Consider the following 57,671-nt stretch of genomic DNA (forward strand, 5'->3'; position numbering starts at 1 on the left):
ACATCATCCTGCAGGCCGTGCGGGCCGAGGTGGCCGCCGTCCTCGGGCACGCGGCTCCGGAGCGGGTCGCGGCGGCGAGCCGGTTCCAGGACCTCGGGTTCGACTCGCTGACGGCGCTGGAGCTGCGCAACCGGCTCAGCACGGCGACCGGTGTCCGGCTGCCCCCGACCCTGGTCTTCGACCACCCGAGCCCCGGCGCCCTCGCCGACCGGCTCGCCGTGGACCTGGCCGTGCGGACGGGTGGGGCTCGGGACGTGGCGGCGGATGGGGGTGCGCCGTCCGGCTCGGACGGGGCCGACGGAGCTGATGGGGCCGACGGGCCCGGCGATGACAGTGCCGTCGACGCGATGAGCACCGACGAGTTGGTGCGGCTTGCCCTGGGCGCCGAATCCGCCGTTTCCGCCGAGCCGTCCGGCCACGGTGCCGCAGGAGCCGACGGGACGACCGTGGCGTAGGGCGCGACACAGCGGCCCTGGTCCCGGGTGGCACTTCCCCCGGGACCAGGGCCTCCTGCGTGTCTCGGACCTGGCAGCCTGGCGGCCTGGCGGGCCCACGGGACCGATCGGGGCCCACCGAACCCGTCAGACCCGCTGGACCCGCTGGACCCGCCGCGCCGTCAGTCGGCGGCGACCTCCGCCTCGATGGCGTGGAACGGCGGGGCCTGCGGCAGCGGCGTGACGGACGTGACCGCGAGCCCGGCGCGGCGGCACACCTCCTCGAACTCCGCGCGGGTGCGTTCCCTGCCGCCGACGTTCACCAGCATGTTCAGGTCGCTCAGGTAGATGCGCCCGGCGGTCTCGGCGTCGACGATCTCGGAGAGGACGGGCTCCACGATCAGGACGCGACCGCCTGGCGGCAGCGCCGCGCGGCAGTGGCTCAGGATCGTCACCACCTGGTCGTCCGACCAGTCGTGGACGATGCTCTTCATCATGTGGAGATCGGCGCCTTCTGGCACCGAGCGGAAGAAGTCCCCGGCCACGAGGGAACATCGGTCGGCGATTCCGTCCCGGCTCAGGGTGGCCGGGGCCTGGGCCAGGCCCTCCTCGGTGTCGTAGATGACGCCGGTGACGGCGGGGTGCTCCCGCAGCACGGCGCTGAGGAGCGTGCCGTCGCCGCCGCCGATGTCCATGACCGTCTTGAACCGCCCGAAGTCGACGGCGCCCGGCAGCGCCGCGGCCGTCTGCCGGGTCCCCTGGCTCATCGCCGTGTTGAACTCGGCCGACAGATCCGGGTGTTGCTTCAGGTGACCGAAGAAGTCCGTCCCGAAGACCTTGTCGAAGGCGACCTCGCCGGTGCGGACGCTGTCGTCCAGCTGCTCCCAGCCCCGCAGCATCATCGGGTCGGTGAACATCCGGGCGATGGAGGCGAGGGAGCCGGGGCGCGCGGGGTCGAGGAGGGCACCGGCGGGCGTGACGGCGAAGGTGCCCGCGGCGCGTTCCTCCAGCAGGCCGAGACTGGCCAGGGCGCGCAGCAGCCTCGCCATGGACTGCGGGGCCGCGGCCGCCTGGGCGGCCACGTCGTCCGCCGCCATCTCCTTGTCGCCGATCAGCTCGACCACCCGTAGCCGCAGGGCCGCGCGCATCGTCTGCGCCGCCACGCCGCCGAAGGCGTACTCGATGACCAGGCGGGCGTCGTCGGGGGTGGTCTCACGGGCCTCGTCGTTCGTCACTGTGTGTTCCCTTTCGCCAGGTGAGTCGTCTGCTTCGCCAGGTGGGTCGTCTGCGTTACGGGATGTGGGGCGGCGCCGCCCTCATGCGCGGCCTCCGCGTGAGCGTCCCCGTCGGCGGCGGCGTCCTCGTCGACGTCCTCGTAGATGTCGACATCGGCCGACGTCGCAAGGCGTACCAGCGCACTCGGCGTGCACCCGGTGAACGCGTGCACATCGCGATGGAGGTGGGACTGGTCGACGTATCCACAGGCCAGCGCGGCCTCGGCGACGTCCGCGCCCGCGTGGAGGCGGCGGGCCGCGCAGTGGAAGCGGACGAGCATGGCCGCGCGCTTGGGGGTAAGGCCGACCTGGGCCGTGAACCGGGCCCACAGCCGCTTGCGGCTCCACCCGCACGCGGCCGCCAGGTCACCGACCCGCACCCGGCCCCGCCGGGCCACGATGGCCGACCAGCTCGCGGCGACCTCCGCGTCCGCCGACGGCGCCCGCGCCGCCCGTTCGACGAGGAACCGGTCGACGAGGGCGAACCGCTCCGGCCAGCCCCCGGCGCCGGTGATCCGTTCGCCGAGCCGCCGCCCCCGCGCTCCCCACAGTTCCTCCAGGCCGGTCACGGCCCCCCGGAGGTCGGCGGGCGCGGTGTCCATGAGCGCGTAGGCGGCCAGGGGCGACAGGCGCAGCTCGACGCAGGAGAACGGCCCGGAGCGAATGCGGGTCGGCCCGGGCACGGGACCGGCGACGAGGCTGCCCAGGGCCGTCCGGCCCGAGCCGCCCTCGACGTGCAGCAGCGCGTCGCCGGAGCCGAGGACGACGGTCACGAACGGCTGCGGGAACACTCGCATGTCGAGGCGTCCGCCCGCGCGGGAGCGGTACCCGGCCACGTGGACCCCGCGCACCGCGGGCCCGCCGACGGGCCGCACGGTGTCCCAGCCGTCGTCGGAGCCCGGGCCGCCCGCGTGGGCACGGCGTGCCGCGGAGCCCCGGCCGCGGTCAGGGTCCGGGCCGCCTTCGGGATCCCGGCCGCCCTCGGATTCGTCGGCGTACATGCCCCCACCCTGGCCGGTGCGCGCCGGCTCGTCTTGGACGAATGTTCCCCGCCCTACGCCGGGACGCGCGGGCTCACCAGCATGCGGATGTCGTCGGCCGCCCAGAGCACGAACCGTTCGACCGGTGTCACCTCGTGGCCCGGCACGGGCCGGAACCGGAAGCGTTTGAGCAGGACGGCCAGGATCAGTTGGGCCTCGACCACGGCCAGGTTCGCGCCCTCGCAGCTCCGCGGGCCGATGCCGAAGGGAATATGGGCGAGCCGCGGCCGCTTCGCGATCTCCTCGGGCGTGAACCGCTCGGGGTCGAACCTCTCCGGCTCGGGCCAGTGCTCGGGGTTCATGTGGACGGCCCAGAAGGGGTAGAAGACCGTCGCCCCCGCGGGGATCTCGTAGTCGCCGACGACGAGGGCGTCGGTGGTCTCGCGGGCGCCGTAGGGGCCGGGCGGGTAGAGCCGCATGGACTCCTTGAGGACCATGTCCAGGTACGTGAGCCCGCGCAGGTCGGCGTAGTCGGGCGCGGCGCGGTCGCCGAGCACGCGGTCCAGTTCGTCGGTGACGCGCGCGGCCGCGTCGGGGTGGCGCGCGAGCAGATGCAGGGTCCAGGAGACGGCCACGCCCGTGGTGTGGTGGGCGGCGAGGAGGGTCACCATGACGGTGTCGCGGATCCGCGCGGGCGGTTCACCGGCCTCGACGAGCGCCCCGATCAGATCGCTGCGGTCCGTGCGGTCGTCGGAGCGGTGCGCCGCGACCACCTGGTCGACCGTCGCGCGCAGCTGTGCCAGGGCCGCTTCGGCGCGCTCGGCGCGTTCCTCCTGGGTGCCGGGGACCGGAACCTCGTAGAGCCGTCCCAGGTATTCGGTGAGGACGTCCTCGAACGCGGTGATGACGCGGTCGGGGTCGGCGGCGCCGCTGCCGCCGAGGGCGTACTCGCAGATCATCCGCAGGGTCAGCGCCGTGAGGTCCTTCTGGAGTTCGACGGGCTCGCCGTCGGCCCGCGCGGCCCAGCCGTCGGCGAGGTCCGTGGTCAGTGCGGTGAAGGTCGCGAAGTGCCGTTCGTGGGAGGGGCGTCCGGCGAACACCGAGAGCAGGATCCGTCGCCACGGCGTGTGCTGGGCGGCCGGGACGACCTGGAGGTTGTCCGCCTCGCACAGCGGCGCGAGGAACTCGAACAGCTGGTCCGGGCGTTCGTTGAGGTGCGCGGTGGCTTCGAGGAGCACGGGGTCGGCGACGGAGACGGCCGTCTCCGTGCCGGGCAGTTGGAACCGCACGACGGGGCCGTACTCGGCGTGGAGCCGCAGTTGGTACCGGTGCAGCCCACCCGCCTCCGTGACGGCGCCCACGCCGCCGTCCGGCCGGGGAGCGGGGCCCGGTATCTTCGTCATGCCCATGGCCGGATTTCCTCCTCGTGCAGCCGCCCCACCAGAAAACCCCCACCCCGCGGGCCAGTTCCACTCCATTCGAGCCATTCGAGCCTCGGATACCAGCCCCTCGCCCGGACGGGCCGCCCGCGCACCCGTCAGGGCCGCTCGCGGCGCCGCCCTTCGGGGCGGTCGCCGGGGTCGGCGTCGCGTGCCGCCCGATAGCGGGTGATGAGCGCGGTCAGCTGCGGGTTGAAGCCCTCGGCGGCTTCAAGGGCGGCGTCCGGCAACGGGTCGTCCGGGGCATAGCCGAGGGCGGGCTTTCCGTCGAGGTGTCCGCACAGGGCGTCGAGGTGGTCCAGGAGGGCCGCGTTCCGGGCCTGCTCGGGGGTGAGGGAACGCAGCCACGCGTAGCGCTCGGCGGGTGCGTCCGGGCAGGGCGGCAGTTCCCGGCGCAGGCCTTCGGCGCGCGCGGACAGGGTGTTCCACACCGGCAGTCGCAGGGCCGCGACCAGGTCGCCGGGTGCGGCGCGCGTGGTGGTGGTCATGCGTCCACGTTCGCAGGGGGCACTGACATCGGCGGGGAGGCGGGGCGGGGATTTTGCGGTTGCAGCGGGGAGTGAGGGCCCTGCGGGGCATTCCCCGATCCCGCCCCTTCCCGAAACCGGGGCTCCGCCCCGGACCCCGTATCGGCGCTCCGCGCCTCGTCCTCAAACGCCGAAACGGGCTAGCTATAGCCCCTCCGGCGTTTGAGGAGCGGGGGTCTGGGGCCGCGCCCCCAGTTTCGGGAAGGGGCGGGATCGGGGAGCCCCCGGCGAGCAGCTCGCGGTGAGCACGGCCCGGTGGACGGCCCGTGCGAGCCGTGCGCCCCACAGTGACCTCGGCCCGGCGAAGGCCTGCACCTCGTCCCCGGCCCGGGGCACGCGCGCGGCCACGCACACCGCGTCCGTGGGCGTGCCCGAGCAGTCGTGGGAGGCGTCCAGGAGCGCCTGCACCTTGGCCTCCGTGGCGGTGGCGACGGCGTTCACCAGGGCCGCGTCGGTCAGGGCCGTCGGCAGCGCCACGACGATGTTGATCGTGCCGGGGCGCGCCAGGAGCAAGGACCCCTCGTCCGGGGCCGCCGCCCAGCCGCGCACCCTGACGCCCGCGGTCACGACCGCCTCGACGCCCCCGTCGGCGGCGTGGGCGTACGCGGACACGTCGGCGGCGGTCATCAGGCCGACGCCGGGCCCTTCGGCTCCCGCCGCGCGGGCGAGGTCCGTCAGGTGCCGCTCCGGGTCGGTGCGCCGATAGCCGTGCGAGACCTGCGCGTTGAGCACCCAGGAACGCTCCCCGATACCGCCGCCCAGGACGGCGCTGCTGACCATCCGCCAGCCCGGCCCGGCACGCCACAACAGCGCCCGCAGCCGCTCCCCGTCCTCGTCCCTCGTACACATCTCCGGAGACAACAGGCCGGATTGCGCGGGACTCGGTATGGCGGAGGGCACGGGCAAGGACCTTTACGGAGAGACTGGGCGGCAGGTGATCGTACGCCGTTGCCGTCGCCGTCAGCTTCCGCGCCCCGCGAGAAGCACCGCCAGAACCACGCCTCCCCATAAGCACCGCCTCCAGAAGCACCGCCCCAGGAGTAGCGCCATGTCCGTCTCACTCGTGCTGTTCACGTCCGACCTGCGGCTGCACGACCATCCCCCGCTGCGCGCCGCGCTCGACGAGGCGGACGAGATCGTGCCGCTCTTCGTCCGGGACGACCGCGTCGACGCCGCCGGATTCGCCGCGCCCAACCGCCTCGCCTTCCTGGCCGACTGTCTGACGGCGCTGGACGAGGCGCTGCGCGAGCGCGGCGGGCGGCTGGTCGTGCGCTCCGGGGACGTGGTGGAGCAGGTGGGAGCCGTGGTCGCGGAGACGGGCGCCGGGTCGGTGCACATGGCGGCCGGAGCCAGCGGCTTCGCGCAGGCGAGGGAGCAGCGGCTGCGGGCCGCCCTCGCGGAGCGGGGCTGCGCCCTGCACGTCCACGACTGCGTGGTGACGGCCGTCGCGCCGGGCGCGGTGACCCCGGCGGGCAATGACCACTTCGCCGTCTTCACGCCGTACTTCAAGCGCTGGTCGCAGCAGGGCGTGCGGCACGCCGTGGCCGCCCCGCGCACCGTCCGCGTCCCGTCCGGCCCCGCCTCCGAGCGGGTGCCGTCGCGCGCCGACGTACGGGAGGTGTCGCCGGGGGTGCCGCCCGGTGGCGAGGCCACGGCGCGGGCCCGGCTCGCGGCGTGGCTGCGTTCGGGGATCGCGGGCTACGCGGACGGCCACGACGATCTGGCGGGCGACCTGACCTCACGGCTCTCCCCGCATCTGCACTTCGGCACGCTCTCGCCCGTGGAGCTCGTCCACCGCGCGGCGAAGAAGGAGGGGCCGGGTCGGGACGCGTTCGTACGCCAGTTGTGCTGGCGGGACTTCCACCACCAGGTGCTCGCGGCCCGGCCGGGCGCGGCGTCGGCGGACTACCGGGACCGGCACGACCGCTGGCGCGACGAGCACGAGGCCGCCGACGACATCGAGGCGTGGCGGCGGGGGCGCACCGGGTTCCCGGTCGTGGACGCCGCGATGCGGCAGCTCGCGCACGAGGGGTGGATGCACAACCGCGGCAGGCTGATCACGGCGAGCTTCCTGACGAAGACGCTGTACGTGGACTGGCGGGTCGGCGCCCGCCACTTCCTGCGCCACCTGGTGGACGGCGACATCGCCGCCAACCAGCTGAACTGGCAGTGGACGGCGGGCACCGGCAACGACACACGCCCGAACCGCGTGCTCAACCCCGTGCTCCAGGGCAGGCGCCACGACCCGGACGGGACGTACGTACGCCGCTGGGTTCCCGAGCTCGCGGAGCTCGACGGCGCCGCGGTGCACGAGCCGTGGCGGCTCACCGGCCCGGACCGCGCCCGGTTCGACTACCCCGAGCCGGTCGTCGTCCTCGCCGAAGGTCTGGCGCGCTTCCGGCGGGCCCGGGGCCGCGACTGAACCAATCGCTCCGCTTGTTCCGGGGGTGGCGTCCGGGCCCGCGTGGGGCACCGTGAATGATCGAGGTCATGCTCCTCGAGTTCCTGTCCGTCGCCGCCCTGATCGTCGTACTGGTGTGCGCCGTCGTCCGTCCCTTCGGGCGGCCGGAGGCGGTGTTCGCCGTGCCCGCCGCCGCCCTCGTCATCGTCACGGGGGCGATCCCGCTGGACGACGTGCGCGACGAGGCGGCCCGGCTCGGGCCGGTGATCGGCTTCCTCGCCGCCGTCCTGGTGCTCGCCAAGCTGTGCGACGACGAGGGGCTCTTCCGGGCCTGCGGCACGTGGATGGCCCGCTGGGCCCGGCACCGGCCGCGGCGCCTCCTCGGCTCGGTGTTCGCGCTCGCGTCGGTCGTGACCGCCGCGCTCAGCCTGGACGCGACGGTGGTCCTGCTGACTCCGGTGGTGTTCGCCACGGCCACCCGCATGGGCACCTCCGCCAGGCCGCACGCCTACGCCTGCGCCCACTTGTCGAACACGGCGTCGCTGCTGCTCCCGGTGTCGAACCTGACGAACCTGCTCGCGTTCACCGCGACGGGCCTGACGTTCACCCGCTTCGCGCTCCTGATGCTGCTTCCCTGGGCGGCCGCGATCGCCGTCGAGTACGTCGTGTTCCGCCGCTACTTCGCGGCCGACCTGGACGCGCCCACCGACGACGACGGGGCCGATGAGCGCCCGGAGGTGCCGCTGTTCGCGCTGGTGACCGTCGCCGCGACGCTCGCCGGGTTCGCTGTGGCCTCCGCGGTCGACGTCGACCCCGCCTGGGCGGCGGCGGCCGGCGCGGCCGTCATGGCGGTACGCGCCCTGGCCCGGCGGCACACCACACCGGCGGCGATCGTCCGCTCCGCGGGCCTGCCGTTCCTGGCGTTCGTCCTCGCCCTCGGCGTCGTCGTGCGCGCCGTCATCGACAACGGCCTCGGCGACGCGCTCGGCCACGCCCTGCCCGACGGCACGTCCCTGCCCGCGCTCCTCGGCACCGCCGCGCTCGCCGCCGTCCTCGCGAACCTGATCAACAACCTGCCCGCCGTGCTCGCCCTCACCCCGCTCGCCGCCACCTCCGGCCCCGGAGCGGTCCTCGCCGTCCTCCTCGGGGTCAACATCGGCCCCAACCTCACCTACGCGGGCTCCCTGGCCACGCTGCTCTGGCGCCGCATCACCCATCACCACGAGCACGACGTCCGGCTCAAGGAGTTCACCGTCCTCGGGCTCCTGACGGTCCCCGCCGCCCTGGTGGTCTCCACCCTCGCGCTGTGGGCATCGTTGCGGGTCATCGGCACCTGAGGGCGCCCCGGCGTGTCCAGGGCCCGGCGTCATCCAGGGCCCGGCGTGTCATCAGCGCGGGCAGGGGCGGCCGTGGTCGCGGGCCTCGCTCGCCATGGTGATGGCCGCGTCGAGGCGGTCCCTGGTCTCCAGCATGCCGGTGATCTGCCCGTCGATGCGGGCGCGTTCGGCGCGCAGCAGCTCCAGGACCTGCGGGGCCACGTCGTCGGTCTCGATGCAGGGCAGCACTTTCACGACGGTCCTGCTCGTGAGACCGGCCGCGTACAGCTGCTGGATCAGCCGGACGCGGTCGACGGCCGCGGCCGGGTAGTGGCGCTGGCCGCTGGGGCTGCGGTCCGCGGACAGCAGGTCCTGCTCCTCGTAGTACCGCAGCGCCCGCACGCTCACGCCGGTCGCAGCGGCGAGTTCGCCGATCCTCATGAGCCCCTCCTCCGAGTCCCGCGCGGCCCCACCGGTCGCGCTCCGCCGCCCGCCGTCCGCCCTCCGGCCAGGCCCGTCGCCGACGACACTTGCCTCTGACGTCAACGTCAGGTTTTAGCGTAGCCGACGCACCACCCCGCACGCGCCGGTACTACGCGAAGGACACCACTGTGACCAGCCTGTTCGACAGTTTCCAGCTCGGGGGCCTGACGCTGCCCAACCGCCTCGTCATGGCCCCCATGACCCGCGCCCGCGCCTCCGCCGACGGCATCCCCGGCGAGCTCACGGCGACGTACTACGCGCAGCGCGCCACCGCCGGGCTCATCGTCACCGAGGGCGTGCAGCCCAGCCTCACGGGCCAGTCCAACCCCCACACCCCGGGCCTGCACACCGACGCGCAGGTCGCCGCGTGGCGGCCGGTGACCGACGCCGTCCACACCAACGGCGGCCGCGTCTTCGCCCAGCTCATGCACGCCGGGCGCGTCGGCCACCCCGATGTCGCCGGGCACCACCCCGTCGCGCCGTCCGCGATCGCCCTCGACGCCACCCTGTACACCGGCCCCAAGGGCCGTCAGGCCGCCCCGGTCCCGCGCGCGCTCAGCACCGCCGAGGTCGGGGGCGAGATACGGGTCTTCGCGGACGCCGCCAGGCGCGCCGTCGACGCGGGCTTCGACGGCGTCGAACTCCACGGCGCCAACGGCTATCTCATCCAGCAGTTCCTCTCCGCCAACACCAACCGGCGCACCGACGCCTACGGCGGATCGGTCACCGGCCGCATCCGCTTCGCCGTCGAGGCGACCGAGGCCGCGGCCGACGCCATCGGCGCCGACCGCGTCGGCCTGCGCCTCTCCCCCGGCGGCAGCGTCTGGGGCATCGCCGAGGACGACGTGCCCGAGCTGTACGCCGCCCTCGTCGCGGCCCTGGCGCCCCTCGGCCTCGCCTATCTGCACGTCCTCACCGGCACCGACGAGGACACCCTCGTCGCGCTCCGCAAGGCGTGGCCGGGCGCCTACATCGTCAACCCCGGCGGCCAGATCGGCCCGCGGACGGGCGACCGCGCCGACGGCGAGCACTGGCTCGCCCAGGGCGCCGACCTCATCAGCTACGGCCGTGCCTTCCTCGCCAACCCCGACCTCGTCGAACGCTTCCGCGCGGACCTGCCGCTGCACACCGCCGACCCGGACACCTGGTACCAGGGCGGCACGTCGGGCTACGCCACCTTCACCAGCTACCAGCACTGACCGCGTAGTGATGGGGGGTGCCCGCGTCCGGGCACCCCCCATCACTACGCTCACCCCAATGGGGCTCGACATCAACGTGCTGATCGCCGACTGGTCGTGGCTCGGGGAGATGCCGCCCCGGGAGCGGCTGCCGCGGTTGCGGAACGCGTGGTACGCGGACGAGACGGGGCTGTGGGACGTCGGCCCGGAGGCCGCGCGGGCGGTCGAGGGGGACTGGGAGTGGCCGCGCGGGTCCGGCGGCCCGGTCTTCGGGATCTACGAGTTCCGGGGCACCCTCGGTTCGTTCAAGGCGCACTTCTGGGCCGGGGAGCGGTGGGAGGCCGTACGCGGCCACGCCGACCCGGTGCCGCGCTCCGCGGTGGACGCCCTGCTGCTCGGGCTGATCTGGAACGGCCTCGACGGCGAGGCCGAGCACACGGATCCGGGCTTCTTCGCGGATCCTGGCTCCCCCCGCGACGCCCCCGCCGTCCCCCACGGCGTGCTGCTCGCACGGTCGCCGGACAGCGTGCGACACCTGGCGGCGGCGTGGGAGCGGCTGCGGCCGCTCCTGTGCGGGCTGCGCGAGGCCTTCGCCGTCCACTCCGCGCAGGCTCCTGGAGACGGGTGGGTGCGCACCTTCGACGAGTTCAGCGACCTTCTTGAGGACTGGGGGCGCGTCCTCGCCGAGGCGGACCGGCGCGGGTGGTGCGTGGTGGGGCTCAGTGAATAGGCCGGGGGCGGCGGCCACCGGATGTGCCCGCGCTCCGGCCGAGCCGCACCCAGCCACCTCCCCTGATCCACCTCCCCCCACCCACCACCCACCCCTCCCATCCACCGCACACGATCGGAGCGTTGATGACCGAGACGGACCACGACCGCCTGCCCGACCACGACGACCGCTTCCTCGACGCCGTGGCCGACCGGCTCGCCGCCCTCCCCTCCGTGCACGCCGTCGCCCTCGGCGGCTCGCGGGCCCAGGGCACGCACACCCCGGACAGCGACTGGGACTTGGCGGTGTACTACCGGGGCCCTTTCGACCCGGACGACCTGCGGGGCATCGGCTGGTCCGGTGAGGTGTCCGAGATCGGCGGCTGGGGCGGCGGCGTGTTCAACGGCGGCGGGTGGTTCACCATCGACGGCCGGGGCGTCGACGTCCACTACCGCGACCTCGACGCGGTCGAGCACGAACTCGCCGAGGCCCGCCAGGGCCGGTTCCGCTGGGAGCCGTTGATGTTCCACCTGGCGGGCATCCCCAGCTACCTGGTCGTCGCCGAACTGGCCGTCAACCGGGTGCTGCGCGGCACGCTCCCCCGCCCCGAGTACCCGCGGGCGCTGCGCGCGGCCGCGCCGCCGGTGTGGCGGCAGCGTGCCGCCATGACCCTGGACTACGCCAAGTCCGCCTACGCGCCGCGCGGCCAGGCCACCGAGGCCGCGGGCGCCATCGCCACGGCCGCCCTGCAGTCCGCGCACGCCGCCCTCGCCGAGCGCGGCGAATGGGTCACCAACGAGAAGCAGCTCCTGCGCCGGGCGGGCCTGCGCGACATCGACGCGGTCGTGGCGCGGCTGCGACCCGACGACCCCGCCACGTTGAAGCAAGCGGTCGCCGAGGCGGAGGCGCTGCTGCTGCCATGAGTGATCGCGTACAGGACCAGGAGGCGTTCCGGGCGTCGGCATCACGGTTGGTCGCGGCGCGCTACCCGCACGCTCTGGGCGCGCTGCTCGGCGGCTCGGCCGCGCGGGGCCGCGCCTCGACGACCAGCGATCTGGACGTGGCGGTGCTCCTGCCCGACCACGACCACAGCGGCCGGGAGGTGGTCCGGCACGAGGGCCGCCCGGCCGAGCTGTTCCTCAACACCGTCGCCGACCACGTCCTGCGCGAGGCGGCACACCTGCTCACCGCCCACCACAACGCGTGGACGGGCATCGGCAAGTGGCTCCCGCGCAGGCTCCTGAGCGCGGACCCGGTCCTGGGCAGGGCACTCCTGGACGGCCATCGGGCCGTGGCCGAACACTCCGACCCCACCGTCCTCGCCGCGGCCGCGGAGCAGGTGCTCGGCCTTCTGGGCGGCCCCGTGCGCGAGGGATACGCGCACCGCTGGAAGCCGTGATCGGGGTCCGACGCACCGGACGGGGTGCCCTCAGTGTCGGCTCAGCATCGGCAGCAGCAGGGCCGCCGACCAGCTGAAGTTGGGTGAGTTCAGGGGTACGCCGGTCAGGGGGTCGTAGTTCTCCATGACCGGGCTTCGGGCCGACAGGCCGTGGGCCGTGGTCAGGAGGCGGTTCGTGAGGGTGCGGGCCTGTGCCACGTGGCCGTAGCGTCGCAGGCCCGCCTGGGCGAAGTACGCCTGGTCCAGCCAGACGGGGCCGCGCCAGTAGCGCTGCGGGGCGAAGTAGGGCGAGCTGCGGGCGACGGTCGGGAACGGGACGGGCGTGGCGAACTCGCGCGGGTCGGTGAGGCGGTCGCGTACGGCGGCGGCCTGTGCGCGCGACGCCGTGCCGGTCCACAGCGGGATGGCGCCCTCGATGCCCCGGCCCCGCGCGGTGAGCCGTGCGCCGCCGTCGAGGGCGATGTCGTGGAACCAGCCGTCCCCGGGGTCGTACATGTGCTCGCGCACCGCCCGGTGCGTGGCCTCGGCCCGGCCGCGCCAGCGCCGCTCCCCCGAACGGTCACCGGTCGCGCGGGCGATGTCGGCGAGGTGGTCCTGGTCGGCGGCGAGATAGGCGTTGAGGTCGACGGACTCCTGGGTGAGGGAGTAGCCGGTGACGGAGCCGGAGGCGTCGCGGTTGGTGACGACGGAGGTGCCGAGGGCGGCGTCGAAGCGCGGCGCGTTGTCCATGCCGCTCTCCCAGGCGGCGGCGAGCCTGCGCTCCTCGGGGCTGTCGTTGGCGGGGTCGACGGTCGCGCCGTACTCGGCGAGCCCGTCGCGGTCGTGGTCACGGTTGCGGTACCACCAGGCCTGGTACGCGGCCAGCTTCGGGTACATCTCGCGCAGGAAGGCACGGTCGCCGCCGCGCCGGTAGACCTCCCACACGGCCCAGGCGGCCAGCGGAGGTTTGCTGTTGCGTTCGTTCCAGTTGCCGCCGCCGTCGGCCTGGTCGTTGTAGAAGACGGCGTCGGGGATCATGCCGGCGTCCTGCGGCCGGGTCGCCGATGTCGGCCGGATCTGGTGGTCGAACATGGCGCGGATCTGGGACTGGGCGAGCCGGGGGTCGAAGCGCGCGGTGCCGACGGCCTGTTTCCAGGTGTCCCAGGACCAGATGCCGCCGGTGAACCACTTGTAGGAGATCGAGGGGCTGATGGCGTCGTGCCGGATCCGCCCGGCGGCGGAGCGCCAGTTGGTGACGAGGGTCTCCAGCGACTTCACGGCGAGGCGGCGCCGGTCGGCGGGGACGCCCCGGGTGACGGCGGCGACGTAGCGGCGCCAACGCGCGTCACCGGATGCCGTGTTGGCGGCCGGGTGGGCGAGGACACGGCGTACCGCGGACGCTTCGCGGGTCCGCTCGGCGGCGGTGAACGTGTAGCTCTCGGTCCAGTCCAGGCTGCGGGCCGCTCCGGGGGCGAGCGTGAGGGGCGCGGCGAGGTCGCTGCGGTAGGTGTCGCCCGTGACGGTGGTGCGGACGGGCTCGCGGTGGGTGACCTCGAAGCGTTCGGTGCCGTCGGTGAGGTAGTCCCACTTCTCCCGGACCCGGGCGAAGCCGACGGCGACACCGCGGGCGGTGGCGGCCAGGGCGGGCGCGTCGCGCTGGGGCGGCGCGGCGGGGCGCAGCAGGGTGCCGGTCCAGCCCGCGCCGAGGGTGCGCGGTGCCCGGCCGGTGTTGTGGATCCGGGCCCGGACCAGGGCGGTCCGGTCGGTGGCGAAGCACAGGTCGAGGGTGAGCCGCAGGCCGTCGAGGCGGTAGGTCTGGCGCAGCGCCCCGGGCAGCGAGGTGAGGCGCGGTGCGCCGCCCGCGCCGAGGTCGAGGGCCTGGCCCGCCTCGGTGAGCCGGATCCGGCTGAAGGACTTGCTCAGCCACCAGGGGTACTCCTGGGCGATGTGCAGCGGCCCGGTGAAACCTCCGTACGTGGCCGGATCGTCGGTCGACGGCAGCGCGTAGGCGTGCCAGGCGCCGCGGTCGGCGAAGACGTTGACCGGGTTGAACTCGCCGGGCTGCGCGGCGGCCGGGACGCCTTGCAGGTCGAGGACGTCGGCGTACGAGGAGGGGGTGCCCGTCGCGCGCGGGTCCGCCGCCGGGGCGGCGTGCCGTGCGGAGTCCTGTCGTGTCGCGTGTGCCGGTGGCGGCCCGTGGACCGGTCGCGCCGCGTCGGCGGCGGGGGCGAGGCCGACGGCCAGGGTGACGGCGAGGGCTGCGGCGGTCAGGGCGCGCGGGCGGGAACGCAACGTGCGGGTCTCCGAACTGTGGTGTGGGGACGGGGAGATGGCCGGGGTGTGCGGACCCGGCGTCGCCTCCGCGCGGTGACCGCACGGAGGCGACGGGACTGGCTGGGTGCTACTCGGTCGTGCGAGTCGGGCGGCGGGGTGCTCAGACGCCCGCGACGCTCTGGATCCAGGAGCGGTACGCCGTCACGTTCGTGTACGCGGTCGTGGTCTGGCGGTCACTGGTGGACGCCACGCCGACCTGGATGCCGTTGGCCATCATCGGGCCGCCCGAGTCGCCGCCCGCGGTGATGCCGTTGCCGCGCCGGGCGCAGATGGCCTGGCCCTGGTAGGCGTCGCGGCAGCCGCCGGTCACGACGACGTTGGCGACCTTCAGGAGCTGCGACTGGCAGTTGATCTCCTGGCCGCACTGGGAGGTGGCGCCCCAGCCGTACACCTGCACGGTCTGGTTCACCTGCACGGAGCCCGGGTTGCCGAGGCGCGCGTAGGTGCCCGCCACGGAGCGGTCGAGCTTGACCAGGGACAGGTCGGAGCTGGCGTTGTTGTGGACGCTGACACCGTTGGCCGTGGTGCCGCCCGAGGTCTGGTCGAGGCTGCCGATGCGGAACGAGAGGCCGCCGCCGCTGACGCAGTGCTTCGCGGTGAGGATCCAGGTCGGGGCGATGATGGTGGCGCTGCAGGTCTGCCGGCCGTTGGAGAACAGGCGGGCCGCCCAGGGCGCGTTGCTGGCGTAGCCGCCGCCGATGATCGGCTGGGCGGAGGTGCCGGATGCCACGGTGGGTGCGTTGGCGGACGGCGCCGTCTGGGCCGCGGCCGTGGGGGCGAGCCCCAGGACGGCGAGGGCGGTGGCCGCGAGCGCGGGGACGAGTCTGGATATTCGCACGTTCGTCTCCATTGTGTGGGGGATGAAACGTCCTGCGATAAGGACGCGACCGCATAGGTATGCGGGTGGAGCGCACACGCGGAAGGCGGGTTTCCCCTGGCGCGTGCATGCCATGCTCGGCTGGGGTGAATGTGGCAGAGGAGTCACGGAGGACGCAAGAGGTTGACCGCCGAAATTCCCTCGCCATAGCGACCCCTAGGGCGAGTTGGGATCTGTTTCGCAGTTCACTGTTGCGATGTGACCTTCAATCACCTGCCCGGAGGGGCGCGGCGCGAAGGACACCGCGAAGCCCGTAGGAAGGGCCGCGGATCGACTGCGTGAGCTTGCGTCTGCCCGCATGCCCAAACGGGGCATCTTGGTCTGGACCATTCTGTACGCAGACGCCGCCACCCTGACAACCGCCTTTTGCGACAAGCCTGTTGACTCCACACGGGCACGCGACGCCGGGTCGATGTCTTCAACAAGTCAAGGAACTCCGGTCACTTCCCTTGACGAGGGATGCACCCGGATGAAGCATGCAACGCGAGAGAGCGCTCCCATCACCCCCACGTGTTCATTTCCTGAACTAGGAGAGTGCCCCATGTCCGCTTCCCCAGCCCGCAGGTCCGTCCTCGGGGCCGCCGCCGCGTCCGTGCCCGCACTCCTCGCCCTGTCCAATCCGGCGGAGGCCGCGCCCCCGGCCGCGAAGGCCAGGAGAGCCGACAAGCCCCGGCTGCCCGGTGGCGGCGACCTCGGCCCGAACGTCATCGTCTTCGAGCCGTCCACGAGCGGGATCCAGGCCAGGCTGGACGAGATCTTCAAGAAGCAGGAGTCGGCGCAGTTCGGCACGGGCCGGTACGCCCTGCTGTTCAAGCCCGGCACGTACCACGGCCTCAACGCCCAGATCGGGTTCTACACCGCCATCGCGGGCCTCGGCCTGTCCCCCGACGACACCACCATCAACGGCGATGTCACCGTCGACGCGGGCTGGTTCGACGGCAACGCCACGCAGAACTTCTGGCGGTCGGCGGAGAACCTGGCGCTGGTCCCCGTCAACGGCACGAACCGGTGGGCCGTGTCGCAGGCCGCGCCGTTCCGCCGCATGCACGTGCGCGGCGGCCTCAACCTCGCCCCCACCGGGTTCGGCTGGGCGAGCGGCGGCTACATCGCGGACAGCCGCGTCGACGGCGAGGTCGGACCGTACTCGCAGCAGCAGTGGTACACCCGCGACAGCGCCGTCGGCGGATGGCGCAACGCCGTCTGGAACATGGTGTTCTCCGGCGTCGAGGGCGCCCCGGCGCAGAGCTTCCCCGACCCCCCGTACACGACGCTCCAGACCACCCCGCTCTCCCGCGAGAAGCCGTTCCTCTACCTGGACGGCGCCGAGTACAAGGTCTTCCTGCCGGAGCTGCGCACCAACGCCCGCGGGGTGTCCTGGGGCAGTGGCACCCCGCGCGGCACGTCGGTGCCCCTTTCGCGGTTCTACGTCGCCCGGCCCGGGGTGTCCGCGGCCACCCTCAACCAGGCCCTGGACGAGGGGCTGCACCTGCTGTTCACGCCCGGGATCTACCACCTGGACCGGACGGTCGAGGTACGGCGGGCGGGCACCGTCGTCCTCGGGCTCGGCTACGCCACCCTCATCCCCGACAACGGCGTGACCGCCCTGAAGGTCGCCGACGTCAACGGGGTGCGCCTGGCCGGGCTCCTCATCGACGCCGGTCCGGTCAACTCCCCCACCCTGCTCGAGGTCGGCCCGCAGGGAGCCGCCGCCGACCACTCCGCCGACCCCATCACCGTGCAGGACGTGTTCATCCGCATCGGCGGCGCGGGCCCCGGCAAGGCCACCACCAGCATGGTCGTCAACAGCCGCCACACCATCGTCGACCACACCTGGGTCTGGCGCGCCGACCACGGCGACGGCGTCGGCTGGGAGACCAACCGCGCCGACTACGGCGTCCGCGTCAACGGCGCCGACGTCCTCGCCACCGGCCTGTTCGTGGAGCACTTCAACAAGTACGACGTGCAGTGGTACGGCGAGCGCGGCCGCACGATCTTCTACCAGAACGAGAAGGCGTACGACGCCCCCAACCAGGCCGCCATCCAGAACGGCAGCATGAAGGGCTTCGCGGCCTACCGCGTCGACGACTCCGTGACGACGCACGAGGCGTGGGGCCTGGGCAGCTACTGCTACTACAACGTCGATCCGAGCATCGTCCAGCACCACGGCTTCGCCGCCCCGACGAAGCCCGGGGTGAAGTTCCATCATCTGCTGGTGGTGTCGCTCGGCGGCAAGGGCCAGTACGAGCGCGTCATCAACGACACCGGCGCCCCGACCTCGGGCACGTCGACGATCCCGTCCAAGGTCGTCTCGTACCCCTGATCCCGTACCCCGGAGCGAAGGGGCTGGACAGGTCTCTCGTCCAGCCCCTTCCTCCGAAGCCTGCCTAGCCGACGGCCACGGCGCCGCGCAGCGCCTCACGCACCGTCGCGATCACCTCCGCCGCGCGCGGGCTGAGGTAGAAGTGCCCGCCGCGGAACACCTGGAGGTGGAACGCGCCGGTCGTGTGGTCGCGCCACCGCTCGGCTTCCGGGACCGTCGTCTTCGGGTCGTCGTCGCCGGTCAGGGCGGTGATCGGGCAGTCGACGGTCGTGTCCACGGGGCCGTACGTCTCGATGGCCCGGTAGTCGCTGCGGATGGCGGGCAGCACCATCCGCAGCAGTTCCTCGTCGCCGAGCACCTGGGCGTCGGTGCCGCTCATGGCCTTCATCTCGGCGACGATCCCGTCGTCGTCCCGCTGGTGGACGTTCTCCTCGCGCCGCGTCGACGGCGCGCGCCTGCCGGAGGCGAAGAGCAGCGCGGGCTTGTGGCCGCGGGCCTCCAGCCTGCGGGCGACCTCGAACGCGAGGACCGCGCCCATGCTGTGCCCGAAGAACACCACCGGGCGGTCGAACAGCGGCTCGACGACGGGGGCGATCCGGTCCGCCAGCACGCCGATGTCGTCCACGTTCGGCTCGTGCCGCCGGTCCTGGCGGCCGGGGTACTGCAGCGCCGTCACGTCGCAGCCGTCGGCGAGCGCGGCCGAGACAGGGAAGTAGAAGCTCGCCGATCCGCCCGCGTGCGGGAAGCACACCAGCCGGACCGGGGCGTCCGCTGCGGGGTGGAACCGGCGGAGCCAGAGGTCGCTGCCGTCGGCAACTGTCATGTTCTTCGTCCATTCTGTGTCGTTGTCGTACGGGGAAGGGGTCGGCGCCCCGGTGCGCGGGGCGACAAGACCCCCTGGTCCAGAGGGTCTTGTCGCCCGGCCCTACTGGGAGTCGGCGCCCGGACCCTCGTCCAGCCAGGCTCGCACGGCGCGCGCGGTGGACTCGGAGCGGTCCTCCATGATCGTGAAGTGGTCGCCGGGGACGTGGGTGTCCTCGTGCGGGAACGGCCAGTCGGGCTGCCAGTCGTCCTCGGTCTCCATGGCCTGCGACTCCCCCGGCGGGAAGGTCGCGTGCACATACAGCGTCGGGGTCTCCACCGGCTCGGGCTCCCAGTCGCTGAACACACGCAAGTAGCCGCCCTGCCCGGTCAGTTGCGCGCCGTTCATCATCGCGAACGCCTCGGTGGTGGTGCCGCGCGCCTGGAGCGCCGCGTACAGCCGGTCCTCGAAGGAGGTCGTCGCGGTGTACGTGTCCACGAGGACCGAGGCCACCGGCGCGCGGCCCTGCCGTTCGAGGAGCGCGGCGACGGCGTTGACCATCCACCCGCCCGACGAGTACCCGGCGAGGACGAACGGCCGGTCACCGGCCGCCCTGCGCACTGCCTCCGCCTGGTAGCGGACGACCGCGTCCCGCGTGGCGGGCAGCAACTCCCCCGCGCCGAAGCCGGGGTTGGGCAGCACGGTCACGTCCCGCTCGCCCGCGAACACGGGGGCGAACCGGGCGTAGTAGTGCGGGCCGGAGGGCGCCATCGTCGGCGGGAAGCACAGCAGCGGGACACCGGGGCCGGTCGCCAGGGTGACCGGCGGCAGCGCGGGCATCCCGTCCGGCTCGTCGAACACCTGCCGCAGCCGCGAGGCGGCCTTCACCATCTCCCACGCCTCGTCCTCCAGGCCGAGTTCGTACGCCTGCCGGTACAGGCCCGTGAGCGAGTCCTCCAGCGCCGACGACGCCGGAGCGGCGGAGGCGTCGCCGACCGCCGAGGCGAGTTCGCGCCGCAGGTACCCGGCGAGCGCCGGTCCGGTCGGCTGGTCGAACACGACGGTGGTGGGCAGGCGCAGACCGGTCACGGCCGCGAGCTGGTTGCGCAGTTGCAGCGCGGTCAGGGAGTCCAGGCCGAGCTGGGTGAGGGTGCCGGAGACGTCGAGGCCGTCCGGCGCATAGCCGAGGACGGCCGCCACCTGGTCCCGGACGAGGCGCAGCAGTTCGCGCTCCTGCTCCTCCTCCGTCAGACCGGCGAGGCGCCGCGCCAGCGGCTCCTCGTCCACGGCGGCGGCCCTCGTGGCGCGCGGGCGCACGAGGCCGCGCAGCAGCGGCGGCACCGTGTCGGGCCCGCCGCGCAGGCCGCCGGCATCGAGCCGCATCGGCACCACAAGGGCCTCGTCGGCGGCGCAGCCGAGGTCGAACAGGGCGAGGCCCTGTTCCTCGGTCAGGCCCGCGACGGCGGAGCGGGACATCCGCGCCACGCCGGTCCCCGCGAGGTGTCCGGTCATCTCGCTCGCCGTCTCCCACAGGCCCCACGCCAGTGAGGTCGCGGGCAGACCCGCGGCCCTGCGGTCCTGGGCGAGCGCGTCGAGGAACGCGTTGGCCGCCGCGTAGTTGCCCTGGCCGGGGCCGCCGAGGATGCCCGACACCGAGGAGAAGAGCACGAACGCCGACAGGTCGAGGTCGCGGGTCAGCTCGTGCAGGTGCCAGGCCGCGTCGACCTTCGGCCGGAACACGCCGTCGATCTGGGCGGGCGTCAGTGAGCCGATCGTGGCGTCGTCGAGGACGCCCGCGGAGTGCACCACGCCGGTCAGCGGGTGGTCCAGGGGCACCGCGGCGAGCAGCTCCGCGAGCGCGTCCGGGTCGGTGACGTCGCAGGCAGCGAGGGTGACGTGCGCACCGAGGCCGGTCAGTTCGGCGTGGAGGGCCTCGGCGCCGGGGGCGGCCGCGCCGCGGCGGCTGGCGAGGACGAGGTGGCGGACGCCGTGCTCGGTCACCAGGCGCCGGGTGACGAGGCCGCCGATCATGCCGGTGGCGCCGGTCACCAGGACGGTGCCGCCGGGTGTGAACGCGAGCGGGGCCTCCGCGTCGGACGGCCGCGAGCGGGCGAGCCGCGGCACCAGCGCGTCACCGGCGCGCACCGCGGCCTGCGGCTCGGCGCCCGTGAGGACGGCGGGCAGCGCGGCCCACGACGCGTCGTGTCCGTCCACGTCGACCAGCGCGAACCGGTCGGGCGTCTCGGACTGCGCGGAGCGGATCAGGCCCCACACCGCCGCGTCGGCGACGTCGGGAACGTTCTCGGCGGGCACGGCCGCGACGGCCCCGCTGGTCACGAAGACCAGGCGGGAGTCGAGGAACCGGTCGTCGGCCAGCCACTCCTGGGCGAGCCTCAGCGCGCGCAGGGCGGCGGTGCGGGTGCCGGAGACCGGATCCGTGTCGTCCTCGGCGAACGGGACGACGACCACCTCGGGCACCCCGGCCTCCGCGAGGGCCGCCAGGTCGGCGTGCTCCTCGACGGTGACGCCGGACGCCGCGAGGCCCGCACCGGCCTTCAGGTCGTCCGGGCCGACGATCGCGAGGGCGCGGGCGGGAGCGTGGGTGGCCGCACGGGTCGGCGCGGCCACCCACTCCAGCCGGAACAGCGCGTCGCGGTGGCGCGCACCCCACTGTTCCGCGGCGATCGGCCGCAGGACGAGGGATGCGACCGTCGCCAGGGGGTGCCCCTGGGCGTCGGTCAGTTCCAGGGAGACGGCGTCGGTTCCGGCCGGGGTGAGCCGGACGCGCGCCGCTGTGGCACCGGTCGTGTGCCAACGGATCCCGCTCCAGGAGAACGGGAGCCGGGGCCGACCGGCGTCTTCGACGAGGCCGCCGAGCATGCAGGCGTGCAGCGCGGCGTCGAGGAGCGCCGGGTGCAGGCCGAAGGACGCGGCGTCCCCGTGCTGGTCCTCGTCGAGCTCGATCTCGGCGTACACGGCGTCCTCGCCGCGCCACGCCGACTTGAGGCCCTGGAAGGCGGGGCCGTAGGAGATCCCCTTCTCCTCCAGGCCTTCGTAGAGGCCGTCGAGGTCGACGGGTTCGGCGTCGGCGGGCAGCCAGTCGGCGAGCGGGGCCGGGGCCTGGGCCGGGCCGGCGGTGGCTCCGGTGGCTCCCGTGGCTCCGGTGGTGAGGAAGCCGGTGGCGTGCCGGGTCCAGTCGGTGTCGGCCGTCGGGTCGTCCGGGCAGGAGTCGATGCCCAGCGTCCTGCGGCCGGAGCCGTCGTCGCCGCCGACCGTCACCCGCAGCCGTACGCCGCCGCGTTCGGGCAGCACCAGCGGTGCGGCGAGGGCGAGTTCCTCCACCTCGTCGAGGCCGAGCCTGCCGCCCGCGGCGAGCGCGACTTCCGCGAAGGCCGTGCCGGGCAGCAGGGTCGTCCGGGCGACGGCGTGGTCGGCGAGCCACGGGTGGCTGTCGGTGCCGAGCCTGCCGGTGCACACCAGGCCCTGCCCGTCGGCGAGTTCCACGACGGCGCCGAGCAGCGGGTGGTTCGCGCCCGCCAGGCCGAGCCCGCCTGCCGCCTCGTCGAAGCGCAGGTCGCGGGGGGCGTCCAGCCAGTAGGACGTGTGCTGGAACGCGTACGTGGGCAGGTCGACGCGGCGCGCGCCGCGACCGTCGAAGTACGCCTCCCAGTCCACCCGTACGCCGCGCGTGCACAGCTGTGCCACGGCGGCGGCCAGCGCGGACTCCTCCGTACGATCGCCGTGCAGCACCGGCACGAACGCCGCGTCGGGCGCGGATTCCAGCCCCAGCGCCGACAGCGTCCCGCCCGGCCCGACCTCGACGAACGTGGCCACGCCCTGGGCCACGAGCGTCTCGACGGCGTCGGCGAAGCGCACGGACTCCCGCACGTGCCGCACCCAGTACTCGGGCGAGGCCAGCTCCGCCTTGGTGGCCGCCTTGCCGGTGAGGGTGGAGACGATCGGGATCGCGGGCGCCTCGTACGACACGCCTTCGAGCACCGCGCGGAACTCGTCGAGCATCGGCTCCATCAGCGGGGAGTGGAACGCGTGGCTGACCTTGAGGCGGGTCGCCTTGCGGCCCGCCTCACGCCAGCTCTCGGCGACCGCCTCGACGTCGGCGGCCACACCGGAGACAACCACCGAGTTAGGGCCATTAACCGCCGCTATACCCACCGTCTCCGGCAAGACGTCCGACGTGACCTCGGCCTCCGACGCCTGAATCGCGACCATCGCCCCGCCAGTCGGCAGCGCCTGCATCAACGCACCACGCGCGGACACCACCTTGACGGCATCAGCCAGCGACCAGACACCAGCCACATGCGCCGCTGCCAGCTCACCGATCGAGTGACCAGCCAGCACATCCGGGCGGACACCCCACGACTCAAGAAGCCGGAACAGCGCCACCTCGACAGCGAAGAGCGCAGGCTGCGTCACCCCCGTCTCGCTCAGCGCCTCGGCATCCTCACCGAACAGCACCTCCCGCACCGACGGGTCGAACACCGCCAGGACCTCGTCCAGGGCCTTGGCGAACACCGGGAAGCGGGCCGAGAGTTCACGGCCCATCCCCAGCCGCTGCGACCCCTGCCCCGAGAACAGGAAGCCAACGCCGCCCACGGCGACAGACCCCACGTACAGGCCGGGGAACGGCCGCCCCTCGGCCAGCGCCGTGAGCCCGTCGAGGAGCGCCGCGCGGTCGTCCGCCACGACGGCGCCCCGGTGGTCGAGGGCCGACCGTGTCGTCGCCAGTGAGTAGGCGACGTCGGTCACGCCGGACCCCGGCTCGTCCGCGACCCGCTCCCGGAGGCGGAGTGCCTGCTCCCGCAACGCCTGCGCGTTCCGCGCGGACAGCACCACCGGCACCGGCACCGGGCCGACCGGCGCGGCGATGGCAGCGGACGCCTCGGGCTCCGGGGCCTGCTCGATGATGGTGTGCGCGTTGGTGCCGCTCACGCCGAACGACGACACGCCGACGCGGCGCGGGCGCCCCGTCTCCGGCCACGACCGGGCCTGTGTCAGGACCTCGACGGCGCCCGCGGTCCAGTCGACGTGGGGCGAGAGCCGGTCGACGTGCAGGGTGCGGGGCAGCTCCGCGTGGCGCAGCGCCATCACCATCTTGATCACACCGGCGACACCGGCCGCGGCCTGGGAGTGGCCGATGTTCGACTTCAGCGAGCCGAGCCACAGGGGCTCACCGGCACGGTCCTGCCCGTAGGTGGCGAGCAGGGCCTGCGCCTCGATCGGGTCGCCGAGCGAGGTGCCGGTGCCGTGCGCCTCGACGGCGTCCACGTCGGACGGGGCCAGGCCCGCGTGGGCGAGTGCCTGCCGGATGACGCGTTCCTGCGAGGGGCCGTTCGGGGCGGTGAGGCCGTTGGACGCGCCGTCCTGGTTGACCGCCGAACCCCGTACGACCGCGAGGACCTTGTGGCCGTTGCGGCGGGCGTCGGAGAGCCGTTCGAGGACCAGCATGCCGACGCCCTCGCCGAGGCCAGTGCCGTCCGCGTCGGCGGAGAACGCCTTGCAGCGGCTGTCCGGGGCCAGGCCGCGCTGGCGGCTGAACTCCAGGAAGGCCCCCGGGCTCGCCATCACGGTCACGCCGCCCGCGAGGGCGAGCTCGCACTCGCCGGAGCGCAGCGCCTGGGCGGCCAGGTGCATGGCCACCAGCGACGACGAGCAGGCCGTGTCGATGCTCACGGCGGGCCCTTCGAGGCCGAAGGTGTAGGAGAGGCGGCCGGAGGCGACGCTGCCCGAGCTGCCGAACCCGAGCTGCCCTTCGAGGCCTTCCGGGGACCGTGTGAGGCGGGCGGCGTAGTCGTTGTACATCACGCCCGCGAACACGCCGGTCGTGCTGCCGCGCAGCGACCTCGGTTCGATGCCCGCCCGCTCGAACGCCTCCCAGGAGGTCTCCAGGAGCAGGCGCTGCTGCGGGTCGACCGCCAGGGCCTCGCGCGGCGACATGCCGAAGAACGCGGGGTCGAACTCGGCGGCGTCGTGCAGGAAGCCGCCCGTGCGGACGGTGCTCGTGCCGGTGTTGTCGGGGTCCGGGTCGTAGAGCGACTCCACGTCCCAGCCCCGGTTCTCGGGGAAGTCGGAGATCGCGTCGCGGCCCTCGGCGACGAGGCGCCACAGGTCCTCGGGCGAGCGCACCCCGCCGGGGTAGCGGCAGCTCATGCCGATGATCGCGATCGGCTCGTCGTCGGCGACGGCGCTGCGGACGACCGCCGCCCCCGCGTCCTGGTCTCCGAGCAGCCTGGCGCGCAGGCGGCCCGCGAGCGCCAGGGGCGTCGGGTAGTCGAAGACCAGGGTCGCGGGCAGGCGCAGGCCGGTGGCCGCGTCGAGCCGGTTGCGCAGTTCGACGGCGGTGAGCGAGTCGAATCCGAGGTCGCCGAAGGAGCGCTCGGGTTCCACCTCGGCGGCGGAGGCGTGGCCGAGCACGGCGGCGACGGCGGTGCGGACGACGTCGAGCAGCGCCGGGAGGCGCTCGTTGTCCGGCAGGTCGGCGATGCGGGCCGCGAGGCCCCCTGCGGCCTTGGCGGCCTCGGGGCGGGCCGTGCGGACCAGGGCGCGCAGCAGCGGCGGGACGGTGTCGGGGCGTACCCGCAGCGGCGCCAGGTCGAGGCGCATGGGGACGGCCACGGGTGCGGGGAGCGCGAGGGCGGCGTCGAAGAGGCGCAGGCCCTCGTCGGCGGACAGCGCGGCGGCACCGGCGCGGGCGAGACGGCCGCGGTCGGTCTCGGCCAGCTCTTCGGTCATGCCGCTCGCGTCCGCCCACAGTCCCCACGCCAGGGAGGTCGCGGGCAGGCCCTGGGCGCGCCGGTGCTGGGCGAGCGCGTCCAGGAAGGCGTTGGCCGCCGCGTAGTTGGCCTGCCCGGGGTTGCCGAACGTGCCCGCCGCGGACGAGAAGAGGACGAACGCCGACAGGTCCAGGTCGCGGGTCAGTTCGTGCAGGTGGCGGGCGGCGTCGACCTTGGGCCGGAACACGGTGTCGATCCGCTCCGGGGTCAGCGAGCCGATGACGCCATCGTCCAGGACGCCCGCCGCGTGCACGACGGCCGTCACGGGGTGCTCGGCCAGGAGGGCGCTCACCGCGTCCCGGTCCGCCACATCGCACGCGACGGCGGCGACTTCGGCGCCCAGCTCGACCAACTCGTCGTACAGCTCACCGACTTGCCCCCGCCTGCTGGCCAGTACAAGCCGTCGTACGCCATGCCGCCGCACCAGATGCCGCGCCACCAATCCGCCGAGCATGCCGCTCGCACCGGTCACAAGCACCGCACCGGCACCGAAGGACGGGGCCTCCGACTCCTCGGGGCGGGCCCGGACGAGCCTCGGCGCGAGCAGTTCACCGGCGCGCAGGGCCAGTTGGGGCTCGTCGGTCGCGACGGCGGCGGGCAGCGCGTGGGCGGAGGCGGCCAGCAGGTCGACGTCGACGAGGACGAAGCTGCCGGGGTGCTCGGCCTGGGCCGCGCGTACGAGGCCCCACACGGGCGCGTTGGCCAGGTCGGGGGCGTCCTCGTCGGGGCCCGCCGCCACCGCGCCGCCGGTGACGAACACCAGCCGCGCCGAGGCGAACCGGTCGTCGGCGAGCCACTCCTGCACCAGGGCGAGCGCCCAGTGCGCAGCCTCTGCCGGGTTCGCGGCCGGGGGCACGGGGGCGAACACGAGGTCCGGCACGTCCTCGTCGGCCAGCGTGGCCAGGTCCGGGTACGCGTCGACCGGCTCGGTGAACTCCGCCTGGGCGAAGCCGCGCCCGAGGACGGCCCAGCGGACCGGGGTCGCGGTGGCGGGCCGCACCCGCGTCCAGTCGACGCGGAACAGCGAGTCCAGGCGGCCGCCGGTGAGGCCGTCCGTCGTCAGGGGCCGCAGGGACAGTGCCTCGACCGAGGCGACGGGGGCGCCAGCGGCGTCGGTGAGGTCGAGGGCGACGCCCGCGGTGCCCGCCGGGGACAGCCGCCCGCGCAGGGCGGTCGCGCCGCCGCTGTGCAGCCGCACGCCGCTCCAGGAGTACGGCAGGTGCAGCCGCTCGGTGTCGGCGACGAAGGTGCCGAGCCCGATGGCGTGCAGCGCGGAGTCGAGGAGCGCGGGGTGCAGTCCGAAGGAGCCCGCGGCGTCCTGCTCGGGCAGTTCCACCTCGACGAACACCTCGTCGTCCCGGCGCCACGCGGCGCGCAGGCCGCGGAACGCGGGGCCGTAGCCGAGCCCGGCCGCGGCGAGGTCGTCGTAGCGGCCTTCGAGGTCGACGCGTTCGGCCCCCGGGGGCGGCCAGGCCTCCGCCCCCGCCACTCCGCCGGTCGCCGGAACGGCCCCGCCCGCCGTGAGCGTGCCGAAGGCGTGCCGTGTCCACGGCTCGCTGTCCGGCTCGTCGTCGGGTGCGTCGTCGGCCCGGGAGTGGACGCTCACCGCGCGGCGCCCGGACTCGTCCGGTGCTCCGACGGCCACCTGGAGCCGCACGGCGCCGTCCTCGGGCAGGACCAGGGGCGCCGCCAGCGTCAGTTCCTCGACGTGGTCGAGGCCGACCTGGTCGCCCGCCCTGATCGCCAGTTCCACGAACGCGGCGCCGGGCACGAGGACGACGCCGCCGACGGTGTGGTCGGCGAGCCACGGGTGGGTGGCGAGGGAGAGCCTGCCGGTGAGCAGGGCGCCCTCCTCGTCGGCGAGGGTGACGGCGGCGCCGAGGAGCGGGTGGTCGGCGGGACGCAGGCCCACCGAGGCCACGTCCCCGGTGGGCGCGCCCGCGTCCAGCCAGTAACGGGCGCGCTGGAAGGGGTAGGTGGGCAGCTCGGTCCGCCGGGCGCCGCGGCCCGCGAACACCGCCTGCCAGTCGACGGCGACGCCCCGCACGTGCAGGGCGGCGACCGCCGAGGTGAGCGTGGCGCCCTCGGGCCGGTTCGCGCGCGACGCGGCCACGAGCAACGCGCCCTCGTCGGCGCAGTCGCGCCCGGCGGCGGTGAGGACCGCGTCGGGGCCGAGCTCCAGGAAGTGCGTGACGCCGTGCCCGGTCAGGGTCCGCACGCCGTCGAGGAACCGCACGGCCTCGCGGACGTGGCGCACCCAGTGCTCCGGGTCGCGCGCCTGCTCGGGGGTGAGCACGGCGCCGGTGCGGGTGGACACGACGGGGATGGTCGGCGTGCCGTAGTCGACGCTGCGGGCGACGGCGCGGAAGTCCGCGAGGACGGCGTCCACGTGCGGGGAGTGGAACGCGTGGCTGACCTTCAGGTACCGGGTCTTGCCGCCACGCTCCCGCCAGACGACGTCGATCGCGGCCACCGCGTCGGCGTCGCCCGCGACGACCGTGGACTCGGGGCCGTTGACCGCGGCGATGTCCACCGTGCCGCCGTGCTCGGCGACCAGGCCGCGGACGGTGTCCTCGTCGGCGCGCAGCGACAGCATCGCACCGCCCTCGGGCAGCGCGCCCATCAGCCTGCCGCGGGCGGCGACCAGCTTGCACGCGTCGGCGAGGGAGAACACGCCCGCCACGTGGGCCGCCGCCAGTTCCCCGATGGAGTGCCCGGCGAGGAACTGCGGGGCGAGGCCCCACTGGGTGACGAGGCGGAACAGCGCCACCTCGATCGCGAACAGCGCGGGCTGCGTGTACGTGGTGAGGTCGAGCAGGTCGGCGGCCGTGTCGGCCTCGGGTCCGGGCTCGGCGAAGAGCACGTCCCGCAGCGGCCGGTCCAGGTACGGGTCCAGTCCGGCGCAGACCTCGTCGAGGGCCCGGGCGAACACGGGGAACTCCCGGTACAGCTCACGGCCCATGCCCACGCGCTGGCTGCCCTGCCCGCTGAACAGGAACGCGAGCTTGCCGCGCGTTCCGACGGTGCCGCGCGTCAGGTGGGGCGCGTCGCCGTCGGCGGCGAGGGCCGCGAGGCCGCGCAGCAGTTCGGCGCGGTCCGCGCCGACGACGGCGGCCCGGTGTTCGAGGGCGGTCCTGGTCACGGCGAGGGAGTAGCCGATGTCCACCGCCGGTACGTCCGTGCCGTCCAGGTGGGACAGGAGGGCGGCGGCGCGCTCGCGCAGCGCGGCGGGGTCGTTGCCGGAGAGGACCCACGGCAGGGCCTCGGCGCGGACCGGGTCGACGGGTGCCTCGGCCGGCTCGTCGTCGGGGTCGGGGGCCGGGGCCTGTTCGAGGACGACGTGGGCGTTGGTGCCGCTGATGCCGAACGACGACACCGCCGTGCGGCGCGGCTGCCCCGTCCGCGGCCACGGCCGCGCCTCGGTGAGGAGTTCCACGGCGCCCGCCGACCAGTCGACGTGCCGGGAGCGCTCGCCGACGTGCAGGGTCGGCGGCAGCACGCCGTGCCGCATCGCCATCACGGACTTGATGACTCCGGCGACACCGGCGGCGGCCTGGGTGTGGCCGACGTTGGACTTCACGGAGCCGAGCCACAGCGGCTCGCCGTTGCGCTCCTGGCCGTACGTGGCGAGCAGGGCCTGCGCCTCGATCGGGTCGCCGAGGGTGGTGCCGGTGCCGTGTGCCTCGACCGCGTCGATCTGGGCGGCGGTCAGTCCCGCGCTGTCGAGGGCCTGGCGGATCACGCGCTGCTGGGAGGGGCCGTTGGGCGCGGTGAGGCCGTTGGACGCGCCGTCCTGGTTCACCGCCGAACCACGGACGACACCGAGGACGGCGTGGCCGTTGCGGCGGGCGTCGGACAGCCGCTCCAGGAGCAGCATGCCGGCGCCCTCGCCCCAGCCGGTGCCGTCGGCGCTCTCGGAGAACGACTTGCAGCGGCCGTCGGCGGCGAGGCCGCGCTGCTGGCTGAAGCCGATGAAGGTGTCCGGCGTCGCCATCACGGTGACACCGCCCGCGAGGGCGAGCCCGCACTCGCCGGAGCGCAGCGCCTGCGCCGCCAGGTGCATGGTGACGAGGGAGGACGAGCAGGCGGTGTCCACCGTGACGGCGGGCCCCTCCAGCGCGAACGTGTACGACACGCGCCCGGAGGCGACGCTGCCGAAGCTGCCGGTGCCGAGGAATCCGGCCACTTCCTCCGGCACCGACCGCAGCCGGGACGCGTAGTCGTGGTACATCACTCCGGCGAACACGCCGGTCCTGCTGCCGCGCAGCGTCGCCGCGTCGATCCCGGCGCGCTCGAACGCCTCCCACGACGTCTCCAGGAGCAGCCGCTGCTGCGGGTCCATGGCGAGGGCCTCGCGCGGCGATATCCCGAACAGGCCGGGGTCGAACTCGGCGGCGTCGTGCAGGAATCCGCCCTCCCTGCGGAACTCCCGGCCGGGGTCCTCGGGGTCGGTCAGTGCGACCTCGCCCCAGCCCCGGTCGGCGGGGAACGCCGTCACGCCGTCGCGGCCGTTCGCGACCAGCTCCCACAGGTCCTCGGGCGAGCGCACGCCGCCGGGGTAGCGGCAGCTCATGCCGATGATCGCGATCGGCTCCTGCTCGCCCTCCTCGACCTCGCGCAGCCGCCGACTGGTCTCGCGCAGGTCGGCGGTGACCCGCTTCAGGTAGTGGCGGAGCTTCTCTTCGTTGTTCATGCGGTCTCTACTCCAGGAAACGTTCGAGCAAGTGGGGTGGCCGGGCGGGTCAGGAGATGCCGAACTCCTTGCCGAGCAGTTCGAAGACCTCGTCGTCCGTCGCGTCGTCGAGGTCGTCGGACGCCGCGTCGGCGTCGTCGGCACGGCTCTCGCGCCACACGGCGAGGAGCGCCGAGAGGCGGGCGCCGACCTGGTCGTCCTCGTCGTCGCCGGGCTTGACCGCGGCGAGGCTCGCCTCGATGCGGCTCAGTTCGGCGAGCAACGGCGCCACCGCGCCGGGCTCCTCGACGGCGAGCCCCTCTTCGAGGTATCCGACCAGGTCGAGCGGGGTCGGGTAGTCGAAGATGAGGGTGGCGGGCAGCCGCAGGCCCGTGGCCGCGCCGAGCCGGTTGCGCAGCTCGACCGCGGTCAGCGAGTCGAAGCCCAGCTCCGTGAACGCACGCCGTTCGTCCACTTCCTCCGCGCCGGCCAGCGCGAGCACGGCGGCGACGTGGGCGCACACGAGGTCCACCAGCGCCGACGGCCGCTCGGACGCGGGCAGCGCCGCGAGCCGGTCCCGGAGCGCGGCGGCCGGGTCGAGCCCGGTCTCCGCGGCCCTGCGGGTCGTCGTCCGTACGAGGCCGCTGAACACCGGGGGTATCTGCGGGAGTTCCCGTACGGCGCGCAGGTCGAGCCGCATCGGTACGACGACCGGGTCCGCCCCGAGGGCCACCGCGTCGAACAGCTCCAGGCCCTCCTCGGGGGCGAGGCCCGCGGTCCCGGCATCGGCCATCCGGGCGCCCATGCCGTCCCCGCCGGACCACAGGCCCCACGCGAGTGACGTCGCGGGCAGGCCCTGGGCGCGCCGGTGCCGGGCGAGCGCGTCCAGGAACGCGTTGGCTGCGGCGTAGTTGCCCTGGCCGGGGTTGCCCAGTGTGCCCGCGGCGGACGAGAACAGCACGAACGCCGTCAGGTCCAGGTCGCGGGTCAGTTCGTGCAGGTTCCAGGCCGCGTCGACCTTGGGCCGGAACACGGTGTCGACCTGCTCGGGCGTGAGCGAGCCGATCGTGCTGTCGGCCAGCACACCGGCGGTGTGCACGACGGCGGTCACGGGGTGCTCGGAGAGCAGGGCGCTCACCGCGTCCCGGTCCGCCACATCGCATGCGACGGCGGCGACTTCGGCACCCATCTCGACCAACTCGTCGTACAGCTCACCGACTTGCCCACGCCTGCTGGCGAGAACCAGTCGCCGTACGCCATGCCGCCGCACCAAGTGCCGCGCCACCAGCCCGCCGAGCATGCCGCTCGCACCGGTCACAAGCACCGGGCCGTCGCCGAAGGACGGAGCCTCCGACGCCTCCTCGGCCTCGGCGGGCCGGACCCGTGCGAGCCTCGGCGCGAACGACTCGCCGCCGCGCACGGCCAGTTCGGGTTCCGAGCCGGTGAGGGCGGGCTTCCAGCCGTTCTCGTCGTCGACGTCGACGAGCACGATGCGGTCGGGGTTCTCCGACTGCGCCGTACGCACCAGACCCCAGACGGCGGCCGCGGCCAGATCCGGCACGTCCTCACCGGATCCGACGGCCACGGCACCCCTGGTCACGAGGACCAGGCGCGAGGTCTCGCACCGGTCGTCGGCGAGCCAGCCCTGCACCAACTCCAGGACGGCCAGGACCCCGGGGCGTACCGCGTCCGCGCCCTCGGACTCGGCGCACCGCACCACGACGTTGTCCGGCAGCAGTTCGCCCGCGTCCAGCTCCGACCGCACGGCGGCCCAGTCCGCGAACTCCGCCACCGAATCGACGCTCCCGCCCGACGAGGCCCCGGCAGGCGTCCAGTCGAGGCGGAACAGCGACTCCCAGCTCCGCCGGGACAGCGCGGCCGTGACGGGCCGCAGCACCAGCGAGTCGATCGAGATCACCGGAGCCCCGGCCCCGTCGACGACGGTCAGCGCCACGCCGTCGGTCCCCGCGGGCTTCAGTCGCACCCGGAGCACCGTCGCGCCCGAGGCGTGCAGCCGCACACCCGACCACGAGAACGGCAACCTGCCAGGACCGTCCCCCGCACCCATCAGACCGATGGCGTGCAACGACGCGTCAAGAAGCGCCGGATGCAGACCGAAGCCGCCCGCCTCGACACCTTCCGGCAGCGCGACCTCGGCGAAGACCTCCTCACCCTTGCGCCAAGCAGAACGCAGGCCCTGGAACACCGGCCCGTAACCGAAACCACCGTCGGACATACGGTCATAGAGCCCATCGAGGTCCACGGCCTCCGCCCCGGCCGGGGGCCAGACACCGGCGTCGACCAGCGGCATCTCCGCGCCGCCCGTGAGGGCGCCGCTCGCGTGCCGGATCCACACATCACTGTCGTCCTCACGGGCGTGGACCGTCACGGGACGTCGACCGGACTCGTCCGGCACACCGACCCGCACCTGCACCCGTACGCCACCACGCTCCGGCACCACCAACGGCGCCTCCAGCGTCAACTCCTCCACCACATCGCACCCGACCTGATCACCGGCGCGCACCGCCAGCTCCAGGAACGCCGTACCGGGCAGGAGAATCGAGCCCTGGATCGCGTGATCGGCGAGCCACGGGTGGGTTCCCATCGACAGGCGGCCCGTGAACAGGACGGTGTCCTCGTCCGCGAGCGCGACCGCGGCGCCGAGCAGCGGGTGGTCGGCGGAGCCGAGTCCGAGGCCGGTGGCGTCCGTGGCGGGCCGCAGGCTGGTGTCGGGCCAGAACCGCTGGTACTGGAAGGCGTACGTCGGCAGGTCGACGGCGTGGCCGCTGCCCGAGTAGTAGGCGTTCCAGTCGACGCGCACGCCGCGTACGTCCAGCTCGGCGAGCGCGGTCATGACCGCGCCGTCCTCCGGCCGGTCGCCGCGCAGCACCGGCACGAAGGCCGCCTCCGGCAGGGACTCCTGCCCCAGCGCCGAAAGGACGCCGCCGGGGCCGATCTCGACGAGGACGTCCGCGCCCATGTCGACCACGGCGTCGGCGAAGCGCACCGACTCGCGGACGTGCCGCACCCAGTAGTCCGCCGAGCCCAACTCCGCCCCGGAGACCGGCTTGCCGGTCAGCGTGGAGACGATCGGGATCGCGGGCGCCTCGTACGACACCCCTTCCAGGACCGCGCGGAAGTCCTCCAGCATCGGGTCCATCAGGGGTGAGTGGAACGCGTGGCTGACCTTGAGGCGGGTCGCCTTGCGGCCCGCCTCACGCCAGCTCTCGGCGACCGCCTCGACGTCGGCGGCCACACCGGAGACAACCACCGAGTTAGGACCATTAACCGCCGCGATACCCACTGTCTCCGGCAAGTCGTGCGACGTGACCTCGGCCTCCGACGCCTGGATCGCGACCATCGCCCCGCCAGTCGGCAGCGCCTGCATCAACGCACCCCGCGCCGACACCACCTTCACCGCGTCAGCCAGCGACCACACACCGGCCACATGCGCCGCGGCCAGCTCACCGATCGAGTGACCAGCCAGCACATCCGGCCGCACACCCCACGACTCAAGAAGCCGGAACAACGCCACCTCGACCGCGAAGAGCGCAGGCTGCGTCACCCCGGTCTCGTTCAGCGCCTCGGCGTCCTCGCCGAACAGCACCTCACGTACCCGCGGGTCGAACTCCGCGAGGACGGCATCCAGCGCCTCCCCGAACACCGGGAAGCGGGCCGCAAGTTCACGCCCCATCCCCAGCCGCTGCGACCCCTGCCCCGAGAACAGGAAGCCGACCCGGCGTTCGTAGGCGACACCGCGTACGACTCCACTCGTCAGCCGTCCCTCCACGGCGTCGTCGAGTCCGGCGAGGAGGTCGGCCGAGTCACGGCCGACGACGGCGAGCCGGTGTTCGAACCCGGCTCGCGAGGTCGCGAGGGTGCGGGCGACGTCCGCCGGGGCGAGGTCGGGCCGCGCGGTCAGGTGGTCGCGCAGCCGTACCGCCTGGTCGTGCAGCGCGCTCTCGGTGCGGCCGGAGACCAGCCACGGGCCGAGCGGCGTCGCGTCGGCGGCCTGCGGCGCGTCGGCGTCCGGCGCGGACTCGATGATGACGTGCGCGTTGGTGCCGCTGAAGCCGAAGGACGACACACCGGCCCGGCGGGGGCGGTCCGTCCGCGGCCAGGGCCGCGCCTCGGTGAGGAGTTCCACGGCGCCCGCGGACCAGTCGATGTGCGGCGAGGGCTCGCCGACGTGCAGGGTCTTCGGCAGCAGGCCGTGCCGCATCGCCATGACCGTCTTGATGACGCCGCCCACACCGGCGGCGGCCTGGGTGTGGCCGATATTGGACTTCAGGGAGCCCAGCCACAGCGGGTCCCCGGCACGGTCCCGGCCGTAGGTGGCGAGCAGGGCCTGCGCCTCGATGGGGTCGCCGAGCGTGGTGCCCGTGCCGTGTGCCTCGACCGCGTCGACGTCGGACGCGGTCAGGCCCGCGCTCGCCAGCGCCTGGCGGATCACCCGCTGCTGCGAGGGACCGTTGGGCGCGGTGAGGCCGTTGGACGCGCCGTCCTGGTTCACGGCCGAGCCGCGGACGACCGCGAGCACCTGGTGGCCGTTGCGGCGCGCGTCCGAGAGGCGTTCCAGTACGAGCATGCCGACGCCCTCGCCCCAGCCGGTGCCGTTGGCGTCCGTGGAGAACGAGCGGCAGCGGCCGTCCGGCGACAGCCCCTGCTGGCGGCTGAAGTCGATGAAGGCGGAGGGTGTCGCCATCACGGTGACTCCGCCCGCGAGCGCGAGCTCGCACTCGCCGGAACGCAGTGCCTGAGCGGCCAGGTGCAGGGCGACCAGGGACGACGAGCAGGCCGTGTCCACGGTCATCGCGGGCCCTTCCATCCCGAAGACGTAGGACACGCGGCCGGACGCGACGCTGCCCGCGTTGCCCGTGCCGAGGAAGCTCTCGACGCTCTCGGGCACGCCGTGCAGCTGGGAGGCGTAGTCGTGGTACATCACGCCCGCGAACACGCCGGTCGCGCTGCCGCGCACCGACTTGGGGTCGATGCCCGCCCGCTCGAACGCCTCCCAGGAGGTCTCCAGGAGGAGTCGCTGCTGCGGGTCCATGGCGAGGGCCTCGCGCGGCGAGATGCCGAAGAAGCCCGGGTCGAACCGGTCGGCGTCGTGCAGGAAGCCGCCCTCGCGGGTGTAGGAGCTGCCGGCCCGCTCACCCGCCGGGTCGTACAGCGACTCCACGTCCCAGCCGCGGCCGGTCGGGAACGGCGTGATCCCCTCGGCCTCGTCGACGAGCAGGCGCCACAGGTCCTCCGGGGTGGTCACCCCGCCGGGGTAGCGGCAGCTCATGCCGACGATCGCGATGGGCTCGTCGGTCACGGCCGGGACCGCGACCGCGCCGGTGGCCGGTGCGGCGGCGGGCGCGCCCGCGAGTTCGACGCCGACGAACGCGGCGATCGCCGCGGGGGTCGGGTAGTCGAAGATCAGCGTGGCGGGCAGCCGCAGGCCCGTGGCGGTGCCGAGGCGGTTGCGCAGGTCGACGGCGGTCAGCGAGTCGAAGCCGAGCTCCGTGAACGCCTGGCCGGGTGCGACCTCCTCCGGTCCGGCGTGGCCGAGCACCACGGCGGCCTGGGTGCGGACGAGGTCCAGGAGCACCCGGTCGCGCTCGTCGTCGGCCAGCGGCGCGAGCCGGTCGCGAAGCGCGGCGGCCGGATCGGCCCCGCTCCCCGCGGCCCTGCGGGTCGTCGTCCGCACCAGGCCGCTGAACACCGGCGGAACCTGCGGGAGTTCCCGTACGGCACGCAGGTCGAGCCGCATCGGTACGACGACGGGCTCGGTCCCGGAGACCGCGGCGTCGAACAGCTCGACGCCCTCCGTCGCGGACAGGCCGGTCGAGGCGGACTGCGCCACGCGGGCGCCCATGCCGTCGGCCCACAGGCCCCACGCGAGTGAGGTCGCGGGCAGGCCCTGGGCGCGCCTGCGTCGGGCCAGGCCGTCGAGGAACGCGTTGGCCGCCGAGTAGTTGCCCTGGCCGGGCCCGCCCAGCGTGCCCGCCACGGACGAGAACAGCACGAACGCCGTCAGGTCCAGGTCGCGGGTCACCTCGTGCAGGTGCCGGGCCGCGTCGACCTTGGGCCGGAACACGGTGTCGACCTGCTCGGGCGTGAGCGAGCCGATGGTGCCGTCGTCGAGGACACCGGCGGTGTGCACGACTGCGGTCACGGGGTGCTCGGCCAGGAGCGCCGCCAGGGCGTCCCGGTCGGCGACGTCGCAGGCCGCGTACGTCACTTCGGCGCCCAGCGCGACGAGTTCGCCGCGCAGTTCCTCGGCGCCCTCGGCGGCGATGCCGCGCCTGCTGGCGAGGACCAGTCGGCCGACTCCGTGGCTTTCGACGAGGTGCCGGGCGACGAGGCCGCCCAGCGCGCCCGAGGCGCCGGTCACCAGGACCGAGCTGTCCGGTCCGAACGCCGGGTCCGTGCCGGGCTCCGGCCGCACCCGCGCGAGGCGGGCCACGTACGCCTGTCCGTCCCGCACGGCGATCTGGGGCTCGCCGGTGGCCAGCACCGGCTCCCAGCCGCTGTCGTCCGCGGTGTCCGCGTCGTCGAGGTCGACGAGCACAATCCGGTCGGGGTTCTCCGCCTGGGCCGTACGCACCAGACCCCAGACGGCGGCCGCGGCGAGATCCGGCACGTCGTGGCCGGATTCGACGGCCACGGCGCCACGGGTCACGAGGACGAGGCGCGACGAGGCGCACCGGTCGTCGGCGAGCCAGCTCCGCACCAACTCCAGTGCGGCCAGGACCTGTCCGCGTACCGCGTCCGCGTCGCCGGTCTCGGCGCACCGCACCACGACGTCGTCCGGCAGCGACTCCCCCGCGTCCAGCTCCGACCGCACGGCGGCCCAGTCCGCGAACTCCGCCACCGAACCGACGCTCGCGGCGGACGTCGGGGCCGCCACCCAGTCCAGGCTGAACAGGGACTCCCAGCCCTGCCGGGACAGCGCGGCCGTGACCGGGCGCAGCACCAGCGAGTCGATCGAGATCACCGGAGCCCCGGCCCCGTCGACGACGGTCAGCGCCACGCCGTCGGTCCCCACGGGTGCCAATCGCACCCGCAGCGCCGTCGCGCCCGAGGCGTGCAGCCGCACACCCGACCACGAGAACGGCAACCTGCCAGGACCGTCCCCCGCACCCATCAGACCGATGGCGTGCAACGACGCGTCAAGAAGCGCCGGATGCAGACCGAAGCCGCCCGCCTCGACACCTTCCGGCAGCGCGACCTCGGCAAAGACCTCCTCACCCTTGCGCCAAGCAGAACGCAGGCCCTGGAACACCGGCCCGTAACCGAAACCACCGTCGGACATACGGTCATAGAGCCCGTCCAGGTCCACGGCCTCCGCACCGGCGGGCGGCCAGACACCGGCATCCGCCGACGGCACCTCCGCACCGGCCAGAAGCGTGCCGCTCGCATGCCGGACCCACACATCACCGTCGTCCTCGCGGGCGTGGACCGTCACCGAGCGCCGACCGGACTCGTCCGGCACACCGACCCGCACCTGCACCCGTACGCCACCACGCTCCGGCACCACCAACGGCGCCTCCAGCGTCAACTCCTCCACCACATCGCACCCGACCTGATCACCGGCATGCACCGCCAGCTCCAGGAACGCCGTACCGGGCAGGAGAATCGAGCCCTGGATCGCGTGATCGGCGAGCCACGGGTGGGTCTCCACCGACAGGCGGCCCGTGAAGAACTGCCCGTCCGAGTCGGCCGTGTCGACGATCGCGCTGAGCAGCGGGTGATCGGCCGCGCCGAGCCCCGCCGCGTCGAGGTCGCCCGCGGAGACTCCGGCGTCGAGCCAGTAGCGCTTCCGCTGGAACGCGTACGTCGGCAGGTCGACGCGGCGCGCGCCGCGACCGGCGAAGAACGCCTCCCAGTCCACCCGTACACCGTGCGTGGACAGTTGGGCCACCGCGGTGGTCAGCGCGGTCTCCTCCGGGCCGTCGCCCCGCAACGCGGCGACGAAGGCCGCGTCCGGCGCGCACTCCTGCCCCAGGGCCGCGAGGACCCCACCGGGGCCGACCTCGACGAACGTGACCATGCCCTGGGCCACGAGCGTCTCGACGGCGTCGGCGAAGCGCACGGACTCCCGCACGTGCCGCACCCAGTACTCGGGCGAGGCCAGCTCCGCCTTGGTGGCCGCCTTGCCGGTGAGGGTGGAGACGATCGGGATCGCGGGCGCCTCGTACGACACGCCTTCGAGCACCGCGCGGAACTCGTCGAGCATCGGCTCCATCAGCGGGGAGTGGAACGCGTGGCTCACCTTCAGGCGGGACACCTTCCGCCCCGCCCCGCGCCAGCGCTCCGTGACCGCCTCGACGTCGGCGGCCACACCAGAAACGACGACTGAGTTAGGGCCATTAACCGCCGCTATACCCACCGTCTCCGGCAAGACGTCCGACGTGACCTCGGCCTCCGACGCCTGAATCGCGACCATGGCTCCGCCCTCGGGCAGCGCCTGCATCAGCGCACCACGCGCGGACACCACCTTGACGGCGTCAGCCAGCGACCAGACACCGGCCACATGCGCCGCTGCCAGCTCACCGATCGAGTGCCCCGCAAGAACGTCGGGCCGCACACCCCACGACTCAAGAAGCCGGAACAACGCCACCTCGACAGCGAAAAGCGCGGGCTGCGTCACCCCCGTCTCGCTCAGCGCCTCGGCATCCTCACCGAACAGCACCTCACGCACCGACGGGTCGAACACCGCCAGGACCTCGTCCAGCGCTTCCGCGAACACCGGGAAGCGGGCCGAGAGTTCACGCCCCATCCCCAGCCGCTGCGACCCCTGACCCGAGAACAGGAAGCCAACGCCGCCCACGGCGACGGACCCCGTGTGCAGGCCGGGGAACGGGCGCTCCTCGGCCAGTGCCGTGAGCCCGTCGAGGAGGGCCGCGCGGTCGTCCGCCACGACGGTGGCCCGGTGGTCGAAGGCGGACCGGGTCACGGCCAGCGAGTAGGCGACGTCGAGGACGCCGGTCCCGGGCTCGCCCGCGATGTGGTCCCGCAGTCGCCGTGCCTGCTCCCGCAGTGCCTCCGTGTTCCTGGCCGACAGGAGCCACGGCACGACGCCGTCGGCCGGTGCCGGCACGTGGTCGTCGCTCGGCACCTGCTCGATGATGGTGTGCGCGTTCGTGCCGCTCACGCCGAACGACGAGACACCCGCGCGGCGCGGACGGCCGGTCTCCGGCCACGAACGGGCCCGCGTGAGCAGTTCGACGTCACCGGCGGACCAGTCCACCTGCGAGGTGGGCTCACCGACGTGGAGGGTCGGCGGCAGCACGCCGTGCCGCATCGCCATGACCATCTTGATGATGCCGCCCACACCGGCGGCGGCCTGGGTGTGCCCGATGTTCGACTTGATCGAGCCGAGCCACAGCGGCTCACCGGCACGGTCCTGGCCGTACGTGGCGAGGAGGGCCTGGGCCTCGATCGGGTCGCCGAGCGTCGTGCCCGTGCCGTGCGCCTCGACCGCGTCCACATCGGACGTGGACAGGCCCGCGCTCGCCAGCGACTGCCGGATCACGCGCTGCTGGGAGGGACCGTTGGGCGCGGTGAGGCCGTTGGACGCGCCGTCCTGGTTGACCGCCGAACCCCGTACGACCGCGAGCACCTGGTGGCCGTTGCGGCGCGCGTCCGACAGGCGCTCCACGAGCAGCATGCCGACGCCCTCGCCCCAGCCGGTGCCGTCGGCGCTGTCGGAGAACGACTTGCAGCGGCCGTCGGCGGCGAGGCCGCGTTGACGGCTGAAGTCCACGAACGTGCCCGCGGTGGCCATCACGGCGACACCGCCCGCGAGCGCGAGCTCGCACTCCCCCGAACGCAGCGCCTGCACCGCCATGTGCAGCGCGACGAGCGAAGACGAGCACGCCGTGTCCACCGTCACCGCGGGGCCTTCAAGGCCCATCATGTAGGCGACGCGGCCGGAGGCGACACTTCCGGACGCACCGGTGCCCAGGTAGCCCTCCACGTCCTCCGGCACGGAGCGCAGCCGCGCCGCGTAGTCGTGGTACATCAGGCCCGCGTACACGCCGGTGGCGCTGCCCCGCACCGTCTCGGGGGCGATCCCGGCTCGTTCGAAGGCCTCCCAGGAGGCTTCGAGGAGGAGGCGCTGCTGCGGGTCCATGGCGAGGGCCTCGCGCGGCGAGATGCCGAAGAAGCCCGGGTCGAACCGGTCGGCGTCGTAGAGGAAGCCGCCTTCACGCGCGTACGAGGTGCCGGTGTGGTCCGGGTCGGGGTGGTACAGCCTCGCCAGGTCCCAGCCGCGGTTGTCGGGGAAGTCGCCGATGGCGTCGACGCCGTCGAGGACGAGCTTCCACAGGTCCTCGGGCGAGTTCACGCCGCCGGGGTAGCGGCAGCTCATGCCGACGATCGCGATCGGCTCGTCGGTGACGGCGGCCACCGTGCGGGTGGTCGCCGCGACGACCGGGGAGCCCGCGAGTTCGGAGCCGAGGAAGGCGGCGACCGCCGCGGGGGTCGGGTGGTCGAAGACCAGCGTCGCGGGCAGCCGCAGTTCGGTGACCGCGTTGAGGTTGTTGCGCAGTTCGACCGCGCTGAGCGAGTCGAAGCCCACTTCCCGGAAGGCGCGGTCGGGTGCGACGGCGTGCGCGGAGCTGTGGCCGAGGACCATGGCCACGTGTTCGAGGACGAGGTTCAGGAGCCTCTTCTCCCGCTCCGCGTCGGTCAGGCCGGCCAGCGACTCGGCGAGCGCCGAACCGGCGACGGCGGCACGCTCGACGGTCCTGCGCACGGCGGTGCGCACCAGGCCGCGCAGGACGACCGCCACGGGGTGGGAGCGCGCCTGCCGGTGCAGCCCGGGCAGGTCGAGCGGGACCGGGGCGAGGACGGCGCGGCCGGTCGAGGCCGCCGCGTCGAACAGCGCCAGGCCCTGGGCCGTACGCAGGGGAATCAGGCCGCCCCTGCTCATCCGCTTCACGTCGGCCTCGTCGAGCTGGCCGCTCATGCCGCTGGCCTCGGCCCACAGGCCCCACGCCAGCGAGGTCGCGGGCAGCCCGGCGGCACGGCGGTGCTGGGCGAGCGCGTCCAGGAAGGTGTTCGCCGCCGCGTAGTTGCCCTGGCCCGGACCGCCGAACACACCGGAGGCGGAAGAGAACAGGACGAACGCCGACAGGTCCAGGTCGCGGGTCAGCTCGTGCAGGTGCCAGGCCGCGTCGGCCTTGGGCCGGAACACGGTGTCGATCCGGTCCGCGGTGAGCGAGCCGATCGTGGCGTCGTCGAGGACACCTGCGGTGTGTACGACGGCGGAGATCTCGTGCTCGGCGAGCAGGTCGGCGACGGCGTCGCGGTCGGCGACGTCACAGGCCGCGTACGTCACTTCGGCGCCCTGCGCGGCGAGTTCGGCACGCAGTTCCTCGGCGCCCTCGGCCGCGATGCCACGCCTGCTGACCAGGAGCAGGTTGCGTACGCCTCGCTCCGCGACCAGGTGCCGGGCGAGCAGACCGCCCAGCGTGCCGGTGGCGCCGGTGACCAGCACCGCACCGGAGCCGAAGCCGGGGTCGTCCACGACGGACCGCTCGGCCCTGGCCAGGCGCGGCACGCTGGTACGTCCGGCGCGCAGGGCGAGTTGGGGTTCGCCGGTGGCGAGCGCGGCGGGCAGCGCGTCGAGCGAGGCCGCCTCGTCGTCGAGGTCCACGAGCACGATCCGGTCGGGGTTCTCCGACTGGGCCGTGCGCACCAGGCCCCACACGGCGGCGTGCGCGAGGTTTCGTACGTCCTCATCATCCGTGGTGGCGAGCGCGCCCCTGGTCACGACGACCAGGCGCGCCGCGTCGAAGCTCTCGTCCGTCAGCCACGTCTGGACCACGTCAAGCGCCCAGTGCGCGGCCTCGTGGGCCGAGGCCACCGGGTCGGACGCGGACGTGTCGGGGCACGACACGATCACGTAGTCGGGCAGTTCCGCCGACGGCGTGAGCGAGTCGGTCCACTCGGTCGTCGGGAGATCGCCTTCAGTGAGCGGTACGGGGGCCCAGTCCAGGCCGAACAGTGCCTCACTGAGGTCGTCACCGGCGAGCTGTTCCTGCGAGACGGGCCGGATCACCAGCGAGTCGATCGTGGCCACCGGGGCGCCCGCCCCGTCCGCGATCGCCAGCGCCACCCGGTCCGGTCCTGAGGAGGTCAGCCGCACCCGCAGCAGCTCCGCGCCGGAGGCGTGCAGCCGCACGCCCGACCACGCGAACGGCAACCGGCCGACCCCGTCGGCCTCGTCGGACAGGCTGATGGCGTGCAGGGCGGCGTCAAGCAGTGCGGGGTGCAGCCCGAACCCGTCGGCCTTCGCCCCCTCGGGCAGTGCGACCTCGGCGTACACCTCATTGCCGTCGCGCCAGGCGGCCCGCAGGCCCTGGAACACCGGCCCGTAGCCGAAGCCGCCTTCGACCATGTGGCCGTAGAAGCCGTCCAGGTCGACGGCCTCGGCCCCGGTCGGCGGCCACTCGGTGAGCGAGGCGCCGCCGCGGGCCCTGCCGCCCGCCTGGAGCACGCCGATGGCGTGCCGGGTCCACGGCCGGCCGTCGTCGATGTCGCCCGCACTGGAGTGGAGGGTCAGCTCGCGCCTGCCGGACTCGTCCTCGGCGCCGACCCATACCTGGACCCGCACCGTGCCGTTCTCGGGCACCACCAGGGGCGCCTCCAGCGTGAGTTCCTCCACCACGTCGCAGCCGACCTGGTCACCGGCGCGGATCGCCAGCTCCAGGAACGCCGTACCGGGCAGCAGGATCGAGCCGAGCACGGCGTGATCGGCCAGCCACGGGTGCGTGCGCACCGACAGGCGGCCGGTGAGCAGCACGCCGTCGGTGCCGCCGAGGACGACCGTCGCGCCCAGCAGCGGGTGGTCGGCCGCGCCGAGCCCGGCCGCCGTCACATCGCCCATCGCGGGCATGACGTGGGGCCAGTAGCGCTGGTGCTGGAAGGCGTACGTCGGCAGGTCGACACGTCGCGTACCACTGCCGTCGAAGAAGGGCTGCCAGTCCACCTGGACGCCGCGCACATGCAGCTGTCCGGCGGCCGTCGTGGCCGCCACGTCCTCCGGCCGCTCACCGCGCAGCATCGGCACGAAGGCCGCGTCCGGGGCGGACTCCTGGCCCAGCGCCGACAGCGCCCCGCCGGGGCCGACCTCGACGAACGTTCCCACGCCCTCATCCACGAGCGTGCTCACGGCATCGGCGAAGCGCACCGACTCACGGACGTGGCGCACCCAGTACTCCGGGGAGGCCAACTCCTCGGCCGACGCCTTCGTGCCGGTCAGCGTCGACACGATCGGAAGCGACGGCTCCCCGTACGAGACACCTTCCAGGACCGTGCGGAACTCGTCCAACATCGGGTCCATCAACGGCGAGTGGAACGCATGGCTCACCTTGAGCCGGGTCGCCTTGCGGCCCGCCTCACGCCAACGGTCAGCGACCGCCTCGACATCAGCAGCCACACCGGAAATGACGACAGAGTTAGGACCATTAACCGCCGCAATACCCACCGTCTCCGGCAAGCCCTCGGAAGAGACCTCAACCTCCGACGCCTGAATCGCGACCATCGCGCCACCGGACGGCAGCGCCTGCATGAGCGCGCCGCGCGCCGACACGACCTTGACTGCGTCAGCGAGCGACCACACCCCGGCCACGTGCGCGGCAGCCAGCTCACCGATGGAGTGCCCCGCAAGAATGTCGGGCCGCACACCCCACGACTCAAGCAGCCGGAACAGCGCGACCTCGACCGCGAACAGCGCAGGCTGCGTCACCCCCGTCTCATTCAGCGCCTCGGCATCCTCACCGAACAGAACGCCACGTACCGACGGGTCAAACGCCGCCAACACCTCGTCCAGGGCTTCCGCGAACACCGGGAAACGGGCCGCCAGTTCACGCCCCATCCCCAACCGCTGCGACCCCTGACCCGAGAACAGGAAACCCACCTGCCCAGGTTCACCAGCGACCCCAGTGACCACCGCACCGGTCACCTGACCGGCGGCCACCGCCGCCAGAGCGGCCAGGAACTCGTCCCGCTCACCGGCCACGACCACCGCACGGTGCTCCAGCACCGCCCGCGTCGACACCAGCGCACGACCCACGTCCGCGAGGGTCGACTCGGAGTCGTCCGCCATGAAGGACCTGAGGCGGGCGGCCTGTTCGCGGAGCGCCTCCGGGCTCTGGGCCGACAGCGTCCAGGGCACCAGGCCGTCGCGCGCCGGTTCCGGCGTGTGCTCCGCTGCTTCCTCCGGCTCGATCGCCGGGGCCTGCTCGATGATGGTGTGGGCGTTGGTGCCGCTGACGCCGAACGAGGACACACCTGCCCGCCACGGCCTGCCGGTCTGCGGCCACGGCCGTGACTCGGTGAGGAGTTCCACCGCCCCCGCCGACCAGTCGACGTGCGACGAGGGTTCGGTGACGTGCAGGGTCTGCGGCAGGACACCCTGCCGGAGGGCCATCACCATCTTGATCACACCCGCCACACCTGCGGCGGCCTGGGTGTGCCCGATGTGGGACTTCACCGAGCCGAGCCACAGCGGGTCGCCGGTGCGGTCGCGCCCGTAGGTGGCGAGGAGGGCCTGGGCCTCGATCGGGTCGCCCAGCGTCGTGCCGGTGCCGTGTGCCTCGACGGCGTCCACGTCGGACGGCGCGAGTCCGGCGCTCGCGAGCGCCTGGCGGATGACGCGCTGCTGGGAGGGGCCGTTCGGGGCGGTGAGGCCGTTCGAGGCGCCGTCCTGGTTGATCGCGGAGCCCCGTACGACCGCCAGGATGTCGCGTCCGTTGCGCTGGGCGTCGGAGAGGCGCTCGACGAGCAGCATGCCGACGCCCTCGCCCCAGCCGGTGCCGTCGGCGCTGTCGGAGAAGGCCTTGCAGCGGCCGTCGTCCGCGAGGCCGCGCTGGCGGCTGAAGTCGATGAACACGCCGGGTGTGGTCATCACGGTGACACCGCCGACCAGGGCCGTCGAGCACTCCCCGGAGCGCAGTGCCTGCACGGCCATGTGCAGGGCGACCAGCGACGACGAGCAGGCCGTGTCGACCGTGACGGCGGGGCCCTCAAGGCCGAACGTGTAGGAGAGGCGGCCGGAGATGACGCTCGCGGCGCTGCCCGTGCCGATGTATCCCTCGACCTCTCGCATGTTGTCGGGCGCGGCCATGAGGAGCGTCGGGTAGTCCTGGCCGTTGGTGCCGATGAACACGCCGGACCGGCTGCCGCGTACCGAGTGCGGGTCGATGCCCGCCCGCTCGTACAGCTCCCAGGTGGCTTCGAGGAGGAGGCGCTGCTGCGGGTCCATGGCGAGGGCCTCGCGCGGCGAGATCCCGAAGAACGCCGGGTCGAACTCCGCGGCGCGGTCGAGGAAGGCACCCTTGTTGGTGTACGACGTGCCGGGGCTCCCCAGCTCCGGGTCGTAGAGCGCGTCGACGTCCCAGCCGCGGTCGGTCGGGAACTCCACCACGGCGTCGGTGCCGCCGACCAGGAGGCGCCACAGGTCCTCCGGCGAGTTCACGCCGCCGGGGAAGCGGCAGCTCATGCCGACGATCGCGATCGGCTCGTCGACGGCGACGGTGGTGTGCGTGGTCGCCGTCACGACGGGTGCGCCCACGAGTTCGGTGTCGAGGAACGCGGCCAGCGCGGCGGGCGTCGGGTAGTCGTAGATCAGCGTCGCGGGCAGGCGCAGTTCGGTGACCGCGTTGAGGTTGTTGCGCAGTTCGACCGCGCTGAGCGAGTCGAAGCCGAGTTCCTTGAACGCGCGGTCGGGTGCGACGGCCTGCGCCGAGCCGTGGCCGAGGACCACGGCGACGTGGCTCTGCACCAGTTCGACGAGTGCCTTCTCGCGGTCCGCGGCGGTCATGCCCGCAAGGGACTGGGCCCAGGTGGACCGGGCCGTGGCTCCGGCTTCGGCGGTCCTGCGCGCGGTGGTGCGCACCAGGCCGCGCAGGACGGGCGCCACGGGGTGGGAGCGCGCCTGCCGGTTCAGCGCGGGCAGGTCGAGCGGGACGGGCGCGAGCAGGGCGCGGCCGGTCGAGGCCGCCGCGTCGAACAGCGCGAGCCCGTCGGCCGTGCGCAGCGGGAGCAGTCCGCCGCGGCCCATCCGCTTCACGTCGGCGTCGTCGAGCGCGCCGGTCATGCCGCTGGCCTCGGCCCACAGGCCCCACGCCAGGGAGGTGGCGGGCAGTCCGGCGTCGCGGCGGTGCTGTGCGAGGGCGTCCAGGAACGTGTTCGCGGCCGCGTAGTTGCCCTGTCCGGGGGCGCCGAGGATGCCCGCCACCGAGGAGAACAGGACGAACGCGGACAGGTCGAGGTCGCGGGTCAGCTCGTGCAGGTTCCACGCGGCGTCGACCTTCGGCCGGAACACCGTGTCGACGCGCTCCGGGGTCAACGAGCCGATCACGCCGTCGTCGAGGACACCTGCGGTGTGTACGACGGCGGAGATCTCGTGCGCGGACAGCAGCGCGGCCACGGCGTCGCGATCGGCCACGTCGCAGGCCACCAGGGCGACTTCGGCCCCGAGAGCGGCCAGTTCGGCACGCAGTTCCTCGGCGCCTTCGGCCGCGGCGCCGCGCCTGCTGACCAGGAGCAGGTTCCGTACGCCGCGCTCCGCGGCCAGGTGGCGCGCGACCTGGGCGCCCAGTGTGCCCGTCGCGCCGGTGACCAGCACCGCGCCCGTACCGAAGCCGGGGTCGTCGACGACGGACCGCCGCACCCTGGCGAGGCGCGGTACGCGGAGGTCGCCGGAGCGGACCGCCAACTGCGTCTCGCCGACGGCGAGTCCGGACGGCAGCGCGTCCAGCGAGGCCGCGTCGTCGTCGAGGTCGACCAGTACGAACCGGTCCGGGTTCTCCAGTTGGGCGGACCGCACCATGCCCCACACGGCGGCCTGTGCGATGTCCCGCACCTGCTCGTCGTCCGAGGCGGCGACCGCGCCCCTGGTCACGACGGCCAGGCGGGCCGCGTCGAAGCGCTCGTCCGCGAGCCACGTCTGGACCACGTCCAGCGCCCAGTGCGCCGCCTCGTGCGCCGAGGCCGCCGGGTCGGACGCGGACGTGCCGGGGCACGAGACGACCACCCAGTCCGACCGCGGCTCGGCCAGGTCCGCCAGGTCGGTCCACTCGGTGGTCGGTGCGGCGCCGTCGGACGGCGCCACCGTCACCCAGTCGACGCCGAACAGCGCGTCGTCGCGGTCTTCTCCGGCGATCTGGTCCGGTGTGATCGGGCGCAGTTCGAGGGAGTCCACGGTCGCGACCGGCGAGCCCGCCCCGTCCGCGATCGCCAGCGAGAATCGGTCCGGGCCCGTGGGCGCGAGGCGTGCCCGCAGCACCGTGGCGCCCGAGGCGTGCAGCCGCACGCCCGACCACGCGAACGGCACCCGGCCGGCCTCGTCGGCGCCGCCGGACAGACCGGTGGCGTGCAGCGCCGCGTCAAGGAGCGCGGGGTGCAGGCCGAAGCCGTCCGCGCCCGCCTCCTCCGGCAGGACGACCTCGGCGAACACCTCGTCGCCGCGCCGCCACACGGCCCGCAGGCCCTGGAAGACCGGCCCGTAGCCGAGACCGGCGTCGGCCGCCCGGTCGTAGAGCCCCTCCAGGTCGACGACCTTGGCGTTCGCGGGCGGCCACTCCGCCAGGGAGGTGCCGCCGGTACGTCCGGCCGCGCGCAGCACACCGGTGGCGTGCCGCGTCCACGGCCGGTCGTCGTCGGTGTCGCCCGTGCTGGAGTACAGGGTCAGCTCACGGCTGCCCGACTCGTCCTCGGCTCCGACCCACACCTGTACGCGGACAGCGCCGTGCTCGGGCACCACCAGCGGCGCCTCCAGCGTCAACTCGTCGACGAGGTCGCAGCCGACCTGGTCGCCCGCGCGGATCGCCAGCTCCAGGAGCGCCGTGCCGGGCAGCAGCACCGAGCTGTGGACCACGTAGTCGGCCAGCCACGGGTGGGTCTGGACCGACAGGCGGCCGGTGAGCAGCACGCCGTCCGTGCCGCCCACGGTGACCGCGGCGCCGAGCAGCGGGTGGTCGGCGGCGCCGAGCCCGGCCGCCGTCACGTCACCGACAGCGGGCAGTGCGTCGAGCCAGTGGCGCTGGTGCTGGAAGGCGTACGTCGGCAGGTCCACGCGCCGTGCGCCACGACCGGCGAAGAACGCCTCCCACGCGACCTGGACGCCACGCACGTGCAGTTGTCCCGCGGCCGTCGTGGCCGCAGCGTCCTCGGGCCGATCCGTACGCAGCATCGGTACGAAGGCCGCGTCCGGCGCGGACTCCTGGCCCAGCGCCGACAGCGCCCCGCCGGGGCCGACCTCGACGAACGTTCCCACGCCCCCATCCACGAGCGTGCTCACGGCATCGGCGAAGCGCACGGCCTCGCGGACGTGCCGCACCCAGTACTCGGGCGAGGCCAACTCCTCGGCGGTCGCCCGGGTGCCGGTCAGCGTCGACACGATCGGAAGCGACGGCTCCCCGTACGAGACACCTTCCAGGACCGTGCGGAACTCGTCCAACATCGGGTCCATCAACGGCGAGTGGAACGCGTGACTGACCTTCAACCGGGTCGCCTTGCGGCCCGCCTCACGCCAACGGTCAGCGACCGCCTCGACATCAGCAGCCACACCGGAGATGACGACCGAGTTAGGACCATTAACCGCCGCTATACCCACCGTCTCCGGCAAGCCCTCGGAGGAGACCTCGGCCTCCGACGCCTGGATCGCGACCATGGCCCCACCCTCAGGCAGCGCCTGCATGAGCGCACCCCGCGCGGACACCACCTTGACGGCATCAGCCAGCGACCACACACCCGAGACGTGCGCAGCAGCAAGCTCACCGATCGAGTGCCCCGCCAGAACGTCGGGCCGCACACCCCACGACTCCAACAGCCGGAACAGCGCGACCTCGACCGCGAACAGCACAGGCTGCGTCACGCCGGTCTCATTCAGCGCCTCGGCATCCTCACCGAACAGCACCTCCCGCACAGACGGGCCAAACGCCGCCAGAACCTCGTCCAAGGCCTCCGCGAACACCGGGAAACGGGCCGCCAGTTCACGCCCCATCCCCAACCGCTGCGACCCCTGACCCGAGAACAGGAAACCCACCTGCCCGGGTTCGCCGACGACCCCCGTGACCGCCGCACCGGTCACCTGACCGGCGGCCACCGCCGCCAGGGCGTCCAGGAGCTCCGTCCGCTCGGCGGCCACGATCACCGCACGGTGCTCCAGCATCGCGCGCGTCGTGGCGAGCGAGTAGCCGACGTCGGCGATCGGCTGTTCGGCGACGGCGGCGAGGAGGCGCTCGGCCTGTTCCCGCAGGGCGTCCGCGTCGCGTGCCGAGATCACCCACGGCACGAGGCCGTCGCGTACCGGCTCCGGTGCGTCCTGCGGTGCTTCCTCCGGCTCGGCCACGGGGGCCTGCTCGACGATGACGTGCGCGTTCGTACCGCTGACGCCGAACGAGGACACGCCGGCGCGCCAGGGCCTGCCGGTCTCCGGCCACGACCGGGCCTCGGTCAGCAGCTCGACCGCGCCCGCCGACCAGTCGACGTGCGAGGACGGCTTGTCGACGTGCAGCGTCTTCGGCAGGGTGCCGTGCCGCATCGCCAGGACCATCTTCATGATGCCGGCGACACCGGAGACCGCCTGGGTGTGGCCGATGTTCGACTTCAGGGCGCCCAGCCACAGCGGCCGGTCGGCGGCCCTGTTCTGGCCGTAGGTGGCGAGCAGGGCCTGGGCCTCGATCGGGTCGCCCAGCGTCGTGCCGGTGCCGTGCGCCTCGACGGCGTCCACGTCGGAGGGCACGAGGCCCGAGTGGGCCAGGGCCTGGCGGATGACGCGCTGCTGCGAGGGGCCGTTCGGGGCGGTGAGGCCATTGGAGGCGCCGTCCTGGTTGACCGCCGAACCCCGTATGACCGCGAGGACCTTGTGGCCGTTGCGCTGGGCGTCGGAGAGGCGCTCCAGGAGGAGCAGGCCAGCGCCCTCGCCCCAGCCGGTGCCGTCCGCGGCGTCGGCGAAGGGCTTGCAGCGGCCGTCCTGGGCGAGGCCGCGCTGGCGGCTGAACTCGATGAAGGTGTCCGGCGTCGACATGAGGGTGACGCCGCCCGCGAGGGCGAGTCCGCACTCGCTGTGCCGCAGCGCGTGCACGGCGAGGTGCAGGGCGACCAGGGAGGACGAGCAGGCGGTGTCGATGGTCAGGGCGGGGCCCTCTAAGCCCAGGACGTAGGAGATGCGGCCGGAGACGACGCTGGCCGCGTTGCCGGTGAGGAAGTAGCCCTCATAGCCGTCGGGCACACCGCCCTTGGCCAGGCGCGCCAGGTAGCCCTGACCGTTGGTGCCGATGAAGACACCGGTCCTGGTGCCGTGCGCCGCGTGCGGGTCGATGCCCGCGCGCTCGAACGCCTCCCACGACGTCTCCAGGAGGAGGCGCTGCTGCGGGTCCATCGCCGCGGCCTCGCGCGGCGAGATCCCGAAGAACGCCGGGTCGAACTGGTCGGCGTCGTAGAGGAAGCCGCCCTCGCGGGTGTAGCTGGTCCCGTGCTTCTCGGGGTCCTGGTCGTAGAGCGCTTCCAGGTCCCAGCCGCGGTTGGTGGGGAATCCGGAGACGGCGTCCCTGCCGTCCGCCAGGAGCTGCCACAGGTCCTCGGGCGAGTTCACTCCGCCCGGGAACCGGCAGCTCATGCCGACTATCGCGATCGGCTCGACCTCGCGCTCCTCGGCCTCGCGGAGCTTGCCACGCGCCTCTTGGAGGTCCACCGTGGCTCGCCGGAGGTAGTCGAGGTACTTCTCCTCGTTCGACATGTGTTGCGACCTTTCAAGCGAGTTCATCGGCTCAAGACCTACCGAGTTGTTCATCAAGGAGTGCGAGAAGTTCGTCCGCCGAAGCGGTGCGCGCGTCCGGTCCGGACTTCGCGGCTTCCGTGCTGGTGTGCGCCTCGTCCCACCTGGCCACGAGCGCGCGCAGGCGTTCACCCACGGCGGTGCTCTGCTCGGCGTCCGGTGTCAGGACGGACAGCGCGGCCTCCAGGCGGTCCAGCTCCGCGTCGATGGTGGGCGTGCCCATGCCGAGCATCTGCTCCAGCACGTGTGCGGCGAGCGCCGCCGGGGTGGGATGGTCGAACACGAGCGTCGAGGGCAGGCTCAACCCGGTGGCCGAGTTGAAGACGTTGCGGAACTCGACCGCGGTGAGCGAGTCGAAGCCCAGGTCCTTGAACGCCCGGCCGGGTTCCACGGCCGTGGTGCTGTCGTAGCCGAGTACGGCGGCGACCTGCTCCCGTACCAGATCGAGTACGACGCGCTCGCGGTCCGGCACGGGCAGTGCGGCGAGCTCGGCCGACAGGTCGAGCGGCGCCGCGGCCTCGGCGGGGGCCGGGGCCCTGCGTGCGGCGGGCAGTTCCCGCAGCAGCGTGGCCGGGAGCGTGGGCGCGTACACGGTCCAGTCGATGTCCGCCACGACGAGGACCGTCGGGTCGTCCTGGCGCAGCGCCCGGTCGAGGGCGGCGATGGCCAGTTCGGGCTCGAACGGGGCGGTGCCCCGGCCGCGCAGGATCTCGGCGAGCCGCTCGCCGACCATGCCGCCGCCGCCCCACGGCCCCCACGCCACCGAGGTCGCGGCGAGGCCCTCGGCCACGCGCCGTTCGGCGAAGGCGTCGAGGAAGGCGTTGGCGGCCGCGTAGCTGCCCTGGGCGACCGCGCCGAAGGTGCCCGAGATCGAGGAGAACAGCACGAACGCCGACAGCTCCAGGTCCCGGGTCAGCTCGTCGAGGTTGACCGCGGCGTCGACCTTGGGCCGCAGCACGGTGGCGAGCCGCTCCGGGGTGAGCGCGGTGAGGACACCGTCGTCCAGGACGCCCGCGGTGTGCATGACGGCGGTGAGCGGGAACTCTTCGGGCACCGACGCGAGGAGCCGTGCCAGCGCGTCCCGGTCGGCGACGTCGCAGGCGGCGATCGTCACCTGTGCGCCGAGCGCGGTCAGTTCCGCGCGCAGTTCCTCCGCGCCGTCGGCGTCCGGTCCGCGCCTGCTGGTGAGCAGGAGGTGTTCGGCGCCCTTCGCGGCCAGCCACCTGGCGACATGCGCGCCGATGCCTCCGGTGCCGCCGGTGACGAGGACCGTGCCGGTGGGGTCCCAGTCGCCGAGGTGCCCCACGGGGGCCTGCACCAGCCTGCGGGCGAACACGCCGCCGGACCGGAGGGCGACCTGGTCCTCGTCCCGGGTGCCGGACAGGATGCCCGCGAGGCGGGCTCCGGCGCGGTCGTCCAGGGTGTCGGGCAGGTCGACGAGACCGCCCCAGCGCTCGGGTTGTTCCCGCCCGATGACGCGGCCCATGCCCCAGACCATGGCCTGCTCGGGGTCGATGGCCGTGTCGGAGCGGCCGACCGTGACGCCGCCCCGCGTCGCGTGCCACAGGGGGGCGACGAGTTCGGCGTCGCCGAGTGCCTGGACGAGGGCGAGCGTCGCGTACACGCCGCCCGACGGCAGTTCGGGGTCCAGCGCGAACAGTGACAGCACGCCCGCGACGGGCTCGTCGACGGCTAGCCGCGCCGTCAGCGCGTCCCGGTCCAGGGCCTCGCCGGCCCGGACCGGCACCACGCGGGCGCCGTGCCGGGTCAGCGCGGCGGCGACGGATTCCTCACCGGCGCCGTCCCTGCTGACCACGAGCCAGGTGCCCTTGAGCGCGGCGACGGGCTCGGGCACGGGCAGCCAGCTGACGCGGTAGCGCCAGCCGTCGATCTCGGAGTTCTCGGACTGTGCCTGCCGCCACGACGCGAGCCGGGGCAGCACCGTGCCGATCGGGTCGTCGAGGGAGACGTCCAGCTCGTCCGCGAGGTCGCCGAGGTCGCCGTCCGCCACGGCCGCCCAGAACTGCGCGTCGACGGTCCCGGTGGCGTCGCCCGTGGGGGCCGCGGCCATGGTGGGCCAGATCCGCCCGCGCCGGAAGGCGTAGGTGGGCAGGTCCACGTGCCGTCCCTCGGGCACCAGTTGGTGCCAGTCGAAGGGCAGGCCCGCCACGTACGCCTCGGCGACGGAGGCGAGGAACCGGTCGGCGTCACCGTCGTCGCGGCGCAGGGTGCCCACGACGACGGCCCGGGTGTCGGTCGCGTCCAGCGTCTCGCGTACGCCGAAGGTCAGCACGGGGTGCGGGCTGCACTCGACGAACGCGCCGATGCCCCGCTCGATCAGGCCGCGTGTGGCCTCATCGAAGCGCACGGTGTTCCGCAGGTTCTCGTACCAGTAGTCCGCGCCCACTTCGGTACCGGTCAGCCACTCCCCGGTGACGGTGGACAGCATCGGCACGCGCGCGGCCCGGGGTTCCACCCCGGCCAGCACGGTCGCCAGTTCGTCCTTGATGCGCTCGACGTGCGCCGAGTGCGACGCGTAGCTGACGGGGACGCGCCGTGCGCGGGTGCCGTCGGCGGAGCGGGCCTCGATCAGCTCGTCCAGGGCGTCGGCGTCTCCCGCCACGACCACCGAGCCGGGGCCGTTGACCGCGGCGATCGAGATCCGCCCGTCCCACTTCTCGATGTACGCGCGGGCTTCGTCGACGGTCGCCGCGAGCGACACCATGCCGCCCTGACCGGACAGCGCGAGGATGGCCTTGCTCCGCTGCGCGACGATCTTGGCGGCGTCGGCGAGGGACAGGGCGCCCGCGACATGCGCCGCGGCGATCTCGCCCTGGCTGTGCCCGACGACCGCGTCCGGCTCCACACCGTACGAACGCCACAGCGCCGCCAGCGACACCATCACCGCCCACAGTGCGGGCTGCACCATGTCGACCCGCTCCAGCGCGTCCGCGTCGGCGAGGACGTCCCACAGCGACCAGTCCACATGCGGGGCGAGCGCCTCGGCGCACGCCTCCATCGAGGCACGGAACACCGGGGAGGACTCGGCGAGCTCCGCACCCATGCCGAGCCACTGCGAGCCCTGGCCGGGGAACACGAACGCCACCTTGCCCGCGGGCCCGGCGACACCCGTGGCCACCCGCGCCGACTCGACGCCCCGGGCCACCGCCGTCGGCCCTTCGACGACCGCGGCGAGGCCGGCGAGCAGGCCGTCACGGTCCTGGCCCACGACGACCGCCCGGCTGTCGAGGGCCGACCGCGACACGGCGAGCGTCGCGGCGACGTCGCGCGGGTCGAGGTCGGGGTGTGCCGCGAGGTGGGCGCGCAGCCGGTCGGCTCCCGCGCGCAGCGCCTCGTCGTCCTTGGCCGAGACGAGCAGCGGCACCAGGGACGTGTCCGGTGCGGCGGGCCGCTCGGGGGCGTCGGTGGCGGGCGCCTGCTCGATGATGGCGTGCGCGTTGGTGCCGCTGAATCCGAACGACGACACGCCGAAGCGGCGCGGCCGGTCGGTGTCCGGCCAGTCGTGCTCCTCGGTGAGGAGCGCGACATCGCCGGTCGACCAGTCGACTTCCGGGGTGGGCTCGGCGACGTGCAGGGTCTTGGGCAGGACGCCGTGGCGCATCGCCATGACCATCTTGATGATGCCCGCGACACCGGCCGCGCCCTGCGTGTGCCCGATGTTGGACTTCACGGAGCCGAGCCACAGGGGCTCGCCGTCACGGTCCTGGCCGTAGGTGGCGAGGAGCGCCTGGGCCTCGATCGGGTCGCCCAGCTTCGTGCCGGTGCCGTGCGCCTCGACGGCGTCCACGTCGGACGCCTCCAGTCCGGCGCTCGCGAGCGCCTGGCGGATGACGCGCTGCTGCGAGGGGCCGTTGGGCGCGGTGAGGCCGTTGGACGCGCCGTCCTGGTTGATGGCGGATCCGCGCACCACCGCGAGCACCTGGTGCCCGTTGCGCTGAGCGTCGGAGAGCCGCTCCAGGACGACCGTGCCGACGCCCTCGCCCCATCCTGTGCCGTCGGCGTCGGACGAGAACGGCCTGCACCGGCCGTCGGTGGACAGGCCGCGCTGACGGCTGAACTCGATGAACGAGCCCGGTGTCGACATCACCGTCACACCGCCCGCGAGGGCCATCGAGCAGTCGCCCGTGCGCAGCGCCTGCACCGCCATGTGCAGGGCGACCAGCGACGAGGAGCAGGCGGTGTCGACCGTCACCGCGGGGCCTTCGAGGCCGAAGGCGTAGGCGACCCGGCCGGAGACGACGCTGGCCGCGTTGCCGGTGCCGATGAACCCTTCGACGGTCTCGTCGCTGCGGGTCAGGAGCAGCGTGTAGTCCTGCACGTTCGAGCCGGTGAAGACGCCGATGTCGCGCCCCCGCACCGAGCTCGGGTCGATGCCCGCGCGCTCGAACGCCTCCCAGGAGGTCTCCAGGAGAAGTCGCTGCTGCGGGTCCATGGCGAGGGCCTCGCGCGGCGAGATGCCGAAGAACGTCGGGTCGAACTGGTCGGCGTCGTAGAGGAAGGCCCCTTCCCGCGCGTAGGAGGTGCCCGCGTGGTCCGGGTCGGGGTTGTACACGGTGGCGAGGTCCCAGCCGCGGTTTCCGGGGAACTCGCCGACGGCGTCGACACCGTCGTGGACGAGGCGCCACAGGTCCTCGGGCGAGTTCACGCCGCCCGGGAACCGGCAGCTCATGGCGACGATCGCGATGGGGTCGTCGCTCACGGCGGCCACCGTGCGGGTGGCCGTCACGACGGCGGGCGCGCCGGTGAGTTCGGTGCCGAGGTGCGCGGCGAGCGCCGCCGGGGTCGGGTGGTCGAAGACCAGCGTCGCGGACAGGCGCAGCTCGGTGGCGGCGCCGAGGCGGTTGCGCAGTTCGACGGCGGTGAGCGAGTCGAAGCCGAGGTCCTTGAACGCGCGGTCGGGCACGACGGTGTGCGCCGAGCCGTGGCCGAGGACCACGGCCACGTGCTCGAGGACCACGTCGAGGAGCACCTTCTCGCGCTCGGCCCCGGTGAGGCCCGCCAGCGACCGGGCCAGCGCGGATCCGACGGCGACGCCGGACTCGGCGGTCCTGCGCGCGGTGGTGCGGACGAGGCCGCGCAGCAGGTGCGGTACGGGGTTGGTGCGGGCCTGCCGGTGCAGCGCGGGCAGGTCGAGCGGGACGGGGGCGAGGACGGCGCGCCCGGTGGTGCCCGCCGCGTCGAACAGCGCCAGGCCCTGGGCCGAGCGGAGCGGGATCACTCCGCCCCTGCTCATCCGCTTCACGTCGGCCTCGTCGAGCTGACCGCTCATGCCGCTCGCGTCCGCCCACAGGCCCCACGCCAGGGAGGTGGCGGGGAGGCCGGTGGCGCGGCGGTGCTGGGCGAGCGCGTCCAGGAAGCTGTTCGCGGCCGCATAGTTGCCCTGACCGGGGCCGCCGAGCACTCCGGCGACGGAGGAGAACAGGACGAACGCGGACAGGTCGAGGTCGCGGGTCAGCTCGTGCAGGTGCCAGGCCGCGTCGACCTTGGGGCGGAAGACGGTGTCGATGCGGTCGGGGGTCAGGGAGCCGATCACGCCGTCGTCGAGGACACCTGCGGTGTGTACGACGGCGGAGATCTCGTGCTCGGCGAGCAGGTCTGCCAGCGCGTCGCGGTCGGCGACGTCGCAGGCCGCGTACGTCACTTCGGCGCCCTGCGCGACGAGTTCGGCACGCAGTTCCTCGGCGCCTTCAGCGGCGGCCCCGCGCCTGCTCACGAGCAGGAGGTTTTGTACGCCTCGCTCCGCGACCAAGTGCCGGGCGACCAGGCCGCCGAGCGTGCCGGTGGCGCCGGTGACCAGCACCGCGCCCGAGCCGAAGCCGGGGTCGTCCACGACGGACGCGCCGACCCTCGCCAGGCGAGGGATGCGGATGTCGCCGGAACGCAGGGCGAGTTGGGGCTCGCCGGTGGCGAGCGCGGCGGGCAGCGCGTCGAGCGAGGCCGCCTCCTCGTCGAGGTCCACGAGCACGATCCGGTCGGGGTTCTCCGACTGGGCGGAGCGGACCAGGCCCCATACGGCGGCGTGCGCGAGGTTCCGTACGTCCTCGTCGGCCGTGGTGGCGAGCGCGCCGCTGGTCGCGATGGCCAGGCGTGCCGTTTCGAACCGCTCGTCGGAGAGCCAGGCCTGGACCGTCGTGAGGGCCCAGTGCGCCGCTTCGTGCGCGGCGGCGACCGGGTCGGACGTGGAGGTGGCCGGGCAGGACAGGACGGCGAAGTCGGGGAGTTCCGTCGTCCGCGCCAGTTCGTCCAGGTCGGTCCGCAGGGTCGTCGGCGAGTCGCCGTCGGGCAGCGGGGCGGATGTCCAGTCGACGCCGAACAGCGCGTCGCCGCGGTCGTCGCGGGCGAGCTGGTCGGCCGAGACCGGGCGCAGCATCAGCGAGTCCACCGTCGCGACGGGAGCACCCGCCCCGTCGGCGATCGCCAGCGTCACGCCGTCCGCCGCGTCCGTGGGCGTGAGCCGCACCCGCAGCACCGTCGCGCCCGAGGCGTGCAGCCGCACACCCCACCACGAGAACGGCAGGTGGTCGGGATCCGCGCCGTCGGTGAGGCCGATCGCGTGCAGCGTCGCGTCGAGCAGCGCCGGATGCAGACCGAAGCCGTCGGCCTTCACACCGTCCGGCAGGGCGACCTCGGCGAACACCTCGCCGCCCTTGCGCCAGGCAGCCTTCAGGCCCTGGAACACCGGCTCGTAGCCGAACCCGGCATCAGCCCTCTCGTCGTAGAAGCCCTCCAGGTCCACGACCTCGGCCCCCGCCGGAGGCCACACCTCCAGGGCAACCCCATCGGACAGACCGCCCTCGCGGAGTACGCCAACGGCATGCCGGGTCCACGCACGACCGTCCTCGACATCGCCGGAGCTGGAGCTGGAGCTGGAGCTGGAGTAGAACGTCAGCTCACGCCGACCCGACTCGTCCGACGCACCGACCCACACCTGCATCCGTACCGAACCGGAC

20 protein-coding genes and 9 pseudogenes (2 of these 29 only partly in view) are annotated in these 57,671 nt (G+C 73.8%); 8 read left to right on the plus strand and 21 right to left on the minus strand.

The features are described 5' to 3' along the window. Positions 1-455 carry the 3' end of an SDR family NAD(P)-dependent oxidoreductase gene (locus tag ACZ6AA_RS08275; protein ID WP_471456928.1) on the plus strand. Its footprint begins 12,544 nt before the window's first position, so 455 of the gene's 12,999 nt are visible here — the last part of the coding sequence; the start codon falls outside the window, past its left edge; it ends in the stop codon at positions 453-455. 161 nt (positions 456-616) lie between these two features. Here ACZ6AA_RS08275 and ACZ6AA_RS08280 read toward each other — a convergent pair whose 3' ends face one another. From ACZ6AA_RS08280 to ACZ6AA_RS08300, 5 genes are all read right to left on the minus strand, one after another. After that, complete coding sequence (locus ACZ6AA_RS08280; protein ID WP_468457585.1) at positions 617-1,669, minus strand: methyltransferase; 1,053 nt, start codon at positions 1,667-1,669, stop codon at positions 617-619. After that, on the minus strand, positions 1,666-2,709 hold the full coding sequence (locus ACZ6AA_RS08285) for a helix-turn-helix domain-containing protein (protein ID WP_471456930.1): 1,044 nt from the start codon (positions 2,707-2,709) through the stop codon (positions 1,666-1,668). Before ACZ6AA_RS08285 ends, ACZ6AA_RS08280 begins: the two co-directional genes overlap by 4 nt. Before the next feature lie 53 nt (positions 2,710-2,762). Continuing rightward, on the minus strand, positions 2,763-4,091 hold the full coding sequence (locus tag ACZ6AA_RS08290) for a cytochrome P450 (RefSeq protein WP_468457581.1): 1,329 nt from the start codon (positions 4,089-4,091) through the stop codon (positions 2,763-2,765). A gap of 134 nt (positions 4,092-4,225) precedes the next feature. Further along, positions 4,226-4,615, minus strand: coding sequence for a hypothetical protein (locus tag ACZ6AA_RS08295; RefSeq protein ID WP_468457579.1), 390 nt, complete (start codon positions 4,613-4,615; stop codon positions 4,226-4,228). 183 nt (positions 4,616-4,798) lie between these two features. Continuing rightward, positions 4,799-5,503, minus strand: coding sequence for an adenosylcobinamide amidohydrolase (locus ACZ6AA_RS08300; protein WP_468457578.1), 705 nt, complete (start codon positions 5,501-5,503; stop codon positions 4,799-4,801). A 199-nt stretch (positions 5,504-5,702) separates the two neighbouring features. Between ACZ6AA_RS08300 and ACZ6AA_RS08305 the strand changes: the two genes are divergently transcribed. Both ACZ6AA_RS08305 and ACZ6AA_RS08310 read left to right on the plus strand, forming a co-directional pair. Then, positions 5,703-7,076, plus strand: a complete 1,374-nt coding sequence (locus ACZ6AA_RS08305) for a cryptochrome/photolyase family protein (RefSeq protein ID WP_471456932.1) — start codon at positions 5,703-5,705, stop codon at positions 7,074-7,076. A gap of 68 nt (positions 7,077-7,144) precedes the next feature. Further along, the gene (locus ACZ6AA_RS08310; protein ID WP_468457574.1) at positions 7,145-8,392 is read left to right on the plus strand and encodes an SLC13 family permease; all 1,248 of its coding nucleotides are present in this window, start codon (positions 7,145-7,147) and stop codon (positions 8,390-8,392) included. A gap of 51 nt (positions 8,393-8,443) precedes the next feature. Here ACZ6AA_RS08310 and ACZ6AA_RS08315 read toward each other — a convergent pair whose 3' ends face one another. Next, positions 8,444-8,812, minus strand: coding sequence for a MerR family transcriptional regulator (locus tag ACZ6AA_RS08315; protein WP_468457572.1), 369 nt, complete (start codon positions 8,810-8,812; stop codon positions 8,444-8,446). A gap of 170 nt (positions 8,813-8,982) precedes the next feature. On the opposite strand from ACZ6AA_RS08315, the gene ACZ6AA_RS08320 reads away from it, so the two are divergent. The 4 genes from ACZ6AA_RS08320 (at position 8,983) to ACZ6AA_RS08335 (ending at position 12,140) form a co-directional block, all read left to right on the plus strand. Next, positions 8,983-10,053, plus strand: coding sequence for an alkene reductase (locus tag ACZ6AA_RS08320; RefSeq protein ID WP_471456935.1), 1,071 nt, complete (start codon positions 8,983-8,985; stop codon positions 10,051-10,053). Between the two features lie 58 nt (positions 10,054-10,111). Beyond that, the gene (locus ACZ6AA_RS08325) at positions 10,112-10,762 is read left to right on the plus strand and encodes a hypothetical protein (RefSeq protein ID WP_471456937.1); all 651 of its coding nucleotides are present in this window, start codon (positions 10,112-10,114) and stop codon (positions 10,760-10,762) included. A gap of 125 nt (positions 10,763-10,887) precedes the next feature. Continuing rightward, the gene (locus tag ACZ6AA_RS08330) at positions 10,888-11,664 is read left to right on the plus strand and encodes a nucleotidyltransferase domain-containing protein (protein ID WP_471456939.1); all 777 of its coding nucleotides are present in this window, start codon (positions 10,888-10,890) and stop codon (positions 11,662-11,664) included. After that, positions 11,661-12,140: a nucleotidyltransferase domain-containing protein gene (locus ACZ6AA_RS08335; protein ID WP_471456941.1), complete on the plus strand. Its 480-nt coding sequence runs from the start codon at positions 11,661-11,663 to the stop codon at positions 12,138-12,140. The genes ACZ6AA_RS08330 and ACZ6AA_RS08335 overlap by 4 nt, the downstream gene beginning before the upstream one ends. Positions 12,141-12,170: 30 nt before the next feature. Here the strand turns inward: ACZ6AA_RS08335 and ACZ6AA_RS08340 are convergent, their stop codons facing one another. Further along, the gene (locus tag ACZ6AA_RS08340; RefSeq protein ID WP_471456943.1) at positions 12,171-14,411 is read right to left on the minus strand and encodes an MGH1-like glycoside hydrolase domain-containing protein; all 2,241 of its coding nucleotides are present in this window, start codon (positions 14,409-14,411) and stop codon (positions 12,171-12,173) included. 142 nt (positions 14,412-14,553) lie between these two features. After that, on the minus strand, positions 14,554-15,291 hold the full coding sequence (locus ACZ6AA_RS08345; RefSeq protein ID WP_468457560.1) for a S1 family peptidase: 738 nt from the start codon (positions 15,289-15,291) through the stop codon (positions 14,554-14,556). A gap of 580 nt (positions 15,292-15,871) precedes the next feature. Between ACZ6AA_RS08345 and ACZ6AA_RS08350 the strand changes: the two genes are divergently transcribed. After that, on the plus strand, positions 15,872-17,650 hold the full coding sequence (locus tag ACZ6AA_RS08350) for a coagulation factor 5/8 type domain-containing protein (protein ID WP_471456946.1): 1,779 nt from the start codon (positions 15,872-15,874) through the stop codon (positions 17,648-17,650). Positions 17,651-17,714: 64 nt separating this feature from the next. Here the strand turns inward: ACZ6AA_RS08350 and ACZ6AA_RS08355 are convergent, their stop codons facing one another. The 13 genes and pseudogenes from ACZ6AA_RS08355 to ACZ6AA_RS08415 form a co-directional block, all read right to left on the minus strand. After that, the gene (locus ACZ6AA_RS08355) at positions 17,715-18,473 is read right to left on the minus strand and encodes a thioesterase II family protein (RefSeq protein ID WP_468462684.1); all 759 of its coding nucleotides are present in this window, start codon (positions 18,471-18,473) and stop codon (positions 17,715-17,717) included. Positions 18,474-18,575: 102 nt separating this feature from the next. Then, entirely contained in the window at positions 18,576-19,343 is a 768-nt protein-coding gene (locus ACZ6AA_RS08360) for an alpha/beta fold hydrolase (protein ID WP_471457839.1), read from the minus strand. Between the two features lie 186 nt (positions 19,344-19,529). After that, positions 19,530-19,964, minus strand: a pseudogene (locus ACZ6AA_RS08365) (acyl carrier protein); the annotation flags it as partial. Positions 19,965-20,036: 72 nt separating this feature from the next. Then, a pseudogene (locus ACZ6AA_RS08370) lies at positions 20,037-20,483 on the minus strand (SDR family NAD(P)-dependent oxidoreductase); the annotation flags it as partial. Positions 20,484-20,627: 144 nt separating this feature from the next. Further along, a pseudogene (locus ACZ6AA_RS08375) lies at positions 20,628-26,243 on the minus strand (type I polyketide synthase); the annotation flags it as partial. A 108-nt stretch (positions 26,244-26,351) separates the two neighbouring features. Continuing rightward, a pseudogene (locus ACZ6AA_RS08380) lies at positions 26,352-26,900 on the minus strand (polyketide synthase dehydratase domain-containing protein); the annotation flags it as partial. Beyond that, positions 26,892-27,356 (minus strand): annotated as a pseudogene (locus ACZ6AA_RS08385) (polyketide synthase dehydratase domain-containing protein); the annotation flags it as partial. The pseudogenes ACZ6AA_RS08385 and ACZ6AA_RS08380, both read right to left, overlap by 9 nt. Beyond that, positions 27,342-28,205: pseudogene (locus ACZ6AA_RS08390) on the minus strand (acyltransferase domain-containing protein); the annotation flags it as partial. The pseudogenes ACZ6AA_RS08390 and ACZ6AA_RS08385, both read right to left, overlap by 15 nt. Before the next feature lie 153 nt (positions 28,206-28,358). Then, positions 28,359-28,760 (minus strand): annotated as a pseudogene (locus ACZ6AA_RS08395) (ketoacyl-synthetase C-terminal extension domain-containing protein); the annotation flags it as partial. An 18-nt stretch (positions 28,761-28,778) separates the two neighbouring features. Then, positions 28,779-29,120 (minus strand): annotated as a pseudogene (locus ACZ6AA_RS08400) (hypothetical protein); the annotation flags it as partial. Between the two features lie 30 nt (positions 29,121-29,150). Continuing rightward, a pseudogene (locus tag ACZ6AA_RS08405) lies at positions 29,151-29,816 on the minus strand (beta-ketoacyl synthase N-terminal-like domain-containing protein); the annotation flags it as partial. A gap of 169 nt (positions 29,817-29,985) precedes the next feature. After that, entirely contained in the window at positions 29,986-50,688 is a 20,703-nt protein-coding gene (locus ACZ6AA_RS08410; protein WP_471456948.1) for an SDR family NAD(P)-dependent oxidoreductase, read from the minus strand. Positions 50,689-50,692: 4 nt separating this feature from the next. Beyond that, positions 50,693-57,671, minus strand: the 3' end of a protein-coding gene (locus ACZ6AA_RS08415) for a type I polyketide synthase (RefSeq protein ID WP_471456950.1). The gene runs 12,650 nt beyond the window's last position; only the last 6,979 of its 19,629 coding nucleotides appear in the window; its start codon lies beyond the right edge, outside the window; its stop codon occupies positions 50,693-50,695.

The sequence above is a fragment of the Streptomyces sp. NPDC040610 genome (genome assembly GCF_055594065.1).

What these genes read in the sequence shown, in the direction of transcription:
- ACZ6AA_RS08335 (WP_471456941.1), top strand. Translation starts at nt 11,661, where the DNA reads ATGAGTGATCGCGTACAGGACCAGGAGGCGTTCCGGGCGTCGGCATCA.
- ACZ6AA_RS08285 (WP_471456930.1), bottom strand. Translation starts at nt 2,709, where the DNA reads ATGTACGCCGACGAATCCGAGGGCGGCCGGGATCCCGAAGGCGGCCCG.
- ACZ6AA_RS08305 (WP_471456932.1), top strand. Translation starts at nt 5,703, where the DNA reads ATGTCCGTCTCACTCGTGCTGTTCACGTCCGACCTGCGGCTGCACGAC.
- ACZ6AA_RS08410 (WP_471456948.1), bottom strand. Translation starts at nt 50,688, where the DNA reads ATGAACTCGCTTGAAAGGTCGCAACACATGTCGAACGAGGAGAAGTAC.
- ACZ6AA_RS08325 (WP_471456937.1), top strand. Translation starts at nt 10,112, where the DNA reads ATGGGGCTCGACATCAACGTGCTGATCGCCGACTGGTCGTGGCTCGGG.
- ACZ6AA_RS08350 (WP_471456946.1), top strand. Translation starts at nt 15,872, where the DNA reads ATGTCCGCTTCCCCAGCCCGCAGGTCCGTCCTCGGGGCCGCCGCCGCG.
- ACZ6AA_RS08355 (WP_468462684.1), bottom strand. Translation starts at nt 18,473, where the DNA reads ATGACAGTTGCCGACGGCAGCGACCTCTGGCTCCGCCGGTTCCACCCC.
- ACZ6AA_RS08295 (WP_468457579.1), bottom strand. Translation starts at nt 4,615, where the DNA reads ATGACCACCACCACGCGCGCCGCACCCGGCGACCTGGTCGCGGCCCTG.
- ACZ6AA_RS08360 (WP_471457839.1), bottom strand. Translation starts at nt 19,343, where the DNA reads ATGGTGAAGGCCGCCTCGCGGCTGCGGCAGGTGTTCGACGAGCCGGAC.
- ACZ6AA_RS08300 (WP_468457578.1), bottom strand. Translation starts at nt 5,503, where the DNA reads ATGTGTACGAGGGACGAGGACGGGGAGCGGCTGCGGGCGCTGTTGTGG.
- ACZ6AA_RS08315 (WP_468457572.1), bottom strand. Translation starts at nt 8,812, where the DNA reads ATGAGGATCGGCGAACTCGCCGCTGCGACCGGCGTGAGCGTGCGGGCG.
- ACZ6AA_RS08290 (WP_468457581.1), bottom strand. Translation starts at nt 4,091, where the DNA reads ATGACGAAGATACCGGGCCCCGCTCCCCGGCCGGACGGCGGCGTGGGC.
- ACZ6AA_RS08310 (WP_468457574.1), top strand. Translation starts at nt 7,145, where the DNA reads ATGCTCCTCGAGTTCCTGTCCGTCGCCGCCCTGATCGTCGTACTGGTG.
- ACZ6AA_RS08330 (WP_471456939.1), top strand. Translation starts at nt 10,888, where the DNA reads ATGACCGAGACGGACCACGACCGCCTGCCCGACCACGACGACCGCTTC.